General features: G+C 59.0%; 47 protein-coding genes (2 of these 47 cut by a window edge). 30 read left to right on the forward strand and 17 right to left on the reverse strand.

All coding sequences use genetic code 11. From position 1 onward, the window contains the following. The 3 genes from ACYVAC_RS10780 to ACYVAC_RS10790 all read right to left on the reverse strand — a co-directional run. A protein-coding gene (locus ACYVAC_RS10780; protein WP_461097660.1) for a HAMP domain-containing sensor histidine kinase crosses the window boundary here: on the reverse strand, positions 1-409 show its 5' portion. It extends 968 nt beyond the left edge of the window; the window shows 409 of its 1,377 coding nt (coding positions 1-409); its start codon is at positions 407-409; its stop codon lies off the left edge, out of view. Continuing rightward, complete coding sequence (locus ACYVAC_RS10785) at positions 409-1,089, reverse strand: response regulator (RefSeq protein WP_461098221.1); 681 nt, start codon at positions 1,087-1,089, stop codon at positions 409-411. The genes ACYVAC_RS10780 and ACYVAC_RS10785 overlap by 1 nt, the downstream gene beginning before the upstream one ends. A 276-nt stretch (positions 1,090-1,365) precedes the next feature. After that, complete coding sequence (locus tag ACYVAC_RS10790; protein WP_461097661.1) at positions 1,366-3,249, reverse strand: alpha-amylase family glycosyl hydrolase; 1,884 nt, start codon at positions 3,247-3,249, stop codon at positions 1,366-1,368. Positions 3,250-3,426: 177 nt separating this feature from the next. Here ACYVAC_RS10790 and ACYVAC_RS10795 point away from each other — a divergent pair, with 177 nt between their 5' ends. From ACYVAC_RS10795 to ACYVAC_RS10855, 13 genes are all read left to right on the forward strand, one after another. Continuing rightward, positions 3,427-5,154, forward strand: coding sequence for an alpha-amylase family glycosyl hydrolase (locus ACYVAC_RS10795; protein WP_461097662.1), 1,728 nt, complete (start codon positions 3,427-3,429; stop codon positions 5,152-5,154). A 158-nt stretch (positions 5,155-5,312) separates the two neighbouring features. Beyond that, positions 5,313-6,215 (forward strand): N-acetylmuramoyl-L-alanine amidase-like domain-containing protein, encoded by a 903-nt coding sequence (locus ACYVAC_RS10800; protein WP_461097663.1) that lies wholly within the window; start codon positions 5,313-5,315, stop codon positions 6,213-6,215. 111 nt (positions 6,216-6,326) lie between these two features. Beyond that, entirely contained in the window at positions 6,327-7,424 is a 1,098-nt protein-coding gene (locus ACYVAC_RS10805) for a carboxylate-amine ligase (protein ID WP_461097664.1), read from the forward strand. Between the two features lie 136 nt (positions 7,425-7,560). After that, positions 7,561-8,391, forward strand: coding sequence for a type 1 glutamine amidotransferase (locus ACYVAC_RS10810; protein WP_461097665.1), 831 nt, complete (start codon positions 7,561-7,563; stop codon positions 8,389-8,391). 106 nt (positions 8,392-8,497) lie between these two features. Continuing rightward, complete coding sequence (locus ACYVAC_RS10815) at positions 8,498-9,709, forward strand: hypothetical protein (protein ID WP_461097666.1); 1,212 nt, start codon at positions 8,498-8,500, stop codon at positions 9,707-9,709. 86 nt (positions 9,710-9,795) lie between these two features. Further along, positions 9,796-10,581 carry an FHA domain-containing protein gene (locus tag ACYVAC_RS10820; RefSeq protein WP_461097667.1) on the forward strand — a complete coding sequence of 262 codons (786 nt, stop codon included), beginning with the start codon at positions 9,796-9,798 and terminating at the stop codon, positions 10,579-10,581. Between the two features lie 67 nt (positions 10,582-10,648). After that, on the forward strand, positions 10,649-11,653 hold the full coding sequence (locus ACYVAC_RS10825; protein WP_461097668.1) for a hypothetical protein: 1,005 nt from the start codon (positions 10,649-10,651) through the stop codon (positions 11,651-11,653). Continuing rightward, positions 11,650-12,252 carry an FHA domain-containing protein gene (locus ACYVAC_RS10830; protein WP_461097669.1) on the forward strand — a complete coding sequence of 201 codons (603 nt, stop codon included), beginning with the start codon at positions 11,650-11,652 and terminating at the stop codon, positions 12,250-12,252. The genes ACYVAC_RS10825 and ACYVAC_RS10830 overlap by 4 nt, the downstream gene beginning before the upstream one ends. Positions 12,253-12,255: 3 nt before the next feature. Next, positions 12,256-13,026 (forward strand): PP2C family protein-serine/threonine phosphatase, encoded by a 771-nt coding sequence (locus tag ACYVAC_RS10835; RefSeq protein WP_461097670.1) that lies wholly within the window; start codon positions 12,256-12,258, stop codon positions 13,024-13,026. Then, positions 13,023-13,805 carry a caspase family protein gene (locus ACYVAC_RS10840; protein ID WP_461097671.1) on the forward strand — a complete coding sequence of 261 codons (783 nt, stop codon included), beginning with the start codon at positions 13,023-13,025 and terminating at the stop codon, positions 13,803-13,805. Before ACYVAC_RS10835 ends, ACYVAC_RS10840 begins: the two co-directional genes overlap by 4 nt. Positions 13,806-13,827: 22 nt before the next feature. Then, entirely contained in the window at positions 13,828-15,861 is a 2,034-nt protein-coding gene (locus ACYVAC_RS10845) for a protein kinase domain-containing protein (RefSeq protein ID WP_461097672.1), read from the forward strand. A gap of 8 nt (positions 15,862-15,869) precedes the next feature. Beyond that, complete coding sequence (locus ACYVAC_RS10850) at positions 15,870-16,784, forward strand: tetratricopeptide repeat protein (RefSeq protein WP_461097673.1); 915 nt, start codon at positions 15,870-15,872, stop codon at positions 16,782-16,784. Between the two features lie 26 nt (positions 16,785-16,810). After that, entirely contained in the window at positions 16,811-18,469 is a 1,659-nt protein-coding gene (locus ACYVAC_RS10855) for a LamG-like jellyroll fold domain-containing protein (RefSeq protein WP_461097674.1), read from the forward strand. A gap of 2 nt (positions 18,470-18,471) precedes the next feature. Here the strand turns inward: ACYVAC_RS10855 and ACYVAC_RS10860 are convergent, their stop codons facing one another. From ACYVAC_RS10860 to ACYVAC_RS10870, 3 genes are all read right to left on the reverse strand, one after another. Next, entirely contained in the window at positions 18,472-19,329 is an 858-nt protein-coding gene (locus ACYVAC_RS10860) for a hypothetical protein (protein WP_461097675.1), read from the reverse strand. After that, positions 19,326-19,913: an RNA polymerase sigma factor gene (locus ACYVAC_RS10865; RefSeq protein WP_461097676.1), complete on the reverse strand. Its 588-nt coding sequence runs from the start codon at positions 19,911-19,913 to the stop codon at positions 19,326-19,328. The genes ACYVAC_RS10860 and ACYVAC_RS10865 overlap by 4 nt, the downstream gene beginning before the upstream one ends. 169 nt (positions 19,914-20,082) lie before the next feature. Then, positions 20,083-21,297 carry a hypothetical protein gene (locus ACYVAC_RS10870; RefSeq protein WP_461097677.1) on the reverse strand — a complete coding sequence of 405 codons (1,215 nt, stop codon included), beginning with the start codon at positions 21,295-21,297 and terminating at the stop codon, positions 20,083-20,085. Between the two features lie 45 nt (positions 21,298-21,342). Here ACYVAC_RS10870 and ACYVAC_RS10875 point away from each other — a divergent pair, with 45 nt between their 5' ends. Continuing rightward, positions 21,343-22,548, forward strand: a complete 1,206-nt coding sequence (locus ACYVAC_RS10875; RefSeq protein WP_461097678.1) for an aspartate aminotransferase family protein — start codon at positions 21,343-21,345, stop codon at positions 22,546-22,548. 253 nt (positions 22,549-22,801) lie between these two features. On the opposite strand, the gene ACYVAC_RS10880 is transcribed toward ACYVAC_RS10875, so the two are convergent. Continuing rightward, positions 22,802-24,454, reverse strand: a complete 1,653-nt coding sequence (locus ACYVAC_RS10880; RefSeq protein ID WP_461097679.1) for a M28 family metallopeptidase — start codon at positions 24,452-24,454, stop codon at positions 22,802-22,804. 150 nt (positions 24,455-24,604) lie between these two features. Next, positions 24,605-26,653: a transketolase gene (gene tkt, locus ACYVAC_RS10885; protein WP_461097680.1), complete on the reverse strand. Its 2,049-nt coding sequence runs from the start codon at positions 26,651-26,653 to the stop codon at positions 24,605-24,607. A gap of 184 nt (positions 26,654-26,837) precedes the next feature. Here tkt and ACYVAC_RS10890 point away from each other — a divergent pair, with 184 nt between their 5' ends. Further along, complete coding sequence (locus ACYVAC_RS10890) at positions 26,838-27,761, forward strand: carbon-nitrogen hydrolase family protein (RefSeq protein ID WP_461097681.1); 924 nt, start codon at positions 26,838-26,840, stop codon at positions 27,759-27,761. Between the two features lie 45 nt (positions 27,762-27,806). Here the strand turns inward: ACYVAC_RS10890 and ACYVAC_RS10895 are convergent, their stop codons facing one another. Continuing rightward, positions 27,807-28,391, reverse strand: a complete 585-nt coding sequence (locus ACYVAC_RS10895; protein ID WP_461097682.1) for a YdeI/OmpD-associated family protein — start codon at positions 28,389-28,391, stop codon at positions 27,807-27,809. 214 nt (positions 28,392-28,605) lie between these two features. Here ACYVAC_RS10895 and ACYVAC_RS10900 point away from each other — a divergent pair, with 214 nt between their 5' ends. Together ACYVAC_RS10900 and ACYVAC_RS10905 are read left to right on the forward strand one after the other, a co-directional pair. Then, on the forward strand, positions 28,606-29,061 hold the full coding sequence (locus ACYVAC_RS10900; protein WP_461097683.1) for a (2Fe-2S)-binding protein: 456 nt from the start codon (positions 28,606-28,608) through the stop codon (positions 29,059-29,061). A 33-nt stretch (positions 29,062-29,094) separates the two neighbouring features. Further along, the gene (locus ACYVAC_RS10905; protein ID WP_461097684.1) at positions 29,095-31,374 is read left to right on the forward strand and encodes a xanthine dehydrogenase family protein molybdopterin-binding subunit; all 2,280 of its coding nucleotides are present in this window, start codon (positions 29,095-29,097) and stop codon (positions 31,372-31,374) included. Positions 31,375-31,454: 80 nt separating this feature from the next. On the opposite strand, the gene ACYVAC_RS10910 is transcribed toward ACYVAC_RS10905, so the two are convergent. From ACYVAC_RS10910 to ACYVAC_RS10925, 4 genes are all read right to left on the reverse strand, one after another. Further along, a complete protein-coding gene (locus ACYVAC_RS10910; protein WP_461097685.1) occupies positions 31,455-33,497 on the reverse strand; it encodes a M13 family metallopeptidase in 2,043 nt (680 codons plus the stop codon). Positions 33,498-33,697: 200 nt separating this feature from the next. Further along, positions 33,698-34,612 carry a helix-turn-helix domain-containing protein gene (locus ACYVAC_RS10915; protein WP_461097686.1) on the reverse strand — a complete coding sequence of 305 codons (915 nt, stop codon included), beginning with the start codon at positions 34,610-34,612 and terminating at the stop codon, positions 33,698-33,700. A gap of 118 nt (positions 34,613-34,730) precedes the next feature. Then, positions 34,731-35,891: an esterase gene (locus tag ACYVAC_RS10920; RefSeq protein ID WP_461097687.1), complete on the reverse strand. Its 1,161-nt coding sequence runs from the start codon at positions 35,889-35,891 to the stop codon at positions 34,731-34,733. A gap of 315 nt (positions 35,892-36,206) precedes the next feature. Beyond that, a complete protein-coding gene (locus tag ACYVAC_RS10925) occupies positions 36,207-36,404 on the reverse strand; it encodes a hypothetical protein (protein WP_461097688.1) in 198 nt (65 codons plus the stop codon). Positions 36,405-36,940: 536 nt separating this feature from the next. On the opposite strand from ACYVAC_RS10925, the gene ACYVAC_RS10930 reads away from it, so the two are divergent. From ACYVAC_RS10930 to ACYVAC_RS10970, 9 genes are all read left to right on the forward strand, one after another. Then, positions 36,941-37,255 (forward strand): ArsR/SmtB family transcription factor, encoded by a 315-nt coding sequence (locus ACYVAC_RS10930; RefSeq protein ID WP_461097689.1) that lies wholly within the window; start codon positions 36,941-36,943, stop codon positions 37,253-37,255. A gap of 2 nt (positions 37,256-37,257) precedes the next feature. Further along, positions 37,258-37,746 (forward strand): SRPBCC family protein, encoded by a 489-nt coding sequence (locus ACYVAC_RS10935; RefSeq protein ID WP_461097690.1) that lies wholly within the window; start codon positions 37,258-37,260, stop codon positions 37,744-37,746. Positions 37,747-38,262: 516 nt separating this feature from the next. Then, entirely contained in the window at positions 38,263-40,188 is a 1,926-nt protein-coding gene (locus ACYVAC_RS10940; RefSeq protein WP_461097691.1) for a sensor histidine kinase, read from the forward strand. After that, positions 40,142-40,768 (forward strand): response regulator, encoded by a 627-nt coding sequence (locus ACYVAC_RS10945; protein WP_461097692.1) that lies wholly within the window; start codon positions 40,142-40,144, stop codon positions 40,766-40,768. The genes ACYVAC_RS10940 and ACYVAC_RS10945 overlap by 47 nt, the downstream gene beginning before the upstream one ends. Before the next feature lie 100 nt (positions 40,769-40,868). After that, positions 40,869-41,543: a response regulator transcription factor gene (locus ACYVAC_RS10950; protein WP_461097693.1), complete on the forward strand. Its 675-nt coding sequence runs from the start codon at positions 40,869-40,871 to the stop codon at positions 41,541-41,543. Between the two features lie 2 nt (positions 41,544-41,545). Beyond that, the gene (locus ACYVAC_RS10955) at positions 41,546-42,931 is read left to right on the forward strand and encodes a HAMP domain-containing sensor histidine kinase (protein ID WP_461097695.1); all 1,386 of its coding nucleotides are present in this window, start codon (positions 41,546-41,548) and stop codon (positions 42,929-42,931) included. Between the two features lie 86 nt (positions 42,932-43,017). Beyond that, a complete protein-coding gene (locus tag ACYVAC_RS10960; protein ID WP_461097697.1) occupies positions 43,018-44,457 on the forward strand; it encodes a TolC family protein in 1,440 nt (479 codons plus the stop codon). A 5-nt stretch (positions 44,458-44,462) separates the two neighbouring features. After that, the gene (locus ACYVAC_RS10965) at positions 44,463-47,720 is read left to right on the forward strand and encodes an efflux RND transporter permease subunit (protein WP_461097698.1); all 3,258 of its coding nucleotides are present in this window, start codon (positions 44,463-44,465) and stop codon (positions 47,718-47,720) included. 12 nt (positions 47,721-47,732) lie between these two features. Continuing rightward, positions 47,733-48,866, forward strand: a complete 1,134-nt coding sequence (locus ACYVAC_RS10970) for an efflux RND transporter periplasmic adaptor subunit (protein ID WP_461097699.1) — start codon at positions 47,733-47,735, stop codon at positions 48,864-48,866. A gap of 423 nt (positions 48,867-49,289) precedes the next feature. Here the strand turns inward: ACYVAC_RS10970 and ACYVAC_RS10975 are convergent, their stop codons facing one another. The 4 genes from ACYVAC_RS10975 to ACYVAC_RS10990 all read right to left on the reverse strand — a co-directional run bounded on the left by ACYVAC_RS10975 (position 49,290) and on the right by ACYVAC_RS10990 (position 54,170). Further along, on the reverse strand, positions 49,290-49,586 hold the full coding sequence (locus ACYVAC_RS10975; protein WP_461097700.1) for a hypothetical protein: 297 nt from the start codon (positions 49,584-49,586) through the stop codon (positions 49,290-49,292). Between the two features lie 21 nt (positions 49,587-49,607). Continuing rightward, positions 49,608-50,342, reverse strand: a complete 735-nt coding sequence (locus ACYVAC_RS10980; protein WP_461097701.1) for a TaqI-like C-terminal specificity domain-containing protein — start codon at positions 50,340-50,342, stop codon at positions 49,608-49,610. Positions 50,343-50,351: 9 nt separating this feature from the next. Continuing rightward, positions 50,352-53,315, reverse strand: a complete 2,964-nt coding sequence (locus ACYVAC_RS10985; protein WP_461097702.1) for a type IIG restriction enzyme/methyltransferase — start codon at positions 53,313-53,315, stop codon at positions 50,352-50,354. Between the two features lie 489 nt (positions 53,316-53,804). Beyond that, positions 53,805-54,170 (reverse strand): hypothetical protein, encoded by a 366-nt coding sequence (locus ACYVAC_RS10990; RefSeq protein ID WP_461097703.1) that lies wholly within the window; start codon positions 54,168-54,170, stop codon positions 53,805-53,807. 131 nt (positions 54,171-54,301) lie between these two features. On the opposite strand from ACYVAC_RS10990, the gene ACYVAC_RS10995 reads away from it, so the two are divergent. The 4 genes from ACYVAC_RS10995 to ACYVAC_RS11010 all read left to right on the forward strand — a co-directional run. Further along, a complete protein-coding gene (locus ACYVAC_RS10995; RefSeq protein ID WP_461097704.1) occupies positions 54,302-54,574 on the forward strand; it encodes a hypothetical protein in 273 nt (90 codons plus the stop codon). A 77-nt stretch (positions 54,575-54,651) separates the two neighbouring features. After that, complete coding sequence (locus ACYVAC_RS11000; RefSeq protein WP_461097705.1) at positions 54,652-54,831, forward strand: hypothetical protein; 180 nt, start codon at positions 54,652-54,654, stop codon at positions 54,829-54,831. Then, positions 54,831-55,064 carry a hypothetical protein gene (locus tag ACYVAC_RS11005; RefSeq protein WP_461097706.1) on the forward strand — a complete coding sequence of 78 codons (234 nt, stop codon included), beginning with the start codon at positions 54,831-54,833 and terminating at the stop codon, positions 55,062-55,064. The genes ACYVAC_RS11000 and ACYVAC_RS11005 overlap by 1 nt, the downstream gene beginning before the upstream one ends. A 10-nt stretch (positions 55,065-55,074) precedes the next feature. Further along, positions 55,075-57,671, forward strand: partial view of a DUF6371 domain-containing protein gene (locus tag ACYVAC_RS11010; protein ID WP_461097708.1) — the 5' portion only. The gene runs 355 nt beyond the window's last position; only the first 2,597 of its 2,952 coding nucleotides appear in the window; its start codon is at positions 55,075-55,077; its stop codon lies off the right edge, out of view.

Raw genomic sequence — 57,671 nt, forward strand, 5'->3', positions numbered from 1 at the left:
GCACCCAGTTGCCCGAGCCACGCGCCACCAGATGCACCGCCAGCAGCTGGGTATCGCCATCGCGCAGGTAAAGCTGCTTACGGGCACTTTTCAGCTTTGGTATAAAGGGCGCGTGGCTGTTGTCGCGGGTGGGGTTGGTCGAGAAAATAAGCCGGCCCAGCTTCTCGCTGTAGACTGAGATCGTTTCGTCGGGCAGGGGTTCCTGATCGGTGAGGTTGATGCGGCTGTTGGTGTCGGTCAGTTCGAAGAGCAGCGTGGATGCGGCCACAGCCCGGTCCTGCAGTCGTTTAAAAAACCGCTTTTCGAGATACAGCTTGCTGAACACGAACACCCCCACCGAAAACAGCAGCAGCACGGCCGTTACCAGCCCCATAAACTGCAGGGTCAGCCGGGTTCGGATGTTCAGCATCACGTCTGCACTTTAAGCACATAGCCCATGCCGATCTGCGTATGCAGCAGCTTGGGCTCGAAATCACGATCGATTTTCCGGCGCAGAAAGTTGATGTACACCTCGATGACGTTGGTGCCGGTATCGAAGGTTACATCCCAGATTTTCTCGGCCAGCTCGGCTTTGGCGATCACGCGCCCCTGGTGCCGGAGCAGGTAATCGAGCAGCGCAAACTCCTTGGCCGTCAGGTTGATGGGCTTACCTGCCCGCGTAACCGTTTTGGCATCGGGGTTCAGTTCCAGATCGGCAATGGTAAGGGCACTGCCGGTATACACCAGCCCGCCACTGCGCCGGGTCAGCGCCCGGACCCGGGCCAGCAGTTCGCGAAACTCGAACGGCTTGGCCAGGTAGTCGTCGGCCCCGGCGTCGAGACCGGTAATTTTGTCGTCGGTAGTACCCAGCGCCGTCAGCAGCAGAATGGGCGAGGTGACGCCCGCCGTGCGCAGGTGGCGGCACAGGTCGAGCCCGTTCATGCCGGGCAGAATAATATCGGAAATAATGAGGGCATACGTCTGCCGGGTTGCCAGTTGATAGCCCATGGTGCCATCGTAGGCGACATCGACCTCCCACTGCTGTTCTTCCAGCCCCTGCCGGATGCTGTGCAGCGTTTTAACCTCGTCTTCAATAACCAGTAGTTTCATCGGCGGCAGCGCCGGGCCGATGCGGGGCCAGCCCGCGCCGTTCCGTTTGTCCTGAAAACGCTCCTGCAAAGAGAACCAATAAGTCGGCACAAATGGTCGAACGGGGCAAATAAATTGCCTTTTCGGTGTTTTCAGGGCGGTTTTACGGGCGTCTCGGCCCGGTCAGCGGCTTAAAACCAGCGGGGCCGACCCGCAGCCCATGCCCCACAAACACCCGTCGGTTTTTTGTGTAGCCCTGGTTTCTGCCGGTCGGCCCCGGGAATTTGTCGGTTCTCCTTATTTAGCCAGTTCGAGCACCAGCGCCGTTTTGGCCGGCAGCCGGATAAGCTTCAGATCCGACAGCGTCTGGTTGGTCAGCACATTGCGGGCGGTGGTCATACCGGCCATGCGTTCGCTGAACCGGCCCGTATCGAGGCTGATTTCCTTGTCGTTGGTATTGGTGGCAACCATCACCGTTTTGGTACCGTCGTAGCGGAAATACACGTAAGTGCCATCCTGCGGCAGGTACTGCATCAGCTTACCGGTATGCAGTACGGGGTTGTCGCGCCGGTAGGTTGCCAGCGTTCTCACGAACTGGAACGCGTTGTTTTCGCGGTCGGTGCGGCCAGCCGTTTCAAACTTGTTCTCCCGGTCGCCCCGGAACCCGCCCGGAAAATCCTGGCGCACCTCGGCATCCGAGGGGTTCTTGAAATTCTTCATCAGAATTTCGGTGCCGTAGTACATGCTCGGGATACCCCGGGTGGTCAGCAGCCAGGTCAGGCCGATTTTGTATTTGTCGATATCTTCGCCCACCACCGACAGAAACCGATCGGTGTCGTGGTTGTCGAGGAACGTCACCAGACGGGTCGGATCGACGTACACGGCATCCTGCGCCAGTGCCTGATAAAACCGGTTTACGCCGTCGTCCCAGCTGAATTTCTGTTTGAGGGCGTCGAGCATCGCGCTGTACAGCACAAAATCGAGCCCGCCCGGCTGGTTCGACTTAAAGGGAAAGTCGATTTTGTTGCGCGTGTAGTAGGCCTGATCGACCACGTTGTTGACCCACGATTCACCGAAAATATGAATCGTCGGATACTCGTCGAGCAGGGCCTGGTTGCAGCGGTTCATAAACGGCTGATCGTTGTACATGTAGGTATCGACCCGCCACGCATCCACGCCAAACTCCTCCACCGACCAGATGGCGTGCTGAATCAGGAAGTTGGCCAGGAAGGGGTTGCCCTGGTTGAGGTCGGGCAGTTGCGGCACAAACCAGCCGTCGAGTGCCACGCGCCGGTCGATCTCGGCCCCGTGGGGATCGGTAACGGGCTGGTACTTGTACGAGGTGTTGGTGTAGGTGGGCCACTGGTGGAGCCAGCTTTTCATGGGCATATCTTTCAGAAACCAGTGGTTGATGCCCACGTGGTTATACACCGCATCCTGCACCACCTTCAAACCGGCTTCGTGGGCTTTCTTCACGAAGGTTTTGTAGGCGTCGTTGCCCCCCAGCCGCTTATCGACGGTGTAGTGGTCGGTAAAGCCGTAGCCGTGGTAGGCCGAGCGCATGGCCCCGCCTTCGTTGGTAAGCGGCTGGTTGTTTTCAATTACGGGCGTAAACCACACGGCCGTTACCCCCAGATCTTTGAGGTAGTTGATGCGTTTGGCCGCCCCCGGCAGGTCGCCCCCGTGACGCAGGTACGGATTGGCCCGGTCGGCACTGGGGTCGGCCAGATCGGCAAACTTGTCGTTGGTCTCGTCGCCGTTATCGAAACGGTCGGGCATGGCCAGGTAGATAAAGTCGGCCGACGATACCCCCTGCCCTTTCGGGCTGCGGTCGCGGGCTTTCAGTTCATACGCCTTCGTCAGCGTCTGACTGCCGCGCTTACCCACCAGGTTGAGCGTACCGGGGCGCGTGGTGGGCGCAATGGTCAAGTCGAGGAAGGCGTAGTTGGGGTTTTCGACGGTGTGGGTTTTCACCAGCGTGACGCCCGGGTAATTAACCGTGTAGGCCAGCGTGCCGGCATTGGGGCCATAGACGAGCAGCTGCAGGTTTTTGTTTTTCATGCCCACCCACCAGTTCGTGGGGTTGATCCGCGTGATGGCGGGGGCAGTCTGTGCCTGACCAGCATGGCCGAGCACACCGGCCAGCAGCAGGCTGGCCAGTTGACGAGTGAATCGATTCATAGGGTTGTTATAGAAGGTATTGACAGGACCAACGGCCCTAGACACTGCAAAATGACAACAAATTGCCAGCAGAATCCAATCTGCCCTGCAAAAATAAGGGCTCATTTTCGCCCCGAAAGCCCCTAGCTTTGTATCGACTAACCTAAAAAGCCTCCGGCCGGGCCGCTGGGCTACGCTATGACGACAAACCTTCCCGTACCGGTAACGGACAAACTGATTATCTACCAGATTTTTACGCGGCTCTTCGGCAACCAGAATACGACCAACCGCCCCCACGGTACGCTGGCCGAAAATGGCGTCGGAAAACTGGCCGACATCAATGATGCCGCGCTGCGGGCCATCCGGCAGTTTGGCGCTACCCACATCTGGTACACGGGCCTGCCCGAACACGCCACCCAGACCGACTACTCCGCTTTCGGTATCCGGCCCGACGATCCAACCGTGGTGAAAGGCCGGGCCGGCTCGCCCTACGCCATTAAGGATTACTACGACATCGACCCCGATCTGGCGGTATCGGTGCCGGACCGGATGGCCGAGTTCGAGGGACTGCTGCAGCGAACCCACGCCCACGGCCTGAAATTCATTATCGACTTCGTGCCCAACCACGTGGCGCGGCAATACGAATCGGATGTCAAGCCCGCCGGGGTCGTCGACCTGGGTGCCAACGACGACACTACGGTGCGGTTTGCCAACCAGAATAATTTTTACTACCTGCCCGGCGAAGCCTTCGCTGGCCCCGAAACGCCCGACCGCCACCTGCCCCATGCCGGCAGCCTGCGCGAAGTACCGGCCCGCGTGACCGGGTCGGGGTCGATCACGGCCCGGCCCGATAGCAGCGACTGGTACGAGACCATCAAGCTTAACTACGGCCTGAACATTTTCGACGGTAGCCAGCAGTTCGATCCGGTGCCGGCCACCTGGCAGCAGATGCGCGACATTCTGTTTTTCTGGGCCGACAAAGGTGTCGACGGCTTCCGGTGCGACATGGCGCAGCTGGTGCCCGTCGAATTCTGGCAGTGGGCCATCGGCCAGGTCAAGACCCGCTACCCGGGTACCATTTTTATCGCCGAGATCTACGAAACGCACCTGTACCGGCCGTTTATTTTTCAGGGGGGCTTCGATTACCTCTACGATAAGGTGGGCCTCTACGACGCCCTGCGCCGGCTGATCGAAGGGCAGGGTTCGTGTTACGAACTGACCCGGGTATGGCAGCAGGAATCGGGCGATTTTCCGCAGCACATGCTGCGTTTTCTGGAAACCCACGACGAGCAGCGGCTGGCGTCGCGCTTCTTCGCCGGCGACCCGTGGGCGGCCCTGCCGGCCATGACCCTGGCGGCTACCCTCCACACGGGGCCTTACCTGCTGTACTTCGGCCAGGAAGTGGGCGTGCGCGCCGAGGGCGCCGAAGGCTTCAGTGGCGACGATGGCCGCACCACCATTTTCGACTACTGGGGACTCCCCGACTGGCAGGGCTGGCTCAACGGCGGGCGGTGCGACGGCGGTGGGCTCACCGACGAACAGCGTCGGCTGCGGGGTTTCTACCAGCAGCTGAACTACCTGGTGGCCGGCTCCGACGCTATTCAGAACGGGTACTTCTACGACCTGCAATGGGTCAACGACAATGGGCAGAGCCGGGGCTACGATGCCCATCAGGTGTATAGCTACCTGCGCTATACCGACCGGCAAAAACTGCTGATCGTGTGTAATTTCTCGGCCCATACGACCGCCGACACCAACGTACGGATACCCAAAGACGCCTGGCAGGCCATGAAACTCGACCCGGCCGGTCTTTATCAGCTCACCGATATTTTCCTCACGCGCGAGACCATCGAAACGGTTGGTTTATCGGGCGTTCCGGTGGTGCTGCCCCCCCGTTCGGTAGTGGTGCTCGAAATTAAGTCCTGAACAAGGGCAACTTTTCAGGTGTTAGACCGTCCAATGCGTGCGGACACCACCCGTCGGGGCCACGCAACCAGCCCGTTTCCCGACGGGCTGGTCTGTTCGCACGCTTTTTGCCTGACTAACCCATCGACTTTTTGTACCACTTCATTCCCGCGTCTGCTATGATTAAACGCTTTACCTCGCTTATCCTGACGCTGCTTATTACTGCCCCGCTGACCCTGCCGGCTCAGCCTCTGCCTTCGGATGAGCAGCTGGCCCAGCTACTCGTTTCGCCCGGGCGCACACCGGCCGAAACGGCGGTCACGGTGGGTAAAAACCTGCTCGGTGCGCCCTACGTGGCCCATACCCTCGACCAGTCAGCTACCGAACAACTGGTGGTAAACCTGCAGGCCTTCGACTGTACTACCTACCTCGAAACCATATTGGCGCTGGCCCTGACCTGGCACGAAACAGCCGACAAGGCTACCGCCGGCCGCCCGGCTACCCCCGCCGGCCTGGCGCAGCCGTTTAAGAGTTACCTGACCCGCCTGCGCTACCGTGACGGCCGCATCGATGGCTACGCCAGCCGCCTGCACTACTTCTCGGCCTGGCTGCGCGACAACGAACGCAAAGGGCTGCTCACCGATATTACCGGCACGTTGCCGGGCCGCATGACCGTGACCAAGCCCGTGACCTACATGACTTCGGCCGTGCATAAATACCCACACCTGGCCGACCCCACCGTGTTCCGGCAGGTAGCCCAGACCGAGGCCTCGCTGGCCACGCAGCCCTTTGCCTTTGTGCCGGCCCGGCAGGTGCGGCAGGCCGAAGCCGCCCTGCGCGAGGGCGACATCATTATGCTGACGGCGGCCCGCCCCGGCCTCGATATGAAACACGTGGGGCTGGCCGTTCGGCAACCCGACGGCCGCATGCACCTGCTCCATGCCTCCTCCGATGCGGGGCAGGTGGTTATTTCGACACTACCCCTGAGCGACTACGTGCTGGCCCATCCCCGCCTGTCGGGAATTCGGGTGGCGCGCCTGCGGGGCAGCGGCCTGCTGACGGCCGACGGCAGCCCCCGCTGAGCCGTAGACTGGGTTTTCGGGCCGCAGCCGGGCAATCCGACACTGAAATTTGTTATCTTAAGGTCGGTATTACTCAACTCCACTTACCCAACCCTGCTTGCCCCCTGTTATATGCCCGTATTTACCCTTGGTATCGAAGAAGAATTCCAGACCATCGACCCCGTCACTCGTGACCTGCGCTCCCACATCGGGCAGATCGTGGAAGATGGCAAACTAACCCTCCACGAACAGGTCAAAGCCGAAATGCACCAGGCTGTGGTGGAAGTCGGCACCATCATCTGCAACAACATCGAAGAAGCCCGGCGCGAGGTGACGCACCTGCGCAAAGGCATCATCGAACTGGCCGGTAATCAGGGACTTAAGATTGCCTCGTCGGGCACTCACCCCTTTTCGCGCTGGCAGGACCAGGAGATCACGGCCGACGCCCGCTACGATAAAATCGTGGAAGAAATGCAGGATGCCGCCCGCTCCAACCTGATTTTCGGGATGCACGTGCACGTAGGCATGGAAAGCCGCGATATGGGGGTGCATATGATGAATACCATGCGGTATTTCCTGCCCCACATCTACGCCCTCTCCACCAACTCGCCGTTCTGGCAGGGCCGCAACACGGGTTTCAAATCGTACCGCTCCAAAGTATTTGACAAGTTCCCGCGCACGGGTATCCCCGATTATTTCAGCAGTGCCGCCGAATACGATGAATACATCAACCTGCTCGTCAAGACGGGCTGTATCGACAACGGCAAAAAAATTTACTGGGATATCCGGGTGCACCCGTTCTTCGACACCATCGAGTTCCGGATCTGCGACGTGCCCATGCGCGTCGACGAAACCATCTGCCTGGCGGCCCTGCTGCAGGCGCTGGTGGCCAAAATCCACAAGCTGATGTCGAGCAACCTCAACTTCCGGCTCTACCGCAAAAACCTTATCAGCGAAAACAAGTGGCGGGCGGCCCGCTACGGCATCGAAGGCAAGCTGATCGACTTTGGCAAGCAGGAAGAAGTGCCCACCCACCAGCTCATCCACGAACTGCTCGATTTTGTCGACGATGTGGTCGATGAACTGGGTAGCCGGGCCGAGTGCGAATACGCCCTCAAGATTCTGCAGATGGGCACCGGCGCCGATCGACAGCTGGCCGTTTACCAGCAGACCAACGACCTGAAGCGCGTTGTCGATTACATTGTCGACGAAACTTCTTTCGGTCTTTGAGGGTTGAAACTGGAATAAACCATCTGCAAACGAGCTCGTTTGAGGGTGACAGGCCAGCCGTTAAGCAGTGCCTGCCGGCGGACTTACCCGGGCTGACGAGCCACCTCAAAACGGCCTCAACCACCGTACTGACCTTATGAGTGCATTGAAAATTGCCGTGCTGGACATGAACAACAACCAGCCCAACCAGGGTATGCGTTGCATCATGCAGCTGATCCGAACCGTACAGGCCTCCGAACAGACCGAACTCGCGTTCGATATCTTCAACGTGCGCGGCAACAACGAGGTGCCCGGCCTCGACTACGACGTGTACATCTCGTCGGGCGGTCCAGGCAGCCCCCTGGCCTCGACCGAACCCTGGGAAGCCCGCTTTTTTACACTGATCGACGCGCTGTTTGCCTGGAATCAGGCCAACGACCAGAAGAAGTTTGTGTTTCTGATCTGCCACTCGTTTCAGCTGGTGGTACGGCATCTGGAGCTGGGCCTGCTCAGCAAGCGCCGGTCGACCTCGTTCGGTATTCTGCCCATGCACAAGGAAGCGGCCGGCCTCACCGAACCGCTGTTCGACGGGCTGGGCGAACCCTTCTACGCCGTCGACTCGCGCGACTACCAGATCACCAAACCGAACAAGGCTAAACTGGGCGCCATGGGCGGTGCCATTCTGTGCCGCGAAAAAATCCGTCCCCACGTTCCGCTCGACCGGGCGATCATGGGCATCCGGTTTTCGCCCGAAATTGTGGGGACGCAGTTCCACCCCGAAGCCGATAATCAGGGGATGCTGATGTACTTCAAGACCGAAGAGCGCCGGCTGCAGGTGGTCAAGAATTTTGGGCAGCAGAAATACGACGACATGGTCGAGTACCTGCTCGACCCTACCAAGATTGCCCTGACCGAGTCGGTTATTCTGCCGTCGTTTCTGCGGCAGGCGCTGGCGGCCAAAAAAGCCGGTCAGCCCGCCCTCGCCTAGTCACTCACTCAGTTTTTGCGAAAAAGACGCAGGACAACCCCCTGAACCGGCTCACCGGTAGTCCGGGCGTTTATCTTGCGTCTTTTCTGCTTTTAGGCCCCATCCCATGATCCAGTCCGTTCGCCACGCCTACAACGAGGCTTTCACGCCCGAGCGTTACCAGGCTTTTCTCGACGCCATCCAGCACGACCTGCCCGATCAGCTCGACTTTCGGGTGGCCGAAACGCCGGTCTTCGTACCCAAAGCCCTGACCAGTCATCTGCTCAGGGCCTGCGAAGACATTGTTGACGTACTTACGCAGCCCGACTTTATCGCCCGTACCGAACGGGCTATTCCGGCCGGGCAGCGGGTGCCGAACGAACCAACTGAAGGGCCAGCCGCCCATACCCAGTTTCTGGCGATCGACTTTGCGGTTTGCCGCGATGACTCCGGTGAGCTCGTGCCACAGCTGATCGAACTGCAGGGTTTCCCGTCGCTCTACACCTTTCAGCCTTACCTGGCTGCCCAGTACCGGGCGCATTTTCCGGTGCCCGACACGCTCTCGCACCTGTTCAACGTAGCGACCAACGCCGACTACCTCGACCGGCTGCGTACCATGATCGTGGGCGACTGCGATCCCGAGTCAGTGATTTTGCTGGAGATCTACCCCGAAAAGCAGAAGACCCGCATCGACTTTGCCCTGACCGAGCAGGCGCTGGGGGTGAAAGCCGTTTGCCTGACCGCCATCCGAAAGGAGGGCCGGGCGTTATATTACGAGAAAGACGGGCGCACCATCCGGATCCGGCGTATATACAACCGACTGATCTTCGACGATCTCCAGAACTTTCCTGACCTGCAAACCGATTTCCACCTGACCGACGATGTGGATGTGGAGTGGGTAGGCCATCCGAACTGGTTTTTCCGGATCAGCAAATACACCCTGCCGCTGCTGAACAGCCCCTACGTGCCGCCCAGCTATTTCCTGTCGGACCTGACCGAATACCCCGCCGATCTGGAAAATTACGTGCTAAAGCCGCTGTTCTCGTTTGCCGGCAGTGGGGTACAGCTCCACATCACCCCCGCCGACCTCGACGCCATTCCGGCCGATCAGCGCGACGGGTACCTGCTGCAGCGCAAGGTGGCCTACGAACCGGCCATCCAGGCGCCCGACGGCCGCATCAAATGCGAAATCCGGATGCTGTTTATCTGGCCCAACGGTGATGCCCGCCCTACGCTGCTCACCAACCTGAGCCGCCTGAGCCGGGGCGAAATGATTGGGGTGCGGTTCAACAAGGATTTTGACTGGGTGGGCGGCACGGTGTGTTTCTTCGAACAGTAAGGCCGGTCAACACGGGTGCAGCCTGACTGCTGGCCTGGTTTGTGTACCTTGCTCATCCATCTAGCCAATTCATTCTTTCCACGCCCGTGTCTGTTGCCGAAACTCCGCTCAACAACGATCAGCTGCTGTCGATCATCGACCAGCTGGGTCAGCTGCCCAGCCATACCATCGGCCGGGCGCTGACCAATACCATCGTTATTCCCAACGGGCGAATCAGCAGTCATCACGCCCGGCTGCTGGCCTGCACGCCCACCACCTTCCTGCTCGAAGACCTCGACTCGCGCAACGGCACGTTCGTCAACGGGCTTCGCATCAGCCGCAAACTGGTGGGCCGGGCCGATACCGTGCAGCTCGCCGACGCCACCTTCAGCCTTGGGGAGTTGCTCGCCATGCAGACCGACCTGCCCGGCACCGTTACGCCCCGGCTGGCGCCGGCCGGATTGCCTCCCGTGCCGGTCGCCGAACCGGCACTCGCCAGCCCGCTCGACTTTACCGCTGCCTTTGCCGAACTGCAGCAGGTCTACACCCAATATCCGCTGCTGCGGAAAGCCTGTCGCAACCGCGAAAAAATGATCCGCACCGGCAGCGTCGTGCTGTCGTCGGTGGTTGGCATCAGCGCCGTGGTAGCGTCGGGTGGTACGGCCCTGCCCCTGCTGCAGGTGCTGTCGAGTGCGGGGCTGAGTCTGCTGGTGCCCACGCTCTGCTCCACGCTGCTGTCGACCGATGAAAAGCTCGACCTTATCGACCGCGAATACCGCGAACGATACCGCTGCCCCAATCCCGCCTGCCGCGACCCGTTCGGGGTGCGCGAGTGGGATATGCTGGCCCAGCAGAAAACCTGCCGCCGTTGTCAGGCCATCTGGGTGCACTAATTTTCAGGCTTAGCCAGTCACCTTTTGCGGACTGCCCCGATTAAGGAATGGTTTACGTCCAACAGCCATGACACCAAACGCCAACGCCACCGATTTTCCGACCGACGGGCAACCCATCAAACAGGTACCCCGGCCGGCCCCGGCTCCCCCCGCACCGGTTTCACATGCCCGTACGCTGGGCATCTCGGCGGCTGCCCTGCTGCTGGGCGGAGCCAGTGTGCGGGTAGCTCACCTGTCGAGTGCCCACCTGGAACAGTCGGTTCCGGCCGGCAGCCAGTCGGCCCCCGCCGAGCCCTTGTCCCCGACCCTACCCGCCAGCGCCCCCGTGCCGCTAGCCGACAGTACACCCGCGCCCATACTGGCGGCACTGGTACCCACCGAACTCGAAGTGGCCCAGAGCCCAACCGACGCGATGCCGTTCGGGCAGGCGTTTAGTCTGGCCCGCCACGAGGTTGGCGTGGGGGGCGTGTTCAGCTGGCACGGCCGCTGGTACAATACGTTCGAGAAAGACGAATGGGCCAGCCTCTCGCTGACGCAGCGACACGAGTTTGCCGGCCTGCTGCTGGGCGAACCGCTCCCGGTCGTTCCCCTTGGATCCCCCCTTGTCGATGCGTCTACCCCGGCCCACCGCCAGGGCGACCCCACTCTGATCGAGGGCGAACTGAATGGTCAGCGCATCATGGGGCTCGATTTCGACCATGACGGGGTAATCGATACGCTGGTGCTGGAAGGCGCCGACGGGGTGACGTACCGCGTGGTCGACGCAACGGGCGATCAGGGCCTCGACACGCTGATGCGCTACGACGCCGAACACCATGAACTCGTTTCCCTGGAACGACTCGAGCAGCCCTTTGTGCTGAGCAACGATCAGTTTTCGGCAGGGCTGGAAGCCCAGTTATCGCGGGCTGTGGTCGATTCGATACTCGACGCCGACGACCCGCTGCCCGGGCCCGCCGTTCTGCCGCACGAGCAGGTTGGTCACGACGAACTGGACGACGACGAGCTGCCCGAACCCGACGACGACACCTACGTGAGCCACGGCGACGTACACGACATGGACGATGACGAATGAGCGGCTATAAAGCAACCCTGATCGACTGCAAACAATGCCACCGGCGCATTCTGGTGCGGGGGGTCGATGCCGAACGGGGTCAGATTGTATGTTCGCACCCCGGCTGCGGGGCGCTCAACACCCTGCCCAAAGCCTACCGTTACGACGAGGCCCTTGTGCAGGGGTTGCCCGGTTTCGGAACGTTGACCTACCTCGGCGATGGCGCCCGCTCGTATCCGCTGCGGTTCGGCGTCAACCGCATCGGCACGGCCGACACCGCCGACGTGGTGCTCGACCGGTACCAGCACAAGGGCCGCTGCTACATCAGCCGACAGCACTGCACCCTCACCGTTACCTTCGACAGCTGGGCCGGTGCCCTGCGCTACCAGTTGCAGGATGGGGCCATCGACCCAACCACGCAAACCCTGAAGAGCAGCCTGAACGGCACCCGGCTCGACGAACATCCGTTGTTGAAAACCGAATGCATCGACGTACCCGACGGGGCCGTGATAACCCTCGGCGGGATCGACCGGTTTCGGCTTACCCACTACACGCTGAACCCCGTCATGCTGGCCACCTACCGGATCGAGCTTGGCTTTAACCCCGACCGGACCGAGTAGGCCATGCAGATTGTTCCGAACCCGCCCCTTGCCTTCTCGCACATCGGTCAGCGCCCCTCCAACCAGGATGCCCTGTTTCCAGCCGACCCAACCGAACACAGCCGGCTGCTGCTGGTGTGCGATGGCATGGGCGGCACCGATCGGGGCGATGTGGCCAGCCAGCTCCTCTGCGCCGAAATAGCCGATTATGCCCGGGCGCTCGACTACCCACCCTTCGACAGCGTGCACCTGCGGACGGCCCTCGATCGGGCCGTCCGTCAGTACCGGCGGTATCTGGCCGGCAATCCCACCGTGGGGCGCATGGGCTCTACGCTGGCGCTGCTCCAGCTGCATGAAGCGGGCATCACGATAGCCCACATCGGCGACAGCCGCGTGTACCAGATTCGCGACGGGCAGGTGCTGTTCCGGACGCATGACCACCGGCAGGTGCTCGACATGGTCGACGCGGGCATTATCACGGCCAGTCAGGCCCTGACGCATCCCTGGCGCAACCGGCTCAGCCGCGCTGTACTGGTCAATGCCGATCCAGCCATACCTGCCGCCCCCGCTACGCCCGACCTGGTGCTGCTGACCGATGTGCGGCCCGACGATTATTTTTTCCTCTGCACCGACGGCGTGGGCGAGGCCGTCGACGAGGACACCCTCTGCCGGGTGCTGGCGGCCCGTTTTTCCGACCAAGCCAAACTCAATACCCTTTTGTCGCTCTGCGCCGGCACCACCCACGATAATTATTCGGGGTTTCTGCTCAGCATCCGGGCAGTCACGTCGGTATGATCATTTCCCTGCTCGTAACCCTCTGCGCGCTGGCCAGCCCCACCCCGCTCCCCCCGCCGGGCGCTACCTGGGCCGTGGTGGTGGGCATTGCCGATTACCGGTACCTGACCGACCAGACCGGCGACCTGCGTCTGGCTGACCGTGACGCCCACCAAATGGCGGGCTTTCTGCAAACGTCGGCGGGCGGGCGGGTGCCGACCAGTCACATCCGGCTGCTCACCAACCGGCAGGCCACCGAAGCCACGATCCGGCAGGCCCTTGCCAGCTTTCGGCAGGCAGGCCCTGCCGATCGGGTGCTGTTTTATTTTTCAGGCCACGGCCTCCCCGACCGGCTGGTACCGGCCGATGCGCGGGCCGGTGGAGCAGGGGGTGGGCTGACCTATGCCGTGCTGAAACAGGCGTTCCGGGCCTCCCGGGCGGGTGTCAAACTCTGCATCGTCGATGCCTGCCTGGCCGGGGGGCTTAGTCAGCCGCTGGCGCCCGGTGCCGCCCGGTCCCGCTCCGGATTTCCGGCGGCTGGCGGAGGCCCGGTAGCTCTGTTGCTCGCCACCCGGCCCAGCCAGGGAGCACTCGAAAACCGGCGAATCGGCGGTGGTTTATTCACGCAGGTGCTGCTGGAGGGGCTGTGCGGCCGGGCCGATGCCGATCACAATCGGGTGGTTACCATCCGGGAGTTGCACCGCTACGTATCGCCCCGCGTCCGTACGCTCAGTAATGGGCGGCAGGCTCCGCTTTTCTACGGGCGATTTTCGGATAACCTGGCTTTGGCGTATCTTTGACTAATGCCCCTATCCATTCGTTATGAATCAACCGATCCTGTCCATACAAGCGTTCAAACGACGCTATCCCATCGACTACGCCGATCCCGCGATGCTGCTGGGCAGTGGGTCGTATGGTCGGGTGGTAAAGGTTGAAGACCAGACGGAAACTGAATGGGTAGCGGTCAAGATTAGTCCCGTGACCGGGTCCGACGCCAGTTCGCTGCAGGCGGAGGTCGAACTGGCGCAGGGGGTGCCGCGGCAAACCAATCTGGCGCGTTATGACGCCTGCTACCGGCTCGACACCGACACCGGCCGCTGCGATTATGCCATCATGAAGTATTACCCGGATGGCAATCTGGCCGACCTGATTCGCCGGCAGACGCTCACCACGGAGCAGTGCATCGATCTGACCCGGGGTATTCTGCTGGGGCTGCGCCACCTGCACCGCCACCGCATCGTGCACCGCGATTTCAAACCGGCCAACATCCTGATTTCGCGCGACAATGCCGGGCGGTTCGTCCCGAAAATTGCCGATTTCGGTCTGAGCAAACTTGTTTCCCACGACGAGCTGAACCGTACGGATTTCGACCTGAGCGACGGGCGCGGCACCCCTTCCTACAAAGCGCCCGAACAGATCCAGGGGCATCGGGTCAGTTTCAACCTCGACCTATGGGCGTTTGGCGTCATGCTCTACGAACTGCTCACGGGCGAAAAACCGTTTGCGGCCGATGCCCACGACACCAGCGAAGCCGCCATCCGGCGTCGGGTCGAACGGCGTATTCTGGCCGTGGCACTGCCTGATCGGCTGGCTACCCTGGCCGAACCCTTCCAGGCGATTATTCGGCGCTGTCTGGTTTACGACATCCGGGAGCGGGCGCAGACGGCCGATGAACTCCTCGACCTGCTCGACGATATTCCAGCGCTGCTGGCTACGGCCCGGCACCAGCAGGCCCGGCACGACTACGCCCAGGCGCTGCAAAGCTACGAGCAGCTGCTGGCCCGGCGCGACGACCTGACCGAAGCCATCGACGGCTATGCGTTCTGCACGAGCCAGCTTCGCGAAACCCATGCCCCGGTTCCGCCCGGCACCGATCAGACCGATCTGTATCAGGATACGACCGACCAGCACCCCGAAGCCACCGACCTGTTCACCGACCCAGCAACGGTTTCGCCCCTGGCCTTGCCAACGCCGGCTGCGGCCGAACCCCGGGATAAACCACTGGCCGGCAGGCCCCCTTCCAAACACCCCACAGCCCTGCCACCGGTAGGGTCGGCACCGACTCCCCGGCCCGCCCGCTGGCGCAGGCTGGTGCCCGCTGCGGCTGCGCTGCTGGTTGTGGGCGTGCTGGTTAGCCAATGGCAACGCAAGCCGCCGGCTAAAGCACAGGCCACACGGCAACCGGTCACAACGGCGGGCAGCAGTCCCCTGTCGTCGGGGGCCGCTACCCCCACCGTAGCCCTGACGCCCCCGGCAGCCACGCCGACCAGCCGGAACGCCGACCGGGTCGATCGACTGACGGGCCGGGTCGATGTGGCGTTGCAGAAAGCCCGGGTGGCTTTTGCCGGCCGTGACTACACCACGGCGCTCATGCTGACCAACAGTGCGCTGGCCCTGCAGCCCGGCCGGCAGGACGTGGCCCAGCTACGGGCCCGGGCGCAGGAAGCCGTCAGCCAGACGGGCACCGCCGGAACCCCGGCTGTGGTATCGGCCCCGGCAGCGACCGAAGCGGGCCCGGCCGAAGCCGACAAAGCCGACTACAAGTCCGCAACCGCCCTGAGTGCCCTGCAAATGCGGTACGACCAGCTGGTTGAGCAGGGCGTAAAGGCCATTGCCACCAGCAACGACAAAGCCACGGCCATGGTTACCTTTGCCGAAGCGGGACAGCTGGCCCGGCAGCATGCGCTGAATACCGCCCGGGCCGATGCCGCCTATGCCCAGTATCTGGCAAAGGCCAACAAAATCTACGACAATGAAGCGTACGAGGGTGCGCTTGGCTGGTATAAACTCGCGCAGAGTATCACCGACACACCCGAAGTCAGAACCCGCATCCGACAGTGTACGCATAATCTTTAATCCACCGCATGAGTATTCGTTTACCTTTTCTCTGGCTGCTGTTATGCCTCGCCCTGCCCCCCCTCCCGGATGCCCGGGCCCAGGAGGTCACCGCACCCGGCAGTCCCCGAACCGATAGCGAATACGAGCAGTACAAAGCTAAAGGCGACGCCCTCTACAGCGAGGGTAACTACCCGGCCGCCCGCAAACAATACGAAAACTGCCTCGAAGTACCCGGTTTCAGCGCCGACCCCTACGCCAAAACCCAGATCGACAAGTGCATGGTAGGCCAGAGTTTTCGCCAGCAGGCCGACGACGCGCTGGCCGAACACCGTAAAGCCGACGCCATCACCCTCTACCGGAACCTGCTGACCCTGAACCCGGGCGATCTGGGTGCAAAAGCCCAGCTGGCCGATTTGTTCGAGCGCGAAGGCAACGTGCTGTTCAGCCAGAAGCGCTACCGGGAAGCCCGCGACCAGTATCTGCAGGCCCTCGCCTACGCTGTTTCGCGGCAGGAAACGCTGCGGCTCCAAATCCGCATCTGCGAAGAAAACCTCCGCCCGAAGGCAAACACCCTGCGGCAGGCGGGTTTTAAAGTGCTGGCCGGCGCGCTGGCCGTGGGCGCTGGCACCTATGCCGTGTTGCTGCACACCGATTTCCAGACCAAACAGGCTACCCTCTCGCGGGTGGCCCAGCAGGCCGACCCCTCCGGCAGCGGCATCATCAGCAATGCCGACCTTTACCGTCAGTATAACGAGGCTTACAATGCCGCCGAAGCGGCCCGGTCAAGAAACGGCCTTTACAAAGCCTGCCTGGGCGTAGCCACCGTGGCGGTACTGGCCGAAGTGTACCTGTATGTGCATAAACCCAGACCCCGCACTACGGGCTGGCAATGGCGCCCCTCGGCCGACTCGTGGGGGCTGGCCCTGCACTACGGTTTCTAATAGCTACTCAACGTTCTTACCCTGTCATGACCCGATCTTACGCTACTGCTGTCAACGGATGGTTGCTCCTGCTGCTGGGGGTAAGCCTGTGGGCCTGCAGTAACTGGGAACTGCCCCTGCGGAAAACTCAGCGCACCTGCCTCAAACCCAACGGTACCCTCGACGCCCTGATTCAGCAACGCAAAGTCGATTTTACGATCAGTAATACCAGCGGCACCATCGACAAAATTGCCTGGGATTTCGGCAACGGAACCACCCTCGTCACCACGGCCACCACCACCCCCCATACCTACTCAGCCTCGGGCACGTACACCGTGAAAGCCCTGCTGACCAACGACTGTGGCGTCGAAACAACCCTCGTCCGCACCGTTACGGTCAGCGATGCGGTGCTCCCCGGGGTTGCGCTCCAGCCCCCAACGGGCATCACCCTGTCGTCGGCCAAATTTGTCCTGACCCTGACCTCGACGGGTAATGCGGCTATCACCAAATACGGCATCTGCTACTCCACCAGCAACCCCCTGCCCGAGCTGGGCAAGGACCCGCAACTCGACGCGGGCGTGCCCGCCGTTCTCAACGCGCCGGTATCGCTCACGCTGGGCAGCCTGCCGGCCAATACGTTTTTCTACGTCAGGGCTTACGTGACCAACCAGACCGGTACCGCCTACAGCAGTCCCACGCAGGCGTTCCGGACCAATGCCAATCCGATCGTAGCCATCAACCCGGCCAGCACGGTAGGCACCAGCACGGCTACCGTCGGGTTTATCCTGACCAGCCCGGGCAGTCCGGCGGCTGTCGAATACGGCATCTGCTACAGTGCCACCACCAACGCCCCCGATGTAGGCAACGCCACGCTGGTCACGGTCAGCAACCCCACCATCGGCGCCAATACGGTAGTCAACCTGTCGGGCCTGATGGCCAATACGCGCTACTACTACCGCTCCTACGCCCGGCTGGCAACCGGCGATGTGCTTTACAGCAACACCATCGAATCGTTTTCCACCCTCGTCGACACCGTATCGCAGGGGCTGGTCGCATCACTGTCGTTCACCGACGGCAGCCTGCTCGATGTGAGCGGCAATAACAACCACGCCACGCCCGTGGGCAGCCCTACCTTTACGACCGATCACCGCGGCCGACCCAGTTCGGCGCTGCTGCTCGATGGCGCCAACGATTTTATTTACCTGAGCGAAAGCCCGTCCCTGCGCCCCAACGACCTGACCATCAGCCTCTGGATCAAGCCGGCGGCCGTGCCCCGGATCATGCAGATCTACAATAAATCGCGGTACAGCGATGGCGCCTTCGAGATGTATAGCTCGCTGATCAAACCTACGGAAAACGATCCCGGCGGCATTACCATCAATACCGACATCAAACAAGGCAGCAACTGCGTAGCGGGGCGCGGCTGGCAAACATTTCCGTTCGGAGCCCGCATCCCCGTCAACACCTGGCACCACCTGGTGTTTGCCTACAGCGGCCGATCGGTGCGTATGTACTTCGACAACCGGCTGCTCTATAGTAAAGACGATTTGCCGGCTACCGAGATCGATCAATGTCCGGGGGGCGACCTGAAGTTCGGGGCGCAATACCAGGCGCTGCCCAACTTCTTCAACGGAGCGCTCGACGATATTCGGGTCTATAACCGCGCCCTGAATACCGACGAAGTCAACACGCTGTACAACCAGTAAGCTTACTCGATTTTCTGCAGTACCTGCTGAGCCTGCTGCCGGAACGGGTTATCCGGGCTCGTGCTGATACGCGTCAGCATGGGACGCGCTTTGTCGGGCTGGTGGTCTTTCACGTAGGCCAGAGCCAGCATCCAGTCGGCTTTCTGGCGGAGCGAAGCCGAGGGGCTGCCCAGCGCCTGCTGCAACAGCGGAATAGCCTCGGCCGGGTGGTTACCAGCCAGTTTACTCAGACCCAGCATGTAGTTTTTGTAGTAGCGGGTCCGGCGGTCGTCGGGCAGGGTGCGCAGCCGGTCGACCGCCTGCTCGTACTGTCCGGCCCGGTAGAAATCGAGGGCAGCCAGCAGCTGTGCCCGGACAACCGTCGAGAACGATTCGGCCGGGAACGCTTTCAGCAATTCGTCGGTCTCATCGGCAGGCAGGATGAGCCCGTAGGCCAGCTCAGGGGCCGGTGTTTGTGTCGACTGATAGCCCCAATATCCAACGCCCAGCGCCACTACCACCGAAGCCGCGGCTACCCAGCGTTTCCAGGGCCACCCTGGATAGGGCCACCCTGGATGGGGCCGCCCGGGATGGGGCCGCCCGGGATAGGGCCACCCGGTACTGCCCGATGCCGGGTGGAGGGGCGCCGTGGTCGCTTCCGTTGGGGGCAGGCTGGCCTGGTAGGCTGCGCGGGCCCGCTCGATGCCGCCCTGAATGGCCAGCGCCTGCAGGCCCAGCCGCAGGGCCCGCTGATCGGACACGGCTTGGCGCCAGGCCGCATCGGTCTGCAGATCGGCTTCCAGCTGCGTCCGGTCGGCGTCCGAGAGTTCGTTGTTCAGGTAAGCCTCAATCAGCTCGTACTGTTCTTCGGATAGGTTCATGCCCCTTTGTATGGCTCAGTCTGACGATACAACGCTTTCAATTTTTCGGCACAGGCATACCGTTTCGATTTTACCGACGACTCCTGAATACCCAGTTTACCGGCAATTTCGCGCAGGGGCAGCTCATCCACGTAAAACCATTCGAGCAGGCGCCGGCAGTCGTCTTTCAATTGCCGGAGCGACTGCTGCACGGCCTGAATCACGTCGAGCCGGGCCAGATCGGCCAGCGCATCGGCCGTATCGACGGGTTCGGGCGTGCCGGTCAGCGCATCGTTCCGGCGCACCCGGGCCGAGGCCAGTTCGGTCAGCCAGATGCGCTTGCTGTATTCAAACAGCACCGACCGGATGCGCGTGCCGGCCTGCAGCTGGTATTTGCCCGCTTCGACATTGAGCAGCAAACTCATCATGCCCTTCTGAAACGCATCTTCGGCGTCCATCTCGGTCCCCTTGTTCGCCAGCATCCAGTGACGAAAGGAAGGGTACGTATCGGCGTAGAGAAACTGGTAGGCCCGATCGTCGCGCCGACGCAGTGCATCGTACAACTCCTGATCGGTGGCGTAACCAGACGATGGGCGAACAGCCATACAGAGCGATAAAAAAACAGGGCTAAATAACGATAACGTAACATACGGCGGGAGTTATGATACACCTTCGGCAGGGTATGGCCTGTATTTATCGGCCTACCCCGCCAAAGGTGATGCGTTTCCCGCAAAAAAAAGGATTTGTTTCTCCGGCCTGTGCCCCGGCGGGGCGCTACCGGCCAATCCGGAGGTTGTACCCGAAATAGGGTAAAACCCGCACCGCCTTATCCGACGCGTAATTTTCCTTGTAGCCGAGGCCCAGCAGGCCCAGATCGAAGGCGTGGCGGGGGCGTTCGATACGCAGGGCCAGCGAGACCTGGGCGTTCCAGTTCGAATCGTCGTAATACGCCAGGTTGTCGAGCCGCACTACGTTATCGCTCACGAAGGTGAGCCGGGATCCTATCGGCTGCATGATGCCCAGGGTGACAAACGATCGGTTGGGCGTCGTGATCCTGACGGTCTGCGGATAAGTCGACGACGACCAGGGGTTGAGGGTAGTAAATTCCCGGGCCGAGGTCAGTATCAGCCCGTAGCCCAGCGTGGCCGTGGCGCGCCCCTCCCCCAGTGTAAGCAGTCCCTGCAGCGTTCCCTCGCCCCGGGCCCCCGTAAAGCCGGCCGGCCGCCGAAAGCCTGCCAGCAGGGCTACGTGTATGCCCGGCGCCAACCGCGCACCAATTTGCGTAATCAGCCGGTTGTTGGCCTGATACACGTTGGCTGTATTCACCAGCGTACTTCCGGGATCGACAAACGGCAGGGGCGTGACAAACCGGGTGCTGATGCTCCACCACGAGGTGATGCCATAGGTCAGATTACTCATCAACAGCCAGGTGTTGCGGTAGTAAAACTGGCCTTTGGCGGGTAGCTGGGCACTGGTGCCGGTGAGCAGCCAGGGCGCAAACGGAACGGCGTCGCCCCCGGGGGGTTGGGTGCCCTTCAGCGGGTCGGTGCTGTTGACCCCAACCGTATCGACCCGAAGCAGCAGTTCGGGTTCGAAATACGTAAACCGGCCGTCGGGTTTGCGCACCGTCAGCATCACGCTGTCGCGTTTGACCAGCGTGCCCTCCACGCGGGCACCGTCGCGCATGACGAATACCTGCCGCGGGCGCCCCGAACCCGCGTCGGCAGCCTCGACCAGCCCCCCCTCGGGTTTCCGGTCGCTGATGGACAGCACCTGATCGGCTTCCACAAAACTCAGGCTACCCCCGCGCCGACGCACGCTGATCAGGCTGCTATCCTGCCGCAGCACCTGTCCCTTTAGCACGGTGCCATCGCGCATGAACAGATACGACTCCCGACGCGCCTGGTCGGCAGGGGTGATGCGGTAAAGCTGGGCCCGGGCGCCCAGTGCGCCCAGCAGGAGCAGACCGGCCAAAAGAACTGTTTTCATCGTTGAGGATGTTAGAAACGGACAGCAATACTGAGTTTTTTTCCCATGCAGGTACTTACCCAGCGGCAATTATTTTTCGATCACGTAGCCCAGACCTCCGATTTCCCCCTAGCGTTGGAAATCGACCGGGCCGAAGGCGTGTATATTTATTCGACGGTACCCACTCCCCGAACGTACCTGGATCTGATCTCGGGCATCGGGGTCAGCAACGTGGGGCACCGCCACCCGAAGGTGCTGCAGGCCATTCGCGAACAGCTCGATAAATACCTGCACCTGATGGTCTACGGCGAGTATGTGCAGACGCCCCAGACCCAGCTGGCCCACGCCCTGGTGCAGACCCTACCCGCCCCGCTCGACACGGTTTATTTCACCAACTCGGGCACCGAAGCCGTGGAGGGCGCCATGAAACTGGCCAAGCGTTACACGGGCCGCACCGAACTGGTGAGCTGCCTGAACGCCTACCACGGCGCTACCCAGGGGGCGCTCTCGCTCTCGGGCGACGAAAATTTCAAACGCAATTTCCGGCCGCTATTGCCCGGCACGCGCCATATCCGGTTTGGCGAGCCGGCCGATCTGAGCCAGATTACGACGGCTACGGCTGCGGTAGTCATGGAAGTGATCGGGGCCGAAGCCGGCATCCGCGTGCCCGACCCGGCTTATCTGCAGGCCGTGCGGGCGCGCTGCACCGAGGTGGGCGCCCTGCTGGTATTCGATGAAATTCAGACGGGCTTTGGCCGCACCGGTCGGTTCTGGGCGTTCGAGGATTTTGGCGTGGTGCCCGACGTGCTGCTCTGTGCCAAAGGCATGGGGGGCGGTATGCCTATCGGGGCCTTCATCAGCTCGGCCGCCATCATGCAGGTGTTTCGCAATAACCCGGTGCTGGGCCACATCACTACCTTTGGCGGACACCCGGTTTCGTGCGCGGCCTCGCTGGCCACCCTGCGGGTGATACGTGATGAACAACTGTACGCACAGGCCGAAACCAAAGGGCAGTTGTTCCGGCAGTTGCTGGTTCACCCCGCTATCCGGGGTATTCGGGGCAAGGGGTTGATGCTGGCCGTTGAATTTGCCGATTTTGCGCAGCTCAAAGCCATTATCGACCGGGCCATCGAGAACGGCGTCATTACCGACTGGTTCCTGTTCTGCGACAACGCCATGCGTATTGCGCCCCCCCTGATCATTACCGACGAGCAGATCCGGCAGGCCTGCGCGGTGATTCTGGAAGCCGTCGACTACGTCACGGGCCGTTAGGGAAACAGCGTCGAGAGCGTACCAACAATGAGGGCAATGCCGAAAATAATCAGCAGGCCAATGATAACGGTGCGGGTGAGGCTACCCGGCTTCTTGGGCGTTGGAGTCGACATACGAGCGGATGGGTTCAAGCCAGGCAATGCCGGCACGCGGGGGGCACCGGTAACAGACCAGTGCCCCCCGCCGGTTGTAAAATAAATTCTTTTCGGGGAGCCGGCCAAGCAACGCCCGGCCCGTCAGCACCCCAGGGTGGCTACGGCGCCGGCCGGCCAAAGGTGTTCCCGAAGAAATCGCCCTTGTTCCAGGTGGGTCGGTCGGTGGCCTGGGCGGTGAGGTAGCCGATCAGAAACTGCAGCTGCGCATGACGCCCGGCCGCCGTCCAGTCGAAGGGCTGGTTCATATCGTCCTGGGGCGAATGGTAGATGCTGGCCCGCCAGTCGAGGTTCAGCTGCGTACCGTCGCGGCTGTCGCCGGTGGTCGAACCGCTTTTGACGTAGATGGCCGGAATACCCTGCCGCACAAAGCTGAAATGATCGGAGCGCATAAATACCGCCTGCTCGGGAATGGGATCGGGGGCTATACGAACGCCCACGGTCTGCGCGGCCAGTTGCACCGCCCGACCCAGGCTCGAATGCTGGGCGCCGTAGGGCACGATGTCGAGCAGGGGGTGGAAGAAAAACGGCATGTCGAGACAGAGGTTGGCCACCAGCGCGGCTTTGGGCACGGTAGGGTTGGTGGCAAAATAATCGGAGCCGAGCAGCCCCATTTCTTCGCCCGTTACGCCCACCACCAGCACCGACCGGCGTGGGGCTTTAGGCAGCGATGCGTAGAGCCGGGCCACTTCGAGGTTGATGGCCACCCCCGAAGCGTTGTCGTGGGCACCGTTGAAAATGAAATCGCCTTTCACGGCCCGGCCCACACCCAGATGATCGAGGTGCGACACGTACACGACGTATTCGTTTTTAAGCACCGGGTCGGAGCCGGGCAGCAGCCCCACGATATTTTCGCCCACCAGCCCATCGCTTAGTTCGGTTTCCGTATGGGCCGTCACCGTCACGGGCAGCGGGTATCCCTGCACCTGCCCCCGGCGGGCGCGGGCCACGGCCTCGGCATAGCCGATGGCTGCCCCCTCGAACAGACTCCGGGTCGTCGAGTCGCTCAGGCTGGCCACCACGCGCAGGCCCGGGTAGGTCCGCTGCGCCTGCCCCTGCCCATCGACCCAGCGGTAACTGGCCTGCCGGGCCCGGGGCGAGGCCGATTCGATTCGGCCGGCCAGATCGGTAGGCAGGCTAAAGGTGAGCACCCCCACTGCCCCGTGGGCCGCGGCCATCTCGGCCTTGGCCGACCCGAAGTAGGCCCGTTCGTTGGGCGGAAAGGCAGCCGGCGCGCCGTTGAAACACGCCACGATCTTACCCCGCACATCCACACCGGCATAATCGTCGTGGCCCAGTTCGGCGGCCGTGATGCCGTAGCCGACAAAGACAACCGGCGCCGACACATCGACAGTGGGCCGGTTGAAATCGGGCATGGTCACAAACTGGCGGCCGTATGTCAGCGCGGTTTGTGTGCCGGCGCGGCCGATCAGCAGGCTGCTGCGGGTGGCTTTTACGAGCGCCCGGCGAAGCGGTACGGCCTGCCGGAACGTGCCCCCCGTGCCGGCCGGTTTGAAACCCAGCCGGGTAAACTGTTCTTCCAGGTAGCGGGCCGCCAGTTCGTAGCCTTCGGTGCCGGGTTTGCGCCCCGCCAGCCGGTCCGACGACAGGTAACGCATATGGGCTTCAATGTTCCGGGGGTTCACCGTCTGCACAAGCTGCTGCACAGCCGTCGGAACCGAATCGGACTGCGCCAGTACCCCGCCCACGGTCAGGCAGTTGACCAGGACCAGCCCCATCAATCGATTCATCATAGGTAGGTAAGCGGCCAGGGTTTGGGGGCCGAGCCGGCTAAATTACCCCCTTTTGCGCAAAACAGCGCGACCGGCAGCGTGTATGCCACCGGTCGCGCTGTTTTTGGGAAATAAATAACCGATCTAAAGATCACGAACGAGCGATCGGCCTTAGGACAGCACTTCTTTCTTCTCGATGCCCGTGGGGCGGCCGTCCAGCACGGCTTTGGCCGTTTTTACGACATTATCGACCGTGAAGCCGAAATAAGCCAGCACGTCGTCGCCGGGACCCGACAAGCCAAAGCGGTTCATGCTGATGGTGGTACCCTCGTCGGTTACGTATTTATGCCAGCCGATGGGCGAGCCCGCTTCAACGGCCAGTCGTTTCCGCAGCGTGGGCGGCAGCACCTGGTGATGGTACGCTTCATCCTGCTGCTCGAACAGTTCCCACGACGGCATGCTGACCACGCGGGCGGCCACTCCCTGGGTTTTCAGCTCGGTTTGCGCCTTCAGCAGCAGCGATACTTCCGAGCCCGTACCGATCAGAATCAGCTGGGGATCGCCCTCGGCTTCACTCAGGATGTATGCGCCTTTTTGGACGCCCTCCCGCGCCGAGCCGTAGCGGCTCTGATCGAGTACGGGCAGTTTCTGCCGCGACAGAATCAGTACCACCGGCGTTTTGGGCTGGGTCATAGCCACGCGCCAGGCTTCGACCGTTTCGTTGGCGTCGGCCGGCCGGATCACGACAATGTTGGGGATGGTACGCAGCGACACCACCTGCTCGACGGGCTGGTGCGTGGGACCGTCTTCGCCCAGCGCAATGCTGTCGTGCGTAAACACGAAGGTCGCCTTCGACTCGGCCAGCGCGGTCAGGCGGATGGCTCCGCGCATATAGTCGGAAAAGTTCAGGAAGGTACCGCCGTAGGGGTGGATACCACCGTGCTGCGACATGCCGTTGAGGGCCGCCCCCATGGCGTGTTCGCGGACACCAAACCAAATGTTCGACTCCTCGTAGTGGCCGGGCTGAAAACTGACGTCGCCTTTGGTAGGCATATCGTTGGAGGAAGCCAGATCGGCCGAGCCACCAAACAGAAATGGAACAGTTGCTTTCAGGGCTTCGAGGGCTTTGCCCGATGCCTGCCGCGTGGCCATGTCCTTATCGTCGGGGGTAAACACGGGCAGCTTATCGGCCCAGCCTTCGGGCAGTTTCCCGGCAAACGACAGCTCAAACAGGGCAGCTTCGTCGGCAAACTCGGCTTTGTAGGCCGCAAACCGCTTGTTCCAGTCGGCCTGCCGATCGGCACCGCGCTGGCCGGCCTCGGCCAGATGCTCCCGAACGCCGTCGGGCACTACGAATGACTGATCGGGATCGAAGCCAAAGAATTCTTTGACCTTCCGCAGATTTTCGTCGCCCAGCGGGCTGCCGTGCACCTTGCTGGTGCCCTCCTGCGGGCTGCCGTAGCCAATTACGGTACGCACCGCGATGATCGAAGGCCGCTCGGTTTCGGCCTGAGCCGCCCGGATAGCCGCGTCGATAGCCGCCAGATCGTTTCCATCGGCCACCGACTGGGTGTGCCAGCCATAGGCATCGAACCGCTTCATACGGTCCTCCGTAAAGGCCAGGTTGGTAGGTCCGTCGAGCGAAATCAGGTTGTCATCGTAGAGGTAAATCAGCTTACCCAGCTTGAGATGGCCGGCCAGCGAAGCCGCTTCCGACGCAATGCCTTCCATCAGATCACCGTCGCTGACAATGGAATAGGTATAGTGGTCGACCACGGTATGGCCTTCCCGGTTGTAATGGGCTGCCTGAAACGCTTCGGCCATGGCCATGCCCACCCCATTGGCAAAGCCCTGCCCCAGCGGGCCAGTCGTTACTTCTACCCCCGCCGTCAGGTTCGACTCGGGGTGGCCGGGGGTTTTCGAATGAAGCTGCCGGAACTGCTTCAGGTCATCGAGCGACAGATCGTACCCGTAGAGGTGCAGCAGGCTGTAGAGCAGTGCCGAGCCGTGCCCGGCCGACAGTACAAACCGGTCGCGGTTGGGCCAGTGCGGGTCCTGGGGGTTGAAACGCAGAAAGCGGGACCAGAGCACCTGGGCCATAGGCGCGGCACCGAGTGGCAGGCCGGGGTGGCCCGAATTGGCTTTCTGAACCGCATCGACGGATAAAATCCGGATGGTATTGATACTCAGTTCGTCGAGATCGTTCGTCTGGGTAGTCATGGTAACGGAGGATGCCGAAGTCTGATAGCCGGGCAATAGGCCCGACCCGTGGCTTCTCTTACTAGTAACAACCACCGCCCCGGTTGGTTATCGATTTCTGCCCCAACGGGCCGCGCCCGACCCGCCGAAGCCCCCGTTTTTTTCCGAACATTGCAGGCTCGGACCTTTATCGTCCGCCAGCCCTATGAAGAAAGTAACCGTCGGTGTGGTGCAGGCCACGCCCGTTCTGTTCGACCGCGATGCCTGTATCGACCGGGCCATCGGCTGGATCGAGCGGGCCGCTGCGGCCGGCTGTCAGCTGCTGCTTTTTCCCGAAACCTTTATTCCGGGCTACCCGCGCGGACTGCGCTTCGACGCGGTGATTGGCCGGCGCTCCGACGCCGGCCGGGCCCAGTGGCTCGATTACTGGAACAGCGCGATCGAGGTCGACACGCCACCCCTGCTGCGTTTACAGGACGCCGTCCGGCAGGCGGGCATGCTGGTGGGGCTGGGTGTGACCGAACGTGAACCCGTTGGCGGTTCGCTCCACTGCAGTCTGCTCTACATCGGCCCCGACGGCACGCTGCTGGGCCGGCACCGCAAAATCAAACCCACCGGCCTCGAACGGATGATCTGGGCACAGAGCGACGGCGACTCGCTGGTTAGTTTCGACACCGACCTGGGCCGTATTGGCGGGCTGATCTGCTGGGAAAATTACATGCCGCTGGCCCGGGTGGCGCTGTATCAGCAGGGCATCGAGATTTACCTGGCTCCCACCGCCGACGCCCGCCCGGCCTGGCAGTCGACCATGCAGCACATTGCGCTGGAAGGCCGCTGCTTCGTGCTGGCCGCCAATCAGTTCGTGACAAAAGCCGATTACCCGCCCGCCTACCAGGACGCCCTGGCCAATGAGCCCGACGCCCTGTGCCGGGGTGGCAGCGTGATTCTGTCGCCCCTGGGTGACGTACTGGCCGGGCCGCTCTGGGATGAGGAAGGGCTGCTGACGGCCACGCTCGACTTTGCCGACCTGGCCCGGAGCAAGTTCGACTTCGACGCGGTGGGCCACTACGCCCGCCCCGACATTTTTCAGCTCACCGTGGTGGGGCAGCCCCCGATCCGCAAGGTGTAGGCGGGAACTCCGGGGCCGGTCGGCTCACCCGGTACCGACGAAGGTTTAGTCATTGATTCCCAGGCCGCTCAGGATGCGAGGTAGTGCTTTCTGGATGCGGGCCTCCCGCGTCTGCGCCTGTTTGGGCGCCGAAAAATGCAGCAGCCAGGCCCGTTGACGACCGGGTGTAAGCGCCTTGAATGCCGCCTGCAGCTCCGGCATCCCGGCGAGTACGGCCTGAAACTCGACCGGTATGTCGTAGCTGGCCGTGGGTTTCAGCGGCACGCGGGCCCCTTCTTTTTCCAGGCCAATGGCTTCCGCGATCATGGCCCGCAGTACGGGCTCCAGCCGGGCGACCTCTGCGGCCGACGTGAACCGCACCTGACGGCCGCCCTGCACGTTTGGTGTCTGCTGGATCAGCAGGCCTTCCGGATCGGTCAGCAGGGCTCCTTTCACAAAGAGCAGTCCACAATACGCCTTGAACCGCTGAATCAGCACCACGTTACTGCCCTCGTAGGTGTAACAGGGAACGCCCCACTTTACGGTTTCGACCAGTATGGTATCGAGCGCGATGGCCCGTAATGTCGTGATGGCTTCTTTCCAGACGCCCGCGGCATCGACAAACTGATCCACGGTGGCATGCATGTTCATGGTGCAGGTGTTTTGTTTAGTCAGGCAGTAACCGACAGGCTAACCCCGCCCCTACCTTCGTCTCTGAAAGATAATCACTTAACCCGCCCGAACCGGTAAATCTGGTAGGATTATCCGTAATTTGTCTACCCGTTGACCGGCACTATCCAGCGATATTTGTCTGTTGGCTAATCCGTCCCAAACCTATCTTGTTTCAGACCAATCTCCTTCTATCGTGGCAACGTTCAATCTGAAAATCAACGGCAAACTCCGGCAGGTCAACGTCGACCCGTCGACCCCCATGCTCTGGGTGCTGCGCGATCATCTGGACCTCACCGGCACCAAATACGGCTGTGGCATTGCCCAGTGTGGTGCCTGTACCGTACACCTCGATGGCACGGCCGTCCGGTCGTGTCAGCTGCCGGTTTCGGTCGTGGGCAAGCAGGCCATCACCACCATCGAAGGGCTGTCGGCCAACGGTACCCATCCGGTGCAGCAGGCCTGGCTCGACCATGATGTGGCGCAGTGTGGCTACTGCCAGGCGGGCCAGATCATGAGTGCGGCTTCGCTGCTCAAGAGTACCCCCCGCCCTACCGATGCCGATATTGAGGCCGCCATGAGCGGTAACATCTGCCGGTGCGGCACCTACCTCCGCATTAAGGAAGCTATCAAATCGGCGGCCGCCAAATAAGGCTGTCTGGTAAACCCACTTAACCCTGTCACCATGAAAACGGATAAGACTACCCATAGCCGGCGCTCTTTTCTGAAGGCGTCGCTGCTCACTGGCGGTGGCCTGATGCTGAGCATCAGCTGGCTTGCGCCCGCGAAAGCTGCCGATAAACGGAAAGCCCTGAACCTGCCCCCGCAGTGGGTATCGCTCAACGGCTATATCCAGATCACGCCCGACAACGTGATCAGACTGCTCTGTCCCAACCCCGAATTTGGTCAGAACGTGATGACCTCGCTGCCGATGATGCTGGCCGAGGAACTGGATGCCGACTGGAAAAACGTGGTGGTGGCCATGGGGCCCCACGACAACGCGAAGCTTGGTCCGCAGTTTACGGGCGGCAGCAACTCGGTGCGTATGTACTGGAAACCCCTCCGCCAGGCCGGCGCTGCCGCCCGGCAGCTGCTTCGCGAAGCAGCCGCCCAGGCCTGGAATGTGCCGGTTGGCGAGGTAACGACCAGCGCCGGCACGCTGCGCCACGCCAACGGCAAATCGGCCACGTATGGCGAGATGGCCTCCAAAGCCGCTCTCCTGCCCGTACCGGCCAACGTGCCGCTGAAAGCGCCAGCGGATTTTACGATTGTGCGGAAGCCGACCAGAAACGTGGAGGGCCGCAAGGTTGTTACCGGCAAACCGCTTTTTGGCCTCGACTATAAGGCCGAGGGCATGCTGATTGCCATGATCCAGCACCCACCCGCGTTCGGCCTGAAACTCAAATCGTTCGATGCCACGCAGGCCCTTAAAATGCCGGGCATCCGGGATGTGTTCAGCCTGAAACTCTATGACGATGGGTTCGAGCAGGGCGGTTTCGACACCCGCACGTTCAACGAGCTGCTGGTGGTCGTGGGCCAGTCGACCTGGGAGGTGATGAATGCCCGCAAGAAACTACTGGCACAGTGGGAGCCAGCCGGCGACGTAACCGATACGATGGGAGGCCGCAGCGGCAAACGGACGGTTACCGTGCCAGGGACGCTTGAAAGCACCGCGTCGCAGCTCGAAACCATGCAGGCCTACGCCCGGCAACCGGCTCAGGTGCTGCGGCAGGATGGCGACCCCGAAACGGCGTTTAAAAACGCGGCCCAGGTCATCGAACGAACCTATACGGCTCCGTTTCTGGCTCACAACTGCATGGAGCCGATGAATTTCTTCGCCCACGTGACCGACAACAAAGCTGTGCTGGCGGGGCCGCTGCAGGCACCGGGCTGGGTTGAGCCAACGCTGTCGAAACTGCTGAATCTGCCCGCCGACAAGATCGAGATTCAGATGACGCGCATGGGCGGTGGCTTCGGTCGCCGGGCCTACGGGCAGTACGTCTACGAAGCGGCTCTGATCTCGAAATGGGCCAAAGCGCCGATCAAACTGATCTACACCCGGGAAGATGACATGACCTACGGTATCTACCGACCCATGTACACGGCCACCTACCGGGCTGCGCTCGACGCCAATAAAAATTTGATTGCCTTCCACGTGAAGGGGGGCGGCATTCCGGAGCATCCCGTGCATGCCAACCGGTTTCCGGCCGGCGCCGTCGACAACTACCTGGCCGAAGGCTGGCAGATCCCGTCGAACATCACCATCGGCGCCTTCCGGGCCCCGCGCTCCAACTTCAATGCGGCTGCCGAGCAATCGTTTCTCGACGAACTGGCCGAGGCCATGGGTAAAGACCCGATTGAGTTCCGGCTCGATCTGCTGAAACGGGCCAAAGAAAAACCGGTGGGTACTAACAATGAATACGACCCCGATCGCTACGCGGGGGTACTGAAACTGGTGCAGGAAAAATCAGGCTGGACTAAGGCGGGCGAATCCACGCCGGGCGAATCCACGCCAGGTTCGCAGAAATACCACAGGGGTGTTGCGGCTTACTTCTGCCATAACTCCTACGCGGCCCACGTGGTCGATATGGTGAGCCGCGACGGACAGCCCTACGTAGAGCGCGTGTTCAGCGCCATGGACTGCGGCATTGTGGTGAACCCGGAGTCGGCCCGGAACATGGTGCAGGGTGCCGTAGTCGACGGTATTGGCAACGCCTTCTACGGGGCACTGACCCATAAGAACGGGGCGCCCGAGCAAACGAATTTCGACACCTACCGCATCATCCGGCATAACGAAGCCCCAAAAACGATCGAGGTCCACTTCGTACAGAACGATCTCGACCCGACCGGCCTGGGTGAGCCGCCCTTCCCGCCCGTTTTCGGCGCGGTGGCCAACGCCCTGTACAAGACCACGGGCAAGCGCCAGTATAGCCAGCCGTTCATGAGCGAGCCGACCAAGCTTTAACAACACCTGAACAGAACGGCCCCCTGCCGACTACTGATGTAGCTGGCAGGGGGCCGTTCTGTTGGGCAGTAGCTTACCCACTACCAGACCGTTATCCGGCTGGCTTCGGGCTTGTACATTTTGTCGCCGGGCTGCAGGTTAAAGGCGTTGTAGAACGGTGTGAAGTTCATCAGGGGGCCGTTCACGCGCCACTTGGCCGGTGAGTGCGGGTTGGTGTTGACGTACATGCCCATGTAGGCATTGCGGGTTTTCACGCGCCAGATTCGGGCAATCGAGATGAAAAACCGCTGATCGGGCGTAAAACCGTCCAGTTTCGTGTTGCTCTTTCCCTGCTCGGTCAGTTTGAACGCGTCGTAGGCAATAGCCACGCCGGCAATGTCGGCCGTGTTTTCGCCTACCGTCAGCGCCCCTTTCACGTGTACCGAATCGAGCACCGTAAACTGATTGTACTGGTCGATGACCTGCTGGGTACGGGCCTTGAATTTGGCGTAGTCGGCCTTGGTCCACCAGTTGGTCACGTTGCCGTTTTTATCGTACTGCGCCCCCTGATCGTCGAACGAGTGGGTAATCTCGTGGCCGATCACCATGCCGATACCGCCGTAGTTCAGCGCATCGTCGGCGTTGACGTCGAAGTAGGGCGGCTGCAGGATGCCCGCCGGAAACACGATTTCGTTGAGCGGGGGGTTGTTGTAGGCCGTCACGGTGGGGGGCGTAGTGTGCCACTCGGTCCGGTCGACCCGCTTGCCTACTTTGGCCAGGTTATAGTCATACTCGTTTTTGGCGGTGGCCAGTCGGTTTTCGAAATAGGTGCCGCGCCGGATAGTCACACCCGAATAATCGCGCCATTTGTCGGGGTAGCCGATTTTCTGGCTGAACGCATACAGCTTTTCCTTCGCCCGGGTTTTGGTCGAGTCGCTCATCCAGTCGAGCCGGTTGATGCGCGCTTCGAAGGCCGTTTTAAGGTTATCGACCAGTGTAGCGATTCGTTTGCGGGCCGCTTCCGGGAAGTATTTTTTTACGTACAGCTGCGCCAGCGCATCGCCTAGCGACCCGTCCACGGCCTGCGTCATTTCTTCGGCCCGCGTTTTCATCACAGCCTGTCCGGTCAGCACCTGCGCATACGCAAACTGCGCGTCGACAAACGGCTGGCTCAGGTAACCCGCGTAGTTGGTCAGCGCGTGCGCTTTCACGTACTGGCGCCAGTCGGCCATCGGCACCGTCGTCAGCAGGGTATTCAGTTTGTCGTAGTAGCCGGGCTGGGCCACGTTGACCGAATCGGCCCGGACGCCCAGCTGATTCAGCAACACGGGCCAGTTGAGTGTCGGCTGCTGGCGGGCCAGATCGGCCACCGCCAGTTTGTTGTAGTTGGCCTTTACGTCGCGCCGTTCGATGTTGGTGCGGTGGGCCTGCGCCAGTTGTTTTTCAAGATCGTACACGCGTTCGGCCTGCTGGCGGGCGGCAGCGGCATCGGTGCCGGTCAGTTCGAACAGGCGGGTCAGGTAAGCCCGGTAGGCCTGCTGGACGCGCCGGGTCGACGAATCGGTCTTGACGTAGTAGTCGCGGTCGGGCAGGCCCAGGCCCGTCTGGCTGAACTGCGCGATATTGATGCTGCTCTGGCGGGTGTCGGGCCCCACGTAGAAGCCGATCAGCGACCGGTCGCCCGCTTTCTGTTCGTCGGCCACCAGTGCCAGCAGCGCGGGCACATCGGCCAGCGCGTCGATGCGGGCGAGCAGGGGTTTGATGGGTGTGTAGCCACGCTGGTTGATGGCAACGGTGTCCATCCCCGACGCGTAGAAATCGCCTACCTGCTGCTCGATGCTGCCCGCCCTGAACGGCCCGGCCGACACGCTATCGAGAATGGCCTGCAGCTTGATGCGCTGCGGATAGTTCAGGAACGAATACGACCCTACGCCGGCCTGACTGTCGGGTATGCGGGCGGTATCGTTCCAGATGCCGTTGGCGTACATAAAGAAATCGTCGCCGGGTTTTTTCGAGGCATCCACGCCCGTCAGCACCACGCGCCGGGCCGGGCTGGCTGTAGTGCTTGTAGTAGCCGGAACCTGGTGGCGCTGACAGGCAGCCGCCAGCAGCACCGGCAGGGCCACGTAAACAAGTTTTTTCATGTAAAAAGGGGCTCGTTGTTGAGGTTACGGCCAAAGATAAGCAAAGCAGCCAGCCGGCCGCCATGCGGTAAGCGGTATTGCCCGCCCCTGCCCGCGCGCGCCCGGCAGCCGCGGTAGCGAGGCCCTGTCGTTTGGGTCAGTACCGTGCCCGCCCAATCGGTCTGGATGCCGGCTGGCCGCGAGTCGCTGCGGCCGCGCACTCAGTCGGGCAGGTTGCGGGCAGCCGCCCGGCGGTAGTCGTTGGGCGACTGGCCAACCCGCTGCCGGAAGAGCCGGGTAAAGTGCTGCGGGTATTTGAAGCCCAGCCCGTAGGCAATCTGACTCACCGATTTGTCGGGGTCGAAGAGCTGGCTCTTGGCCAGATTAATCACCGTCAGTTGAATATATTCCTGCGCCGTTTTGCCGGTTTCTTTCCGGATGAGATCGCCGAAATAATTGGGCGACAGGTTCAGCTCCCCGGCGCAATAGGCCACCGATGGTAGTCCGATGGTCTGGGCTTTCCCACTCCGAAAATACTCGTTCAGCACCTGCTCGAACCGCTCCAGTACGCTTCGATGCACCACGTCGCGCGTGATGAACTGACGGTCATAGAACCGGACACAGTAGTTCAGGAATAACTCGATCGTAGACACAATCAGCCGCTTGCTGTGCCGGTCGATGGCGTGCTCCAGTTCATACCTGATTTTTGAGAAGCAGTCGAGCACCAGCTCGCGTTCGCGGGTTGACAGGTGCAGGGCTTCGTGAAACTGGTAGCCAAAAAAGGAGTATTCCTGAATGTGGCGGCCCAGGTCAGTGCCGTGGAGCAGGTCGGGATGAAAGACAAGCGCGTAGCCTTTGGGCTGGTACGGTTCGCCCTTGCTGACGACCCCGGCCACCTGACCCGGCGCCAGAAACACCAGCGTACCTTCCTGATAGTCGTAGGTATGCCGCCCATAGATCAGATCGCCACAGACAACCTCTTTCAGAAAAATGGTATAAAACCCAAAATACATCCGCCCGCCCTGCCGTGGACTAGCTTTCGACAGATCGACCACGCTTACGAGCGGGTGCAGCGTTTCGTTGTTGTTGAAATCGTTGTAGTCGCTGATTGTCTCAAAACGGCGCAGGCTATCCATAGCACAGGTGTAAAATCCCTTATAAAGCTATCGTTTTTTCGGCAGTCCCGGCTCCCGCTCAGGTCCGACCCGGAATCCTGGTACGCTTTTCCGTAATCTGTATACGCGGGGCCCTCTGCTACCGGAACAGCAGCGGAGCGTACTGGTTGAGGTACTGCCGCCAGTTTAGCCAGGTATGGCCCCCGTCGCTCTCCTGATACTGGTATCTGATCTTGTGCTTATCGAGCAGCGCCAGCGTTTTCTTGTTGGCGTCCATTACAAAGTCATCCTTTCCGATACCAATCCAGAACAATTTCTTACCAGTGTTGAATGCCGGGTCGTTGAGCGAGCGGGCATACTTCGTTTCGGCCTCGTCGACCGAGCCGCCGAAGAAGCCCGAACTGAACACGCCCACGTAATTGAACAGCTCGGGATGGGTCAGGGTTACGTCGAGCGTCTGGAATCCGCCCATCGACAGCCCCGCAATGGCCCGACTCCGGGGGGCGGTTTCCACGCGGTAGGTTTTCTCCACCAGGGGCAGAATATCGGTCAGGAGTTCGTTCGTAAACAGATCGCGTATGCGGTTGATGGCTTGCGCATTGGGCATACCCGTTTGCGGGGGCAGGGGCATGCTGCCGTTGGGCATCACCACCACCATGGGTTTGGCCTTGCCGGCGGCAATCAGATTATCGAGAATAAAACCCGAGCGGCCAATGGTGCTCCAGCCCGAATCATCGTCGCCCGCGCCGTGGAGCAGGTAAAAGACGGGGTATTTCGTGTTGCTCTTCTCGTAGCCGGGGGGCGTGTACACATGCATCCGGCGCATGGCACCCAGCGTGTTCGATGCGTACCAGACTTCGCGCACCTCGCCGTGCGGTACCGCCCGGTTGTCTTCAAACGCCGTTTCGGGGCCGGGCACCAGCAGTATGTTTTCCAGGCTGCTGATGCCCTGTTTAATAACCGGGTTTTTGGGGTCCATGGTCCGTACCCCGTCGACCGTCAGCGTATAGGCGTAGTAATCGGGTTTGAGCGGCCCGATCAGCGCCGACCAGACCCCCTGCTCATTTTTGGTCAGGCTCAGCGGCTTGCCCCCCGCCATAAAGTCGCCCCCGACGGTTACCTCATCTGCTTTGGGGGCGTAGAGCTGAATCATCACCCGATTGTCGGGCAGCGCGCGGGGCGATTTCAGCGTGTCGTTGGGCGTTGGGGTTCGGGCTGGTGTCTGGGCCGTAGCCAGTGTTGTGAGGGCCGCAGCCCCCAGGGTCAGCGCCAGTTGGCGGATGTTGGTGCGTGTGTACATACGGACAGGGAAGGGATTGCTGGGTGTCGGCCGGCTGCCGACTGCACCGTAAAGCAGAAACGCCCCTGTACATCACCACCTTTATGCACGATTTCTGCAATACCCCGGCTGTTTCACGATTCAGGGCATTTCCTCGCCGGGATGCTTCCTGCCACTATCGTGGGTTTTTCTCACCGGCCCACGCCAATCGGGCACCTGAACAGCCCTGCTGGCGGGAAAACCGGCAGTCGCTACACGCGCCCACAGCTATCAGGCCGCTGGCCGACTACTACGCTCCGATTACGCCGGCATTCTGGTAGTGGCGGACTCGGGTAGCTAGGCGCAGACCCGGACCCGGGCCAGCCTGATATCGGTTCGGTTGAACGTCTGCTGCATCTGCATAAACACCCACTCGATGGCCTCGTCGGGATCGGCAGCCGTTACATACAGGTCGCCATCGGCCTGCAGCGGCTTATTGCCCTCATCGAGTACATCGAATGCAATCCGGATCAGTTGTTTTCGTCGGCCAGCCATAGTTATCGTCGGTCAAATAAGTTATAAAAAGCGAAGCCTGCCGAAGCTGCCCACCGGCGCGCCAGCCCGCTCATTGTCAGCCGCTGTATACAACCGTCGGCACCATTGCCCAGGCATCAACCCCTCAAAAATACGGGCCAATTATTTCATCTGTATTATACATAGCAAAATAATCGCACAAACTACCGTAGCCGACAGGCCAAGCACCGGTGAAACCTCAGTGACCACTCACTCGGGCGTGGGTGAATGGATAGTTATAGCCAGCGCCTGCCCAGCCGGGTGTACTCCGCGACGGGAATTGAGCGAGCGGGTGTAGCGGGCGTTTCGACAGGCAGGGTTCAGCCTGAAAGCCGTCGTCCGGACTGCCCATTCTCCATAGCGGCATCGCTTCTGACGCCAGCGATGGATGGGCAGCAAGTGCATGAGTCCCCTCCCGATTGCTGCGTCTGATCCGCTTTTCAAAAAAGACTTGTGAAACCGAATGGTTGCGCTTACATTTGCAACCATTCGGTTTCACAAAGCAACGCACTACAGATATGAGACGCGATATTTTTCAGGCCATAGCCGACCCCACCCGGCGGGCCATCATCACCCTGATTGCCTGGCAGGCCATGACCCCCAACGCCATTGCCGAGAACTTCAACACGACCCGGCAAGCCGTTTCCAAACACCTGCGCATCCTCACCGAATGTGAACTGGTCAGACAGCAGCCGCAGGGCCGGGAAATCCTGTACTCCCTCGACGTCGACAAAATCAAAGAGGTCGATCAGTGGGTGGGCCAGTTCCGAAAAAGTTGGGAAACCCGGTTTGCGCAACTCGACGACGTATTATCAACCCTTAAACACGACTGACTATGGACGATTTTATCGTTGACAAAACAACCCGGACAGTAAGCTTCTCCCGAGAATTTAATGCCGCTCTAGGGCCCGTTTGGGATGCCTACACGAAGCCCGACATTCTTGACCAGTGGTGGGCCCCTAAACCCTGGACGTCACAAACAAAATACATGGATTTTGACGTAGGCGGCCAGCGGTTCTACGCCATGGTAAGCCCCGAAGGGCAAGCGCACTGGTCGATTCAGCGATACACATCCATCAGTCCGAAAACCAATTTCAAGTTCTTCAATGCGTTTGCCGACGAAGACGAAAACCCGCAGTTGCCCGGCTCTGACTGGGATCTGAGCTTCAGCGAGCAAAACGGGAAAACAACGGTCCATATTCGTATCTATAATGAATCGCTTGCCCGTATGGAGCAGATGCTCGCGATGGGTTTCCGGGAGGGAACGGCGATGAACCTCAGAAACCTGGACGCGTTATTGGCAACGTTATCGCAACAGCGGTAAAGCATGTAGCCGACACGGGTCTGGCGATGTGTGACCGCCCGTTTCCCAATCAGTGTCGGCCGCTCAACGAGCGTAGTCTATTCGTTTCTGCGGGGAGAGAACCCATTGCCGCCCGACACAGGCAACGTTACCCAGGCGTTCTATACCTGAGTCTGGCCTTTGAGGCTTTCGCCAGTAGCCCTTTCGGTCGTTGGGTGCTCGCTCATCCAGTGGTTGTCTGGCGGGGTGGCTGGTTCGGCCAATTCGTCGGACCCCGCCCTGCCAGACAGCTATCCAACCCAGTACCCACGGCTGGGTACCGGGCATTAACAGGCCGTCCAGTCGGCAGACACCCGCCCCCTGCGGCCGAAATCACTCAACCCAATTCCCGCCTGCCGCAGCGGTCCGAACCCCGCCCGCCTGCTGGCTGTAAGGCCACTCACCTAAACGCAGCCAGTGGCGTTGCAGCCACGGCAGAAGGCCCTCGATCTACGGTATTATTGCCGTACTTTTGTGAAGCCCCCCGCACCTGAACCTATGCCCAAGTTTAGTTTGACAGCCGGTCTGTGTCTGTATGGCCTGGCGCTGGTTGTGCTGGCTTTATTCGACGCCTTTTCGGCGTCGCCAGTCCTGCCCTCAGACGGCTTCGGCTACCGGATAACCGATTCGTTTACCCAGGCATCGCTCAACAACCGCGTACTGGTTTCGCCGGCGTTTCGGCTGGTACCGGGCGAGTCGCTGCCACGCCTGCAGGCGCGAATCCAGCGCACCTTTGTGCCCAGCCGGAATGCCCATGTGGTTGTCCACGGCCACTCGTCGACGGTGCCCGAGGGATGGGTTTACCTGCCGCTGCGCAACACGGGCAAAACCGGGCGGACCGTTGTTTTGTCGATGCCGCAGCACCGCTGTTCGCAGGCCACGCTCTTCCTGGCGCGGGCCGGCCAAAAACTCGATTCAATCGCGACCATCAGGAACAACACGCACCTGGCCGACCGTTTTTTTCTCAGCTACCGGCTTGCCTTTCCCATCGGAATAGCTCCGGGTCAGGAAGTTGGTATCCTGCTCCGAACCCGTCACCACGTTGGCTACCACGAATTCGACCTGACGCTCAGCGACCAGCACACGTTTCTGGAGCAAATTCTTGGTAACACACTCCGGGAGTGGCTCCTTATTTTCACCTGCGCCATCATCGGTATCGTGGCGCTGCTCATCGGCTTCACCGCACCCAGCCCCCTGATGAGTACGTTTGGGTTCATGATGCTGATGATTACGCTGCAGGTTTCTTTTTTCTATGGTTACCTGAGTGCGTTGCCTTACCCGAAAGAAACCTCGTTTAACAGCACCACGATCGTCATCACCATCAGATTACTGCTCGACTGCGCCGTTCAGCTGTTTATCTACCAGGCCGTGAAGCCGGCGGCCCGGGCCATTCGCTGGTATAAACCGGTTATGTGGACGATCATCGGCATCTGCGTCGGCTGCGTGCTGTTGCATGGCCTGCCCCCCCGGTTTCACCCCTATTTCAACCTGCCCACAAACCGGATTATGAGCGGCATCAGCGCATTCAACCTCGTCTGGATCACTTACTTTAGCCTGGTCGCCTACCGTCGGGAGAAAATTGCTTACATCGGCTTGTTTATACTACTGTTTATTGGCGACATGGTGGTGAAACAATTGAGTGATCTGATTCAGGGCAATCACTTGTCGCTGCTGAAATACCCCACCCAGCATCCGCTGCTGCTCATTACTATGCTCACCTACGTGATTGCCGCGCAGTTTCGGCGTGAACTGGTGACAAGGCAGCGCCTGCAGCAACAGGTGTCGACCACCCGCCAGCAGATGGATACCCTCCGGCGCCAGGAAATCGAACGCATTGGCCGCGACCTGCACGATCAGGTGGGCAACACGCTGGCCACCGCCCTGGGCTACATCACCAGTCCGCAGCCCCAGCCCGACAAGCCCCGCGAACTCATCCGCGACGCCATTACGGAACTACGCTTCCTGAGCCATAACCTCGTCAAAGACGACGACCGGCCCCTGACCGAAAAAGTCGAAACATTGGTGAGCCGGTTCAACGATTTCTCGGCCGTCCGGTTTATCTTTCAGGACTATACCGACCAGCAGGCCAACCACCTGCCCCGGCTTCAGCAGCAGAGCATCTACGGCATTCTCCAGGAACTGCTGACCAACGTGGTGCGGCACTCGGGCGCGAACGTGGCCTTCGTGCAGTTTTTCTGCGACGGGCCCACCATCGAGGTAGCCGTGGAAGACGATGGTGTTGGCTTCGACCTGGCCACCGTCCGGCAGAACGGTATCGGTCTGCAGAACATGTACAAGCGGGCCGAACTGGCGCGCATCACCCTGCGCTTCGACCCGACCCCGGCGGGAACGAGCGTTTTCCTGAGCATCACACCCGATGAACCCCTACCGAACTCTCCTGATCGACGACCACCAGCTGTTTAACGACGGGCTTAAACTCATTCTGAGCAACACACCCCAGTTTACGGTGGTTGGGCAGGTGTTCGACAGCCGCCGGGCCTACGACACCTGCGCCCGGCTTCAGCCCGACCTGGTGCTGGTCGACTACAACATGCCCCACCTCAATGGCGAAGCCGTTGTGACCAAACTCCGGCAACTACCCACCCCCTGCCGGATTGTGATTATCAGCATGTATGCCGAACGCAAGGAGATCGACCGGTTCAAAGCTCTCCACGTCGACGGGTTCATGGCCAAAACCGTACCGGCCGAGCGGCTGGTCATGCTGCTCGACCGGGTGATGCAGGGCGAACAGGTCATCGAAACAGACGTGGCCCGTGCCGAACCGTCGACGGTGCCGGACCTGTTCCAGATTCGGCAACGACTTACCAAACGCGAAATCGACGTCTTGAAAGCGATCAGCCAGGGGCTGACCTCCGAGCAGATTGCCAGCCAGCTCAACCTCAGTTATTTTACGGTGCAGACCCACCGCAAAAACGTCAACCGCAAGCTCCCGCCCATGACCCAAAAGGAGCTGTACGACTTTCTGGAATCGCTGACCGATTAGCGGGCCATGTACTCTACTGGCCGGAACAAGCCCGATCGTGCAGCTGGCAGAACGCAGCGGCTCGGTAAAAAACACTGTATTAATCGCTACTTTCGACCGAATGAAACTATTACTGGTTGAAGACGAGGTTAGTCTGGCTTCGTTTATTCGCAAAGGGGTCGAGAGCGAAGGCTACGATATTGATCTGGCCTACGATGGCCTGATGGGCCAGCGACTGGCTGCCAATAACACCTATTCGGTTATTGTGCTGGATGTGAATCTCCCCTACATGAACGGCTTCGAGCTGTGCCGCTTCATCAAACAGGAAACACCCCGACAGCCAGTTCTGCTGCTCACAGCCCTGGATAGTTTGCCCGACAAGGAAAGCGGCTTCGGTGCCGGCGCCGACGATTATCTGGTGAAACCCTTCGCGTTTCGGGAGCTCATGCTGCGCATCAAAGCCCTCGCCCGGCGCGACAGTGCGTTTTCGGGTATGAAAACCATACTGCACGTCGGCGATCTTGAACTGGATACGGCGGCTCGGGTAGTTACGCGCGCCGGCCAGCATATTGAGCTGACCGCCCGCGAATACGCCCTGCTGGAATACCTGATGATCAACCAGGGACGGGTTGTCAGCCGGATCGACATTGCCGAAACAGTCTGGGACCTTCATTTCGACACCAACACCAACGTGATCGAGGTGTACATCAATTACCTGCGCAAGAAAATCGACAAAGATTTCGGCATCAAACTGTTGCACACCGTGAAGGGGATGGGCTATGTCCTGCGGGGTTGATTATGCAGATCAAACACAAACTCATTCTGTGGTTTTCGTTGCTTGTGGCCGGGTTGCTGCTGATTTTTTCGATCTATGTGTACAGCACCTACGCCAACTTCCGCCAGCGATCGATCGAAGACCGGCTGGAGCGAAAAGCCCGCGTAACCGAGCAGCTGCTGACGCTGCGGGGTGCCGTGGCAGGCAGCGTAATTACGTCGATGCCCGAGCAGACCGAACACGTCTATTCGCCCACAGACAGTCTGATCTACGAGAGCCAGCAGACGAGTGATTTCATAGCCTCACCCGCCTTCCGGCAGCGGGTCCGGCGCGAGCGGCTGGTTCGCTTTCAGTACGAAAGCAAGGGTCACCTGTACCCCAAAGACGGCGTGGCCCTGACCTATGCCGGGGTATCGCCCGACGCCAGTGGGCAGCACTATGTGGCAATCGTGACGGCTTACGATCAGGATGGTTACCAGCGCCAGAAAAATCTGCGCGACCTGTTTATTCTCGGCAACGGCGTTGCCATCGGCCTGGTCGTACTGGTCGGCTATTTTTTCGCCCGGCAGGCGCTCAAACCCCTCAGCAACCTGATTGGGCAGCTGCAGCGCCCCGTTACCAGCCAGCCTTTTCGGCTGCACCCCGACAATCCATCCGACGAAGTGGGTGTACTGGCCCAGGCCTTCAACGATCTGCTGACCCGGCAGGAGCGGCTGGTCGACAATCAGCGCTCGTTTATTGCCCAGGCATCGCACGAGTTGCGCACACCCCTGACTACGATCAAAGGCTGGCTGGAAACATCCGTGCTCTACGATACCGACCTCGACAGTCTGCGCCGGGGCATGGCCCAGGCCATTACGGAGCTGGACAAGCTGACGACGCTATCGAATGGGCTGCTGCAGCTGGCCCGCATCGACGGTGTCGACGCCCAGCTCGACCGGCAATCGCTGGCACTGGTCGACCTTGTGCTGGACGCGGCCGATACGCTCGGGCAGCAACGGCCGGGGCAATCGCTGTCGGTTGAACTCAGCGACGGCATGCTCGAACAGCCCAGGCCCGTTACCGTCTGGGGCAATGCGCAGCTACTCCGCACCGCCCTGCTCAACCTGCTCGACAATGCCGCCAAGTACTCGAACAGCCAGCCGGTTACGCTTCGTCTGGAAATGGATACCGAAGATCGGGCGCGCATCCGCATCGAAGACCGGGGCATCGGGCTGCCCCCCGGCGAAACAGACAGCGTGCTGCTGCCACTCGTTCGTGGATCGAACGTACAGACGATTGGCGGCTTCGGTATCGGCCTTACTCTCGCCTACCGGATTATCAGCCTGCATGGCGGACAGCTGCAACTCCGGCCGCGCTCCGGCGGAGGCACCATTGCCGACCTTGTTCTGCCCGTTCAGCCAGCCTGAGCCATTCTAATTGTAAACTAATCTACGGCTAATATTCCCCTAATGATGGCCCCATAGCTTTGCCGCTGATCCATTTCATCAGGCTTATGCGTAAGGGGACAATCTATTTTTGGGGACTGCTGACCCTGCTTGGCACCGGCCCGGCAACCAAGCTGCTTGCCCAGTCGACCCAGACCGCCCCGACTGGTACCGACGTACTGACCCTGAACAGGGCGCTTGAACTCGCCCGCAGGAACTACCCCAGCCTGCGGGGTAAGCTGGCCAGTGTACGGGCTGCCGAAGCCGAGGCTCAGGCCGTCAGCCTGGGCTTTCTGCCGCAGGCTGGCCTGCAGGCACAGGTGCTCAACGCCACCTCCAATCAGGTGCGGGGCGCGTATGTCTCCAACGGCGGACTGTTGTTGCCCGTTTCCGGCGTTCGCACCGACGGTTTCAGCGGCCAGGCGGCCTTCACCAGCGGCCTGTCGATGGTTGTCGACTGGGAAGCCATTACGTTCGGTCGTCGGCAGGCCCGGCGCGAGCAGGCCCGGCTGGCCATTGAGCAAACACAGGCCGATTACGAAGGCGAACTCTTTACGCATCAGGTGCGGGTGTGCGATGCCTACCTGCTGGCGCTCAACGCCCAGAAAGCGGTGGCGCTGCAAACGGCCAACCTGCAACGGGCGCAGGCACTGCAGCGCATTATCCGGGCCAGTACGGCCGGTGGCCTCCGCCCCGGCATCGACAGTGCTGTCACCAATGCCGAAGTGGCCCGCGCCCGCCTGCAGGTGCTCGAAAGCCAGCAGCTGGCGCAGCAGCAGGTGCTTCGCCTGACCGAACTGGTTGGCCAGCCTGACCCCGCGGCCCGGCTCGATTCGCTTGTTTTTTACAATCAGCAACCTCGCGTATCCCTATCGCCCGGCAGCAACCCCACGCAGCATCCACAGCTGCGCGTTTACCAGAAAAACATTGATCTGGGCCGGGCCAGCGAAACGCTGCTCCGGGCGTCGGCGCTGCCGTCGGTATCGCTGCTGGGCTCGGTGCAGGGCCGGGGGTCGGGCATTGGCGAGCAGGCGCAGGCCGACGGCACCTTTCGAACCGACCCGTCGCCGGGGGCAGGTCTGCCGCTGCGCTCGTTCAACTACATCGTTGGCGTAACGGCCATCTGGCGCCCCACCGACCTGTGGCGAACGCGGGCGTCGGTTTCAGCGCAGCGCGAACGGGTCAATGCCACCCGGCAGGCCTACGACCAGCAGGCGCTCAACCTGCAGGCCGCCGGCCAGAACGCCACGCTGCAATTTCAACTGGCCAAAGCGCGCGCCGAACAGGCGCCCATTCAGCTCGATGCGGCCAAACAGGCCTTCATCCAGTCGCAGGCGCGGTATGAGTCGGGTCTCGACAATGTCCAGGCGCTAACCCAGACGAGTGCCCTGCTGAACCGGGCCGAGGTCGATCAGGCGCTGGTGACCAATGGTGTCTGGCGCGCGCTGCTGCTGCGGGCCGCCACCCTGGGCGATCTCGACTTGTTTTTCCAACAACTTCCCCGCTAACCGCCATGATCAAAGCTGCGCTCGCCAAACCCATTACCGTACTCGTTGCCCTGGCGGGCATCGTCCTGTTTGCGGTACTGGCCCTGCTGAACATTCCGGTCGATATTTTCCCCCGGCTGAACCTGCCTACGATTTACATTGCCCAGCCCTACGGCGGTATGACCTCCGCCCAGATGGAAGGCTTCATTGCCACCCGCTACCAGAATCAGCTCCTGTATGTGTCGGGTATCAAAGCCGTGGAAGTAAAGAATATTCAGGGGCTTTGTCTGGTTAAATGCTCGTTTTACGAAGACGTCAACATGGCGCAGGTATCGGGCGAAGTGGCCAACCAGGTCAGCCGGGTCATGAACTACCTGCCGCCGGGCACCGTACCGCCCACCGTGGTACGTTTCGATGCGTCGAGCCTGCCCGTTGGGCAGCTGGTGTTCAGCAGCCGCCGGGCCTCGCTGGGCGAGATGCAGGACCTGGCGTCGACCCGCATCCGGCCGCTGTTTTCCCAGATTCCCGGCGCGTCGGCTCCCTCCCCCTTTGGCGGAAACGAACGCACGGTGGTCATCAAAGTAGACCCGGAACGGATGCGCAGCTACGAACTGACACCCGACGAGATTGTGCAGGCCGTTGTCAAAAACAACCAGATTTCACCGGCCGGCAGCGTGCAGATGGGCGACTATACGGTGATGACGCCCAGCAACACGGTACTCGACAAAGTGCCGGAGTTTCTGAATATTCCGCTGCGCAAAGGCGTTGGCCCCACCGTTTTCCTGCGCGACGTGGCCAGCGTGGAAGATGGTACCGATGTCACCGTGGGCTACGCGCTGGTCAACGGCAAGCGGTCTGTCTACATCCCTGTCACCAAAAGCGCAGACGCCAGCACGATGAGCGTGGTGAGTGCGCTGAAAGCCAAACTGCCCGAAATGAAGGCCCTGCTGCCCGACGACGTACAGCTCACCTACGCGTTCGACCAGTCGGTCTACGTAACCCAGGCTGTACACAGTCTGGCGGTCGAGGGGGGGCTGGGCGCCATCCTGACCGGGCTGATGGTGCTGCTCTTTCTGGGCGACTGGCGGAGTTCGCTGATCGTTATTCTTACCATCCCGGTGTCGATTCTGACCGCAATCCTGCTGCTGAACCTGACGGGTCAGACTATCAATATCATGACCCTGTCGGGGCTGGCCCTGGCCATCGGCATTCTGGTCGACCAGGCGACGGTCGTAATCGAAAACATTCACCAGCATCTGGAGATGGGCCGGCCGAAAGCCCGCGCTATTCTCGACGCCTGTCGGGAAATGGCGTTTCCGCTGCTGCTCATCACGCTCTGCATTCTGGCCGTCTTTGCCCCAGCCTTTCTGATGAGTGGCGTGCCGCGCGGTATGTTTCTGCCCCTCTCACTGTCGGTGGGCTTCTCGATTATCGCGTCGTATATCCTGTCGCAGACGTTCGTGCCGGTGGTGGCCAACTGGTGGATGAAAGCCCACGCACACGCCCAGCCCCATGCCGAAAGCATCCTGCCCGACCTCAGCGCAACGACCGAACAACAGCAGGAAGTCTATGAAGGTAAGCACCCGGACAAGGTCAGTGGGTTCGAGCGGTTCAAACTGGGGTACCTCAGGCTGCTCGATAGCCTGCTGGGGCGCCGGGCCCTGGTCATCAGCGTGTACGGGCTGGTTTGCGCCCTGCTGATCGGCGTTGGCTTCACACAGATCGGGCAGGACATGATGCCCCGGCAACACCACGCGCGCCAGTTTCAGGTCCGTATCGTGGGGCCGCAGGGCCTGCGCATCGAGCGAACCGAAGCGCTGACCAAACGGGTCATCGACCAGATCGGCGCTATCGTCGGGGCGGAGCACCTGGCCATCACATCGGCCTTCGTGGGCATGACGCCGTCCAGCTACGGCACCAGCGCACTGTATGTGTTCAACGCCGGCCCCCACGAAGCCGTTCTGCAGGTCAACCTGTCCGACGAGTATGCCGTGCAATCGCTCGACGCGCTTAAGGAACAGATTCGTCGGGGGGTACACCAGCACATGCCGGAGGTGCAGCTTTCCTTCGAACCCATCGACCTGACCGACAAGATCATGAGTCAGGGTGCCCAGACGCCCATCGAAATTCTGGTCGGGGGCAAAGACCTGACCGAGGGGCAGCGTTATGCCAGCCACCTGCTGAGTCAGCTAAGGACAATTCCGTATCTGCGCGATCTGCGGATCAACCAGCCGCTGCGCTACCCGACCGTATCGATCCAGATCGACCGCGAGCGGGCTGCGCAGCTGGGACTGAGCACCGACGAGGTGGCCAAGTCGCTGGTTGCCGCAACCGCATCGAGCCGCTTTACGGCCAAAAACCTGTGGCTCGATCAGTCGAAAGGGTTTGCCTATCAGGTACAGATTCAGCTGGAGCAGGATCAGATGAAATCCATTGCCGACATTCAGGCCATCCCGCTGGTGAAAGGGCAGCTCCGCCCCACGCTGGGCGACATTGCAACTGTTACGCCTACCACCGTACCGGGCGAATACGACCGAATTGGCCCCCGACGCATTATCACCGTGTCGGCTAATATCGACAACCAAGACCTCGGCACCGCTACCAGCGACGTACAAAGCGCCATAGCAGCCGCCGGCGACCCACCCAAAGGGTCGATCGTGGAACTGCGGGGCCTGGCTAAGCTGCTTCAGGAAACGCTGAGTAGCCTGCAATTCGGGCTGGGGCTGGCCATTGTCGTCATCTTTCTGCTGCTGGCCGCCAACTACCAGTCGTTCAGAGTCGCGTCGGTGGTGCTGGTCAGTATTCCGGCCGTACTGGCGGGCTCGCTCACCATGCTGCTCCTGACCGGCCAGACCCTCAACCTGCAGTCGTATATGGGCATTATTATGTCGGTGGGGGTATCGGTGGCCAACGCGTTGCTGCTTGTCACCAATGCCGAATCGCTGCGCCTTCGGTACCGCGATGCCCGAACGGCGGCACGCGTGGCTGGTGCGGCCCGGCTCCGCCCCATCCTGATGACGGCCCTGGCCATGATCGCCGGTATGATTCCGATGGCCAGCGGGCTGGGCGAATCGGGTGAGCAAACGGCTCCGCTGGGCCGGGCGGTCATTGGCGGCCTGCTCTTTTCTACCGTAGCGGCCCTGCTGATCCTGCCCGTCGTATTCGCGGCCGTGCAGCGCAAAACAACCTTCGACTCCCCCTCGCTCAACCCCGACGATCCGGACAGCCTGGTCTACGACGGCCATCAGCCAGCGCATCCGGAACCAGCCCCCCTCACCTGTTAATTCGCTATCCCTATGCTTGCCTACAGCAATATCCGCAGCGGGCTGCCTGCCCTGCTTCTGACCGGCCTGGGCTTTCTACTGAGCCAGTGCAGCAGTTCGCCCGCCGAAAAAAAAGACATGGCCGAAACGCCGGTCAACGAAGAAATCCGCTACGAAGCCATTCGGGTTACGGCCGCCCGCCCCACTACGGCGCTGAGCCTGCCGGGCGAGCTGGAGAGTTATTACGAAACCGATCTTTACCCCCGCGTCAGCAGTTACGTGAAGTCGCTGCACGCCGACATTGGCGATCAGGTACGGAAAGGGCAGTTACTGGCCGAACTGGAAGCCCCCGAACTAACGGCCAACCTGACCGAAGCATATTCGAAGGTAAAAGCCGCCGAAGCTCAGTTTGAAGGAAGCCGGGGAATTTTTCAGCGCGTGCTGCGTACCAGCCGCACGCTGGGCGCCATCTCACCCGCCGACCTGCAGTCGGCCCGTACCAAAGCCATCTCCGACAGCCTGGGCATCGTGGCCGCCAATGCGCATTACCGCTCGGTGCAGCAGCTGGTGAGCTACCTCAAAATCACCGCTCCCTTCACGGGCGTTATCACCGACCGCCGGCTATCGCCGGGGGCGTTTGTGGGGCCGGGCGGACAGAATGGTATCCCCATCCTGAAAATTAAACAGCTCGACCGGCTCCGCCTGCGCATTGCGGTGCCGGAAGCCTATCTGGGCGATATCCGCCTGGGCGCGCCGGTACACTTTTCGGTTCGCAGTTTTCGCAACCAGACCTTTACGGGTAAGATCAGCCGGGTCTCGAACAACGTCCGGCCCGAAACCCGCTCGGAACTGGTCGAGATCGACTTCGCCAACCCGGGCGGCAAGCTGAAGCCGGGGATGTTCGCTTCGGTGCAACTGCCCGTCAGCTCGTCGGGGGAAGGCAGTTTATACGTCCCCAAATCATCCGTTATCAGCTTGATGGACCGGACGTTTGTGCAGAGAGTAGTGAACGGCAAAGCCGAACGCGTAACGGTGCAGAAAGGCGATGAGGCTGTTGGCCAGACGCAGGTTTTCGGCGAGCTGAAACCGGGCGACATCCTGCTGAAAACCGCCAGCGACGATCTGGCCGATGGCGCTTCTATCAAAACAACGCTCGTCGACCAGTAGCCAAACCCGGGTGGCTTGTGCCCGGCTGCGTGCCGGTAGTCGCGGCAGCGTCCCTAACATAACCCTCATCCCCTTTGGGATTGAAGTTTGTTGACGGCTCCGCTATCCGTTCCGCGACCAGAACCATCAGTGTTTGTCATCAATCTCGGTCCCTGACGGACAACAGCTCGCCTGTCCCCGCCTGCCGGGGATGGTGGCGAAAGGCTATCTGAACCAGTACAGTAAAGAGTTTGAGTCTTCAGCCCTACGGGTGAAGTACTACTACCCAAACTCCCATTTATGGCATAAGGTGAAAGGCGACCCCAGGCAAGCTTTCAGATCTGGCTGAGCCGACAACTGCTGACAGCTCTTTCGATGTGGCGAGCCTATTGAAAAAGCCCTTTATCGAATAAACTAACAAAAATGTGCCGTGTATCTTATCTATCAGGCTAGTTTTAATTCCGTGAGGGCTTTAAGCATTTGATCTCCTGGAATATAAAGTTCATCCTCTCCCCCTCCACCTGCACAGGCAAGCCATCCATTCCTAAACCTTTCAGCAAAGTTTTCTCTACCTTCTACACCAAAATACTCCCATCCGGTCACTGCTCCCTGACCCACGTGTACAACCCAACCAAATTTTTTTGTGTGAATAAGCCTGAGAGTACACTTGCGTTCACTCTTCTTTTTTGAATAGTCGCTAGTAATTACTGCGTCAACTTCAGCACTTCTTTCTTCGAACATACTTTCAAGTCAATAATGATTTTATTTATCACTTTCCCCCTCTACAGTTCCAATCTCTTCTTTCGTTAATCCGAAAAGGTTATATACAATATAATCGATTTCTTTTTCAAAATTTGACACATCCAGATCAGCATCGCTTGCTTTACCGTTCAGAATACCTTTTACCGCAGCTTCTATTTTTTTATGTTGTTCATGCGTTGCTCCTGGTAATGGTAAATTTTTTACATCCTCTACCAATATCTTAGGAAAAGAACCTTTGGTTGCCTTGGGAGAAGAATTAAAATGGTAAAATGTAAATAATTTGGAATTTAGTATCGCTAAAAGAGTCAAAATTGGGTAACCCTCTTTATTCTCTAATACGTTGATAATAGATGGGTCATTATAGAGTTCATCTTCAGTAAAGGCTGCATACACTCTCGGATTGGTAATTTCTCTTATCAATATTCGAGGTTTTGAGAAAAATTTTGGTTCTCTTGGATTTGCTACCCCACCGTCGTAATTTAAATATTCCTTACCGTTCCAAGCAACTTTATATCGAGTAACATCTTCCCCCCACAACCACCTCTTGAAGCTCTCGCTATGCTTAACGTAAGAATGAAAATATCTCGACTCAATAACTTCTGCTGATTGCCCTTTGTACTTATCGTATGCTATAAGTCCTTGGCTGATATCTGGAAAGTAATTGCTAGCACGCTCTCCTACCGCTTTTATTTTGCTTATCAGTGACAAAACAGTTTCTGACTTTTTGAATACCACTCCCCAGTTTTAATTATTATCCTTTATCTTTTTATAACTGACAGATTGCAAAGTCTCATGAATCAGTTCTTTGAAATTTTTAGCCAAGTCAGTTCTCCTAAAATATAAATTATCAGAGACGATCTCTTTTTTAAGCGTGATGACGACATTTCTAACTGTAGCTTCGCTAAATATATTAAAGTCAGTACAGTCCAAAATCTCTTCAACAGCCCAATTATTCAACAATGACAATCTATAATCTTGAGCATAAACATTAAATAGAATTGAATTAGGAATAATGTAAGATACTATACCCTTGGTATCTAATAGATTTGAAGCAACATTTATGAACCAATAGTATATTTCATAGTCAGGAACCTTACCTAAACTGCCTATTAATGCATCCCTCAAACCATCTCTTATAGATACGCCATACGGAGGGTTTCCAATTATTAAATTAAAGCCAACATAGTCTCCCTTCTCATCCAAAACCTCAGGAAACTCAAACCTCCACTCAAATGACCCTCGGTAAAGAGCGTTATTCTCTATAGAGTCAATTTCTGCTTTTGCCTGGTCAATCAGTTTGTCGTACCTCTTCTTTTCGAACTCGATTAGATTAGGGTCTTTTTCAGAACCAAAAATACTTAATTCACTGTCTAGCAAAATTCTTTCTCCTCGCAATTTTGATAACTTCTTCCGGCGCGGGTCGCGGTTACTAACGGTTTCTCTAAATTGGGTCTTTATTTCGTTGATGAAGTTCAGCAACTCCCCTTTAGCTTCCTTACTTCTGGCTTCCTTATAAGCCCGTACGGCGTCTTTATACGCCTGAATATTGAACCGTTGTTTTTTGAAAACGTCGCTAAGGTCTTCGGTTAGGCTGAACTTACTTAGCAGGCTATTCCCCTGTTTTATATTGATATCAATATTGGGCAGGGTTTCCAGTTCGACAAAGCCTGATTCGTCGGTGTAGTAGGCATTCTTTAGCAACTCAATCCAGAGCCGAAGGCGGCAAATCTTCACGGAGTTTGGGTTTATATCGACCCCAAACAGGCAGTTTTCAATGATGGTCTGCTTTTCCTGAAACAGCGTCTTTTGAATACGCTGCCGTTCAGCCGTCGGTTTGGCCGTAGCGGGTTGTAACTGGTAGCTGAATGGCTCATCGTCCTCATCCAGCACGACCAGTTCATCATTCACCACGCTAACGGTATAGCCCCTCAGTCGTTTGCCTTTTTCGTCCTGCAACACCCGCAGGTCCGACTTTACGGCAATCAGTTCGTTTAGTGCCGACACAAGAAAGTGACCAGAGCCAACGGCAGGGTCACACAGCCGTATTTCGTTGATGAGCGTATTTGCTTCGGTCAGGTCGAAGTCTTTGTTCGTGAGGTCGTTAAAGTCGGCACAGTGCCAGCCTTTGGCGTCGTTAAACTTCTGCACAACAGCTTTACGAATGGTTTCCCGGCACATATACTCCGTGATGAAACCCGGCGTGTAGAATGAGCCGTCTTTATAGCCGTTGATCTTTTCGAATATCAGCCCCAGTACGCTGGCATTGATTAACGTCCGGTTCTTTTCCTGAATCTCTTCCCGGCTTTCCGATGCAAAGTCATAGGCATCGAGAAACGCGAACAGGTAGGTCAGCGTATTCAATTCGGCGGTGTGCTTGTACGCCGGGTTGTCCTTCAATACGCTTTTCGCCAGCAGCGGCAACTTCAGGCTGTTGTCCAACCCGTTCACGCTGATTGTTCTGTCTTCTAGATCAGTGCGTTCAAACAGCGAACTGTTGAGGTATGGAATCTTGCTAAACTTTGCCTGTATGGATGCCTGCCGTTCAGAAGGCTTAGTAGCCAGCACCCGAAAAAACAGCTTGTTCAGTTCGTCAAAGTCGGCAATCATATCCGGCTTCAGGAAGGCGTAATCCCGACTCCCGTTGTTGTACTTCACTAACTGCGATTCAAGCAGCTTTAGAAATAGAATCCGGTTTACCCACGTGATGCACAGTTCAAGGGCCAACCCAAATAGCTGTTCGTCTTTCGTAGGCCCGTATATCGTCCTGTCCTGAATGTGGCTCAGTTTGTTGGCTGTGTCAAGTTCAATAATGGTATTTTCCAGCAAAGAGCCTTCATCCCGTCGGGACGCCGAACCGTTCCCCGCTTCCTTCCGCCGGATTATCTTTTTACCCTTGTCTTTAATCTCCTCTAAACCGATCAGATGTAGTAGTTCAGCGTAGAACTTTGGGTTCAGGCGGTTACTATCTGTCGCAGCAGGAAGCTTCAGCAGGTGCGTTGGTGACAGCACTTTGAACAGCGACAGCAAAGCTTTATCATTCTCTTTGTCCTTATCAGCTACATTGGCCTGATAGTCCCGCAAATCAAAGTAGGTAAAGGGTAATTCACCCGTTGCTTCATCGGCGGTTAGTTGCGTCAGAAAGGGCTTTGCAATCTCATTGTAAAACAGTTCGTTGTTGCGGCTTACCTTTTGCCCCGTTGCCCATGCCTTGTACTCTTTGGCTAAATGCGTATTACGGTAGAACAGTCGATCAATCAGAGCGGCATCGAAGATGAACCATTCGTAAACGTTCGTTACGACACAGTGCCGTATATCGCTGTTCTTTGATCGTTCGCGTTCCTGAAAGTAGTACAGCAGCAGTTCGTGAAATGCCTTTGTGTTCAGGCTTTGCCGGGTAATCATTTCGCCTTTGTTGGCGGGTCGTTTTACTTCAAACAGTACACCCGCCTGAGTAGTGGCGTCTTTGCCCAAATGAATCACGAAATCAGTCTTTCCCTTCGGCGCTACAACATGGGCATCTTTGTAATAGACATCTTTCAGGAAGTCCATCAAATGATCTTTTACATTCTCTTCACTTTCCCGTTCATTGATGTGACCCAGGAGCCGCGTAAAGTGCGTTTTAAAGCCTTCAATCTGTTCGCGGGTAGTTGGCTGAAGTCGGTACGTCTTTTCAAGAGATTCAGCGGGTGTTAAGGCTTTAAGCTGCATTGTCTTTCGTAAATTGTATGGTATGGGTAAGAGCGGTTGAGTTGTGAAATCTGGTTCGGACGTTAGCCCTGACTTTATAAATCGCAAGAGATGAGACTAGCCACTTGCTACTCACTATCGCCCTGGGGAACGACGATTGCCGTTCATGGGACTTGCAATCTAATATTTACTACTATATGAAAATGCAATGCATGAAAACGATATCTCCCATAAGCTTCTTTTACATACACTCAGGCAAAATACCTTACCGATCTGCAGGTAAGCTGTTTGGTAGGGATTACAGCCCCGCCCCAGAAAAACCAATGACCAGTGAGTTGGCGTTACCATTCCAGTAAGAACATAAAAAAAGCCCTCGACCGAAGTCAAGGGCTTTTTTCGTACCGGGAGCCGGACTAGTTATTCATCCAATGATACACGCCTGTATATCAAAACACTAGCTCTTTTCCGTTCAAAATCCGCCTGTTACAGATGGCATTTGTTACAATTCTGTTACACATTCGGTAGCCTGGTGCTCATCTGTTTATAGACAGATAGCATCTCGTCTTTATGCTTGATTTGAAGCTTTAGCATCTCGATTTCGTGTTGGTAATCTCGTATCACGCCTGGATCAGTATGATTTTGGCTTGAATCAGATTTACCCTGAGCCACAACATGATACGTATCACCAAAGAAGGCCGCGATCGGCTTCTTAAAAAGTGCGCTCAGTGTAAAGAGGGTGTCCGTGTCAACACTTGATCGTCTATATATTCCGTATACGGTTCCAACAGTCTTGCCTATCGCGGGGGCAATATCTTCAGCTTTGAACCCTAATTCGACAGCCATTTTATGAATAGCCTCCCCCATGTGTTTTGCCATAAACCTACCGTTTAATATATTTTTTAATCTTTTTACTTCAATTTTATTGAAGTATTAAAGCAACCTCACTTCTTTGTATCGAAATATCACTGCAACACAAAGAAACATCACTTCCAAGACACGCAAAGTAAATGAACAAAGTAAAAACCCTGTACAACGAACTGTCGGAGTTGCAAAAATCTAGAGTAAGATTGGCCTGGTGTGCAAAATTCAAGCTAACGGAACGTCAGTTTACTAACCGGTTGAATAATCCTGAAGCTGTCGATTATGCGTTCTGGTCTATCGTCTTTAAACGCCCTACCGACGAACTCATGGATCACCTTTTCGATCACTCGATCCGAAAAACACTTACCGACGCCGACACCACGCCTTTCGCTGTCACCCTTGGTTTGACACGGGCCTAGGGGTTTAGTCACCCCGCTCATTCTCCCCTCCTGCCCACTACTGGGCCATTTCTCTCTCATTTTTCCTGACAACTACCATGCCCGACAATTATGCCGAGGTTTCTGCTATGCGCAAAAAATTCCAGCAGGAAGCCCATACCGCCAATCAACTGCGCAGCTGCACCAACGAAATCAGGGTCGTCGTTCAGCAATTCGGCCGAAGCCCCGAGGTCGCGCTTCAGAAAATCAGTGAAATCCTTTCTCACTATAAAATCTGATGAAGACCCTCAACCTGCGTATTCAAAAATTCTACTTCAGGGCGGGCCGTCAAGTGGGCTCGTTCACGGAGTATTGCCCAGGCCTATCGGTTGCTGAAACAGCCGATAGGCTTACCCTGGAAGGTTTGGAAACCAAACCCAACCACCTGACCCAACTCACCGGCGACCGATCCTACCTAGTCAACCATACCGCTACCGGGTTCACTCAGATTCAAGTATGCGCCTGCGCCTAATTCCCTCCCTATGCCCGATTACCCGTTTCGCTTTGAAAAAGCCCCTAAGAAGAAAGGGATTTGCCCCCAGTGTGGCCATCACGACAAGTTTCGGTATTATGAAGACCTGGCAGGCAACCGACTCGATGATTTTGGGAAGTGTGAGCGCAAAAATGAGTGTGGTTACTGGCTGGTACCGACCGGCAAAGTCATTCCGAAAGCGGAAGGTACGTACACCCCGCCCCCTGAGCCCGCGACTATCCTGCCCGCTGGCGACTTGCTCGACCGGATCAATCAAACGCTCGTCGATCCTGAATCAACATTTCACGCTTACTGTATCTCGATCGGGATCACCTACGAGCACTTGGCCCGCTGGCGTGTGGGAGCCGAGACAAAGGCCAAAAAGACGCTGACGGTCTTTGTGCATTGTGACAGCCAAAACCGGATCACAAACGCCAAATGGTTTTTGTACACCGCCGAAGGTAAGCGCGATAAGTCGTTTGATTCCTTTTCGCTCAAACAGCCGCCCGAAACCCAACTCGAGCGATATGGCATGAGCCTATACGGTGAACACCTGCTCGACCCCGAGCAGCTGCGGCCAGTGATGATCGTCGAATCTGAAAAGACGGCCGTGATAGCCGCCTGGTTTTATCCCGACCTCGACTGGATCGCCGTCGGTTCGTGTTCCGGGCTGACCGAAGCCAAATCGGCGGCCCTGGCGGGTCGGTGGTGCTACTGGTTGTGTGATGCCGACAAGGCCGGCCGGGAAAACAGCAGTATTCGCCGGCTGAAAGAAAAGAAGCTGCTGCGGTCGACGATCGACCTGTTTCCCAACCGCCACGACGGCACCGACATTGCCGACGTAATCCGCGATGGGCAAACGCCCGAACTGATCAGCCCTCATGAACTGACGCTCCTGCGGGCCAAGGTAGAAACGACGGCCGACGAGCAACCCGAGACTCAATCGGACGTCGACGACGACGAGAATGTACCCTGGGAGAATCAGGTTGGTTTACCGATGGCTATCTGGCACCAGAAGGAAACCCGAAAGCACTTCCGAAAGCACGGTTTTATCGAGTATCAGAACGCCTACTACTTCGCCACCAAGCGCGAGGCCAGCGACGACGATACTTGGGTGTTTAAGGCCGTCAGCAATTTCATTATTAAGCCCCTTCTGCTGATCGAATCGAAATCAGATCCGAAACGCATTTACCAGATCACCAACGCTTACAAGGTGAGCAAGGTAATCGACCTCGATCCAAAACAGTTCGCCAACGTGGCCGGCTTCTCGGAGGTCGTCATGAGCAAAGGCAACTTCATTTTCTACGGTACCAAAACGCACTTCATCAAAATCACGATGAAGCTATTCGAGGAATCCAAAGAGGCCCAGGAGATCAAGACGCTCGGGTACCATCCTGACGGCTTCTACGCCTTCAGCAACGGCATTCAGAACAGCCAGTGGGTACCCCTCGATGAGAACGGGTACGGTATCGTCGAGCATAACGGCCGGCGCTACTTCCTGCCGGCCATGTCCAAAATCTACCTCTCAGACGACCAGGAATATCAAACCCAAAAGCAGTTTATTCTGATGAAAAGCCCGATCACCTTCAAAGAGTACGCCGAGAAGTTTTGTACCGTTTACGGTCTGAACGGAAACGGCCGGATCGGATTGCTATTCTACATTGCCTGCCTGTACCGCGACGTCGTTTTTGGCCACTTCCGGTTTTTCCCCCACCTATACCTGTTTGGCCCCCCGCAGTCGGGGAAATCATCGCTGGCCTGGTCGACCATGTTTTTGTTTGGGCAACCACGGCCGCCGTTCATGCTCAACACCGGCACGTCAGTCGCTTTCTACAAGCAATTTGCCGAGTTCAGGAATGCCGTGGTGTGGTTCGACGAGTATCAGAATAGTATCGATTACGGCCGGGTGCAATCGCTGAAAACAGCCTACGACGGGGCTGGCCACACCAAATCCGACAATACCAAGGATAACCGAAACAAGTCGATCCCCGTATCGTCGGGCTGTATCATATCGGGTCAGGAACTACCCACCGCCGACGCGGCTCTATTTACGCGGTGCATTCTGCTGCAGTTCACCAAAACCGACTTCACGGCCACCGAGCGCGAACAGTTGGAGCGCTTCAACAACGAGATCGAAAAGGCAGGCGTATCGCACCTGACGGCCCACATTGCTCAGTTCAGGGACGTCTTCAGCGATCGGTTTCTGAAGTGCTTCGATGCCGAGTTTGTGCTGATCAAAGAACGATTCAAACAACGCGGCATCGACGACCGGATCACTAAGAACATGGCCATCCTGCTGGCCACCTACCAGGCCTTAAAAGACAAGCTGGAATTTCCCTTTACAGACGACGAACTACGGCAAACGGCCTACAGCATCATCGGCGCCCAAAACAGCCTGATCACCGGCTCGAAAGAAACCGCAACGTTCTGGAAGATCGTCGTGTACCTGTACCGTAACCGGCAAATCAAACCCCGGCTGGATTTCAAACTCGAGTTCAAGGCCTGGATCGACCTCGACGTGCCGGCCGGCCAATCGGAACAACGCCTGAGCCTGGTCGACGATCAACACCCGGCCGGCCGTATGATCCTGATGATTCGCCTGGCCAA

Source organism: Spirosoma luteolum (genome assembly GCF_054778875.1).

Coding starts and splice junctions, on each gene's coding strand:
- ACYVAC_RS10840 (WP_461097671.1), top strand. CDS start 13,023: ATGATCATTTCCCTGCTCGTAACCCTCTGCGCGCTGGCCAGCCCCACC.
- ACYVAC_RS10815 (WP_461097666.1), top strand. CDS start 8,498: ATGATCCAGTCCGTTCGCCACGCCTACAACGAGGCTTTCACGCCCGAG.
- ACYVAC_RS10930 (WP_461097689.1), top strand. CDS start 36,941: ATGAGACGCGATATTTTTCAGGCCATAGCCGACCCCACCCGGCGGGCC.
- ACYVAC_RS10860 (WP_461097675.1), bottom strand. CDS start 19,329: ATGAACCTATCCGAAGAACAGTACGAGCTGATTGAGGCTTACCTGAAC.
- ACYVAC_RS10960 (WP_461097697.1), top strand. CDS start 43,018: ATGCGTAAGGGGACAATCTATTTTTGGGGACTGCTGACCCTGCTTGGC.
- ACYVAC_RS10795 (WP_461097662.1), top strand. CDS start 3,427: ATGACGACAAACCTTCCCGTACCGGTAACGGACAAACTGATTATCTAC.
- ACYVAC_RS10785 (WP_461098221.1), bottom strand. CDS start 1,089: ATGAAACTACTGGTTATTGAAGACGAGGTTAAAACGCTGCACAGCATC.
- ACYVAC_RS10905 (WP_461097684.1), top strand. CDS start 29,095: ATGAAAACGGATAAGACTACCCATAGCCGGCGCTCTTTTCTGAAGGCG.
- ACYVAC_RS10865 (WP_461097676.1), bottom strand. CDS start 19,913: ATGGCTGTTCGCCCATCGTCTGGTTACGCCACCGATCAGGAGTTGTAC.
- ACYVAC_RS10880 (WP_461097679.1), bottom strand. CDS start 24,454: ATGATGAATCGATTGATGGGGCTGGTCCTGGTCAACTGCCTGACCGTG.
- ACYVAC_RS10940 (WP_461097691.1), top strand. CDS start 38,263: ATGCCCAAGTTTAGTTTGACAGCCGGTCTGTGTCTGTATGGCCTGGCG.
- ACYVAC_RS10935 (WP_461097690.1), top strand. CDS start 37,258: ATGGACGATTTTATCGTTGACAAAACAACCCGGACAGTAAGCTTCTCC.
- ACYVAC_RS10855 (WP_461097674.1), top strand. CDS start 16,811: ATGACCCGATCTTACGCTACTGCTGTCAACGGATGGTTGCTCCTGCTG.
- tkt (WP_461097680.1), bottom strand. CDS start 26,653: ATGACTACCCAGACGAACGATCTCGACGAACTGAGTATCAATACCATC.
- ACYVAC_RS10890 (WP_461097681.1), top strand. CDS start 26,838: ATGAAGAAAGTAACCGTCGGTGTGGTGCAGGCCACGCCCGTTCTGTTC.
- ACYVAC_RS10925 (WP_461097688.1), bottom strand. CDS start 36,404: ATGGCTGGCCGACGAAAACAACTGATCCGGATTGCATTCGATGTACTC.
- ACYVAC_RS10895 (WP_461097682.1), bottom strand. CDS start 28,391: ATGAACATGCATGCCACCGTGGATCAGTTTGTCGATGCCGCGGGCGTC.
- ACYVAC_RS10985 (WP_461097702.1), bottom strand. CDS start 53,315: ATGCAGCTTAAAGCCTTAACACCCGCTGAATCTCTTGAAAAGACGTAC.
- ACYVAC_RS10955 (WP_461097695.1), top strand. CDS start 41,546: ATGCAGATCAAACACAAACTCATTCTGTGGTTTTCGTTGCTTGTGGCC.
- ACYVAC_RS10975 (WP_461097700.1), bottom strand. CDS start 49,586: ATGTTCGAAGAAAGAAGTGCTGAAGTTGACGCAGTAATTACTAGCGAC.
- ACYVAC_RS10870 (WP_461097677.1), bottom strand. CDS start 21,297: ATGAAAACAGTTCTTTTGGCCGGTCTGCTCCTGCTGGGCGCACTGGGC.
- ACYVAC_RS10800 (WP_461097663.1), top strand. CDS start 5,313: ATGATTAAACGCTTTACCTCGCTTATCCTGACGCTGCTTATTACTGCC.
- ACYVAC_RS10945 (WP_461097692.1), top strand. CDS start 40,142: ATGAACCCCTACCGAACTCTCCTGATCGACGACCACCAGCTGTTTAAC.
- ACYVAC_RS10830 (WP_461097669.1), top strand. CDS start 11,650: ATGAGCGGCTATAAAGCAACCCTGATCGACTGCAAACAATGCCACCGG.
- ACYVAC_RS10790 (WP_461097661.1), bottom strand. CDS start 3,249: ATGAATCGATTCACTCGTCAACTGGCCAGCCTGCTGCTGGCCGGTGTG.
- ACYVAC_RS10970 (WP_461097699.1), top strand. CDS start 47,733: ATGCTTGCCTACAGCAATATCCGCAGCGGGCTGCCTGCCCTGCTTCTG.
- ACYVAC_RS10850 (WP_461097673.1), top strand. CDS start 15,870: ATGAGTATTCGTTTACCTTTTCTCTGGCTGCTGTTATGCCTCGCCCTG.
- ACYVAC_RS10810 (WP_461097665.1), top strand. CDS start 7,561: ATGAGTGCATTGAAAATTGCCGTGCTGGACATGAACAACAACCAGCCC.
- ACYVAC_RS10995 (WP_461097704.1), top strand. CDS start 54,302: ATGAACAAAGTAAAAACCCTGTACAACGAACTGTCGGAGTTGCAAAAA.
- ACYVAC_RS10875 (WP_461097678.1), top strand. CDS start 21,343: ATGCAGGTACTTACCCAGCGGCAATTATTTTTCGATCACGTAGCCCAG.
- ACYVAC_RS10805 (WP_461097664.1), top strand. CDS start 6,327: ATGCCCGTATTTACCCTTGGTATCGAAGAAGAATTCCAGACCATCGAC.
- ACYVAC_RS11000 (WP_461097705.1), top strand. CDS start 54,652: ATGCCCGACAATTATGCCGAGGTTTCTGCTATGCGCAAAAAATTCCAG.
- ACYVAC_RS10910 (WP_461097685.1), bottom strand. CDS start 33,497: ATGAAAAAACTTGTTTACGTGGCCCTGCCGGTGCTGCTGGCGGCTGCC.
- ACYVAC_RS10990 (WP_461097703.1), bottom strand. CDS start 54,170: ATGGCAAAACACATGGGGGAGGCTATTCATAAAATGGCTGTCGAATTA.
- ACYVAC_RS10835 (WP_461097670.1), top strand. CDS start 12,256: ATGCAGATTGTTCCGAACCCGCCCCTTGCCTTCTCGCACATCGGTCAG.
- ACYVAC_RS10845 (WP_461097672.1), top strand. CDS start 13,828: ATGAATCAACCGATCCTGTCCATACAAGCGTTCAAACGACGCTATCCC.
- ACYVAC_RS11005 (WP_461097706.1), top strand. CDS start 54,831: ATGAAGACCCTCAACCTGCGTATTCAAAAATTCTACTTCAGGGCGGGC.
- ACYVAC_RS10825 (WP_461097668.1), top strand. CDS start 10,649: ATGACACCAAACGCCAACGCCACCGATTTTCCGACCGACGGGCAACCC.
- ACYVAC_RS10915 (WP_461097686.1), bottom strand. CDS start 34,612: ATGGATAGCCTGCGCCGTTTTGAGACAATCAGCGACTACAACGATTTC.
- ACYVAC_RS10965 (WP_461097698.1), top strand. CDS start 44,463: ATGATCAAAGCTGCGCTCGCCAAACCCATTACCGTACTCGTTGCCCTG.
- ACYVAC_RS10920 (WP_461097687.1), bottom strand. CDS start 35,891: ATGTACACACGCACCAACATCCGCCAACTGGCGCTGACCCTGGGGGCT.
- ACYVAC_RS10950 (WP_461097693.1), top strand. CDS start 40,869: ATGAAACTATTACTGGTTGAAGACGAGGTTAGTCTGGCTTCGTTTATT.